The organism is Methylonatrum kenyense (genome assembly GCF_023195885.1).
GTDB lineage: Bacteria > Pseudomonadota > Gammaproteobacteria > Nitrococcales > Aquisalimonadaceae > Methylonatrum > Methylonatrum kenyense.
The window spans coordinates 1-46,002 of sequence record NZ_JALPKO010000012.1; the positions used below are offsets into that span (position 1 = coordinate 1).

Consider the following 46,002-nt stretch of genomic DNA (forward strand, 5'->3'; position numbering starts at 1 on the left):
ACCGATCATCGGCCGCGCCTTCTACGCCGGCTTCCGCTACGACTTCGGCGGCTAAGGAAACGCTGATCGATTCGCTCCCCGCGACTGCTCGCAACGGAGTCTGACCGCCACAGGGACCGTGGCACCCCTCTCTGAATATGGTCTTCTCAGAATCCGGAACGAAGACTGGCGAAGGCATCGGTTTCGTCGGTAACGGGGTCCGGCATGTCTGCCGCCGACTCGCCCACCAGGCCGGCGAAGTCGTACAGCGAATCGTCGGCCAGATGCGAGGGCCGGACATTCTGCAGGCTGCGCAGAATGATGTTCAGCCGCTTCGGCTCATCCTGCTCCCACTGCCGCAGCATGCGCTGGATCTCCGCCCGCTTCAGGTTCTCCTGCGAGCCGCAGAGATTGCAGGGGATGATCGGGAAATCGCACAGTTCCGCATAGCGCTCCAGATACCGCTCGGGCACATAGCTCAGCGGCCGAATTACAACATGCTGACCGTCGTTGCTGCGCAGCTTCGGTGGCATGGTCGCCAGCTTGCCGCCGTAGAACATGTTCAGGAACAGCGTCGCGATCAGGTCGTCCCGGTGGTGGCCGAGCGCGATCTTGGTCATGCCCAGTTCAGTGGCCGCGGCATACAGGGCACCGCGGCGCAGGCGTGAACACAACGAGCACATGGTCTTGCCCTCGGGCACCACACGCTTCACCACGCTGTAGGTGTCCTGTTCCAGGATCCTGTACCGCACCCCGCGGCTTTCCAGGTATTCAGGCAGGACGTGCTCGGGCCAGCCCGGCTGCTTCTGGTCGAGATTGACTGCGGTCAGCTCGAAGCGCACCGGTGCGCGGTCGCGGAGCAACAGCAACATGTCCAGCAGGGCATAGGAGTCCTTGCCGCCGGACAGGCAGACCATCACCCGGTCGCCATCCTCGATCATGCGATAGTCGCTGATCGCGTTGGCGGTCAGGTAGGTCAGGCGTTTTTCGAGATTTTTCAGATTCATGGATCTGATCCAGGCAACGGGCTGATGCGGCCCGCTGTTATACCACCCGGGTCGCAAGGTCCTCAATTGGCGCGCTGACAGGCCGGCTCCGTTGAACGGGCGTGATTGCCCCGAGCTACCGGCTGCGCCACTATCTGCCGAGAAACCGTTGATCCGCCGCCCATCCGGTGGGCCAGGACACGCCCTAGCATCGGCATCAGACAAACCCTTCACCAGGGCCCGAGACACCCGCATCCGTGAACCCCCGGCATGGCTGACCGACAAAGTTCCGAGTTCTCAGCGTGGCATCCCGGCCTGGAGGCCGACCTTCCCGCCCGCTACAAGCCGCTGGAAACCATCCATCGATCGGCCAACGTCGCGACCAGCCTGTCGGACATCCCGGAACTGATGGCCCTGACCGGGCTGGAAGAGGAGGAACTGGTTACCTTCCGGGCCGAACGGCTGGTGCTTCACGAACTGATTGTCCAGGTCACCGCCGATGTCGTGGTTCTGGAAGGCGAGGAAGAGGAACTCCTGGGCCAGCACTTTCGCGGCATAGCCCTGAAGATCCTGTCCGACTACCTGGCCCCTCACCTGCCGGCATTCCAGCAGGAGTTCGATCAGCTTTACGAGCAAATCCACGACCGCGTCGGCGTTATTCTTGCCGGGGCTTTCGCCCCGGAGCCGGCAACGACAGAGCCCGAGCCACGGTCCTGGTTTGCACGCTGGTTCTCCCGGCGCCGCCCCCCTCGCCCGCCCGCCGACACACGCTCCATCGAGGAACGTCACCTCGACCTGACCCAGGAAATCAAGGAAAAGGGCCTCGCGGCGGAGGACAAGCTGGAACGGGCCATCTTCAAGAGCGCGTACCGCGTGCTGAACGCCATCGGCGGCACTCAGGGTCATATCGGGGTGGACCGGGAACTGCTGGCCACGCTGATTACGCGGCATGTGTGCAACGACTTCGGCAGCCGTCACCTCGGCCGGCAGATCGCGCCCCATGTGGAGCGGGCCATCGAGGTCGAGGGTTACGAGCGGCTCCCCTGCGCCAGGGAACCGGTGCTGATCAGCCTCAAGGGCGCCTCCGCCTCCGGCAAGAGCTCACTGCGGCCCTTCCTCAAGGGTTTCCTGCGCGACCTGGGCATTCAAGCGAACGAGTATGGCACCGTGTCACCCGATATCTGGCGCCGCCTGCTGCTTGACTACGAGGCCTTGGGCGAGGCCTACAAGTACGCCGGCCGTCTGGCAGGCAAGGAGGTCAAGCTGGTGGATGCCAAGCTCGACCGTTACATCCGTGACAAGGCCGAGCGCGACCAATCCATCCCCCACCTGCTGATCGACCGCTTCCGCTTCGATAGCTTCGCCATGGAAAAGGTGCCGCAGCTGCTGGATGCCACCTACGCCAAGTACATCGCCACCATGTACTTCTATTTCATCATCACGCCGCCGGAAGCGACCGTTGAGCGGGGCTGGGAACGCGGGCTGACTCGCGGACGCTACAAGGCCGTGGAGGATTTCCTGGGGCACTGCGTCGAAGCCTACGACGGCATGCCGAAGTTGCTGTTCAAGTGGCTGGACAGCCCGCAACCCCGTCTCGAATACCACTTCCTGGACAACAGCGTGGCCAAGCACACCCCGCCGACCACCATCGCCCACGGCAATCGCGAGGTACTCCACATCCTGGATCCGCTGGGCCTGGTCGACATCGATCGTTTCCAGAAGATCAACATCCACGCCACCCGTCCCGAGGACGTCTATCCGGACGACCACAGCCTGGCCATCGCCAGGAACTGCACCTTCATCAGGCAGTGCCTCGCCAAAGTTCCGGCGGTGCGCTTTGTCGACACCGACACCGGCCGGACCTACCTGCAGACCTCGGCAGGCCGCTTCTCGGTGGTGGATGCCGCGATCCTTCGGCAGCAGCGGCAGAATAACGAGCTGGCCGAGCTTTTCACCGCCATCGGGGCGCCGGAGACCTGAGGACGCACTCGTCCATTTCCCAACCTATGGTCAAGTCCGCAGGAAGCCGACTCAGAAATTACGGGTTGTTGCCTGCGAGGGCTCGCCGCGCCGCACGGTGACGGTTTCGACGTTATCGAGCAGCTCATCCCGGATGGCGTCATCCTCTTCTTCCGGATCGTCATCCAGCGCGTTGCAGGTGTAGGAGATCTGGTAATCGCCGCTACGCAGCGGAGGGGTGATGTAGTTGCCATCGGCATCGGTGGAGACGACCACCACCGGATCATTCTCGGAACCGGCCGGGCCGCGAATATCGCGCACACTGGCATCCTCGCGGAACACGTAGACCGCGCGCTGGTCCAGCTCCGCATCGCTACAGGCAGCCACGTTTCCTTCCACATACCCCGCCTGGTCGAGCCGCACCACATAGCCGGCCGGACGAAACGCATAGGACACCACGCTGCCGCCCTCCCGCTCGGGGAGCAGCGCCGACAGGGTATTGATCACCAGAACCAGGTCGTTGCCACCGGCGAGCCGGACGCTGTACCGGGACTCGAAGGAGGCGTTGCCAATTTCCAGCGGCAGGCCATCGACTTCCGAGCCCGGCGGCTCGAACCCACTGATGGCACGAAGCACCAGCCCGCGGTAACTGCCGGTCGGCAGATCGAAGCCGGTACTGATCAGCACACCGCCGGAGGTCGGGTCAACGAGTATATCCGGTTCGGTTTCGGCAAACTCCAAACGCTCGGTGGCGGCACCACTGCGCTGGAAATCGACGCCGTCCAGGGTTAGCAGAAAGCTGTTGTAACCGCCCGCATCCGCAGCCAGCACGCTGATGGACGCCGACCCGTCCCCATTGCCGCCGCCGTTGTCATCGTCATCGCTGCTACCGCCAAAATTGCCGATTTCCAGCCGGCAACCGCCCAGCAGCAGGCTGGCAGCAACGAGGGGGATCAAGAGGACGTGCCTGGGCATGAGAAACCCCGATGGATCCGATTATCTCCTCAGAGTACCGAACCCATCGGGGCCTGTCAGGCGAGATGGAAGGAAGCGGGATTAAGCGTCTTATTCCCCGTTTTCTTCGTCTTCACCGTTCTCCTCTTCGTCTTCTTCTCCCGGATCTTCAAAGTTTTCCGTTGGGAAATTGACAACCGTTGCCTGGCCGGCTTCCACTGGGGCAGGTGACCAATCGACGAAGTCGATAGGAGTATCCCTTTCAGCATCATCCGAATCCGCGTCGAACGTTAACGCTACAGTGTAATCGCCTTCCGGAACAAAACCCGCTGAATAGAAATATCCCCAAGTCTCACCGTTCGACTCTTCATCCTCGATGGGCATGTACCTGACATTCGCCGTCGTTATCGGATTACCGTCCAGGTCTTCCCCATCCTCATCAGTCCTGATGTTGAGAAACTCAACGTCGTCTCCGATGCCTTCATATACATACACTGCTGCCCCTGGGCAGATGTAGTGATTTTTATCCTCATCAGGGTGCGGCATACACTGCTCGACGATCTCGTTGGGAATGATACTCGCGTCCACCTGCCCTCGAATTACGCCTACATCAGCGTTCTCGATGATTCGAATACCCGTCCTCCGCAATCTGTGGAACCCATCCCACTGCGTTCCTACCCCACGAGTAATCATCTTACGAAGATCAAAATCGGCCGTTAGGGCCAAAACGCCACCTGGCGGGACGGTAAACGACCCTTGCGTTTGCACCCCCGCCGGTTCACCACCTGGGATGGCCAACCGTTGCTCAGGTTCGTCCGCGAATCGGATCACCGAGGTGGTGACTTGACGATTTTGAGGGGGACCACTTTGGGATTCATCCGGCTCAATCAGAAACCGGATTTGGTTGTATTCACCGGCAGGAACTTCTTCGCCGACGAACAGCGCTTCCGATTCCTCACCCTGCAACGCAAGAAGATCAATCTCGCGAACCGATTCGAACTCGATAAGTTCCTGTCGACCGGACGGACCCCGCAATTCCACAGCCGTAAATCTCAGAAAAACGTTGGTTGCATTATCGATTGGGCCATCGGTCACCGCCAGACTAAGCTGCCCGGTTTCACCGCTACTACTACTGCTTCCGCCACTGCTACCGCTGTTACAGGCAAGCAAGGTCGCACTGGCGGCAACCAGGCCGAGCAGGCACAGACGTTTCAGATTGATCGTCATGAGAACCTCTCTATCGTTCGACTGTTACGAGGGCGCCGCTGTGAAGGGATTGTTTTGGCGCGCACGATTCAACGATAGATGAAGTTCGGACTGTTGATGGAGTGTGTATTTGGCGACAGTTTCAAGGTTGACGGCGACCCAAAGTGGGCAGGATGACCACCCGATCGCAGCGAGCACGGAGCGGCGTGGGAGGAGAAGGTTTTTCTCCGGCGCTGTTGGCGCGAAGCGTCGTCACGACGGAAAAAAGCTTGTCCTCCCACGGCACGGGGCCTGGGGGTCGTCGCGATAACGTGGGGGCCAGTGCAAGGTTTCGTCTGGCCTGACGTGCCTGCGGCCCAACAGGGCCAGCCGAAATCTTCCACTGCCCCTACCAGACTGAGAGTGGTTGCGCTGCCTTACCCAGCAAGCGCCTGATCAATGTCCCAGAGGATGTCATCCAGCGTCTCGATGCCCACCGACAGACGGACCATGTCCGGGCTGACGCCGGCGGCGATCTGCTGCTCTTCGTTGAGTTGTCGGTGGGTCGTGCTGGCAGGGTGAATGACCAGCGTCCGCGCGTCGCCGACATTGGCCAGATGACTCAGGAACTGGCAGCGCTCGATGAAGCGCACGCCGGCCTCGTGGCCACCCTTTACACCGAAGGTGAACACCGAACCCGCGCCACGCGGCAGGTACTTCCGCGCCAGCGCATGGTACGGACTGTCCGGCAAATCAGCGTATTTCACCCAGGACACCTTCGGATGCTCTGCCAGAAAGCGTGCCACACCCAAGGCGTTTTCGCAGTGCCGCTCCATGCGCAGCGGCAGCGTCTCTATGCCCTGCAACAACAGGAAGGCATTCATCGGTGACAGGCTCGGCCCCAGCGTGCGCAGCGTCTCCACCCGCGCCTTGGTGATAAAGGCGAAATCGCCGAAGGTCTCGTAGAAACGGATGCCGTGATAACCCTCGGACGGTTCGAGCATCTGCGGGAACCGGCCGTTGTCCCAGGGGAACTTGCCGGACTCGACAATCACCCCGCCGAGCGTCGTGCCGTGCCCGCCCAGGTACTTGGTGGCCGAGTGGACCACGATATCCGCACCATGTTCGATGGGCCGGCACAGATGCGGACTGGCCAGCGTATTGTCGATGATCAGCGGCAGACCGGCCTCGTGCGCGACCTCGGCAATGGCCTCGATGTCCAGCACGTTGCCGAGCGGATTGCCGATGGTTTCGGCATACAGGCAACGCGTCCGGTCGTTGATCGCGGCGCGGAACGCCTCGGGATCATGCGGGTCGACGAAGTGGGTGGTAATACCCATGCGCCGGAAGGTGACATTCATCTGGCTGTAGGTGCCACCGTACAGCGTGCGCGCCGCAACGATCTCGTCGCCCTGTTCGCACAGGGTCAGCAGCGCCGTCATCTGCGCCGCCATGCCCGAGGCCACCGCCAGACCGGCGCGACCACCTTCCAGGGCCGCAACCCGCTCCTCCAGCACCGCGGTCGTGGGATTGGTCATGCGGCCGTAGATATTGCCGAAGGTCTGCAGGTTGAACAGGCTGGCGGCGTGGTCCGGGCTGTCGAAGACGAACGACGTGGTCTGGTAGATCGGCACCGCACGCGAGCCGGTGGCCGCATCCGGGATCTGCCCGGCATGCAGGCAAAGGGTTTCGATGCCGAAGTCGCGATCCGCCATGAGGAGTCCAGTTCAGGGTGTCAGCTTACGGTACCGAGGGGCCGCCGTGCGGAAATCACGCCGGTGTTGACGCCCATCCAGTTGAGGCCACCGAACAGCCGGCCATGCTCAATCTTGACGCAGCGGTCCATGACCACTTGCAGGCCGGCCGACGTGGCGCGTTCGGCCGCTGCCCGGTTGCAGACACCAAGCTGCATCCACAGCACGCTGGCGCCTGACGCAACAGCGGCGTCCACCAGCGCCGACACCTCCTCGCTGCGCCGGAACACATCCACCATGTCCACCGGCTCGGGGATGCTGGCCAGATCCGGATAGCAGGGCTCGCCCAGCACCTCGTCGTAACCCGGATTGACCGGGATGATCCGGTAGCCGTGATCCTGCATGTACTTGGCCGCGAAATAGCTCGGCCGGTACCAGTTGGCCGACAGGCCGACCACCGCAATGCGCCGGCAGCGCTGCAGGATATCGCGCAAACTGTGAATATCATCCACCGACATGGTTCAGAAGCGCTGCTTCTCCATCCACGGAATGATGCGTTCGAACGCCTCCTCGATCTTCTCCATGGAGGTGGAGTAACTGATCCGAAGCGAATTGATGCAGGATTCCCCGAAGGCATCGCCCGGCACCGTGCAGACACCGGTCTCGCGCAGCATGTTAAGCGCAACGGTATTGGCGTTCACATGCTCCGGCAGCGAGGGGAACATGTAGAACGCGCCCTGCGGCCAGTAGCCGGTCATGTGCGGCGTGTCCGCCACCAGGTGCACCAGACGATCCCGACGGGCAGCGTAGTCGGCCACCATGCCATCGATGCAACTCCGGCCCCCGCGCAGCGCGGCCACCCCGGCCCACTGCGCCGGCGTGTTGGCCACCGTGGTCGTGAACATGTGGTAGCGACGCAGCTTCTTGATCGCGCCCTGGCTGGAGATGATCCAGCCGATGCGCAGTCCCGCCATGCTGAAGGTCTTGGAGAAACTGGACACCACCATGATGTTGTCCAGGTCCACGGCGTGCCGCAACACGCTGGGGTATTCCATGTCGTCCAGGATCAGATGGTCATAGACCTCGTCGCTGAACACGTAGATGCCGCGATAGGCGCATTCCTCGCAGATCGCCTCGATGGTCTCCCGCGGGTAGATCGTGCCGGTCGGGTTGCTCGGTGAGTTCAGCACCACGCCATAGGTGTTCAGATCCATCGCATCGATCACTTCCTGGGGATCGAGTTGATGTCCGTGTTCGGCGCGGGTCGGAATGTACTTGACCTCGCCACCGTTAAGCCGGATCAGCGGTGCGTAAAGCAGGAAGGTCGGATCCGCACAGATGAATTCACGCCCCGGCGCCGAAGTGGCGGTCAGCGCCAGATACATGGCCTCGGTGGCACCGGTGGTGATGAGGATGTTGTCCTCGGTGATCGTGCGGCCGCTGCGCTCTGAATAATAATCCGCCACCGCACTCAGCAGTTCGGGCAGCCCGGCATCCATCGTATAGCCGGTATGTCCGGCCTGCAGCGCCTCGACATGGGCCTTGATGATGTGATCCGGGGTTGGGAAATTCGGCTGGCCGATGGACAAATGGATCACATCGTCCATCTCGGCGGCCAGATTGACCATGCGCCGGATGCCGGCGACCGGAATGGCGCGCAGCGAAGGAGTCCAGGTGGCCTCCTCCATCTCCTCGACTTCCGTCAGATCGGCTTCCAGTGGAGTCACTGCCATCGCCCTGCCCCCGTTTCCGCTTGACCCGTGCTCCAGCCGACTATGTCTGCGCACCGCGAGGGGGTCAAGCATGCGCATTCAGGCGACGCAGCGTACCCGCGATTGTCCACCGAGGCCGGGCCCCGCCTGCATTTGCGCACTTTGAAAATCGCATATTGACGCTGCTCGCAGGCGCTCGGTAACGTCGGCCGACGGAAACAGTCACGTCGCTGGGGGAATGGGATGACCGATCGACCGCGCATCGCGATTGTCACGGCGGCGGGGGAAAGCTGGCCACCGGGCCTGGACCCGCTGCGGGGTCAGGCCGAACTGATGCTCGCCAACGACGAGCGCAGCCTGCGTGAAGCGCTTCCAGAAGCCGATATTCTGATGGTCACCGACTTCCGCACGGACCTGCTGGAAGACTGCTGGCCGGAGCAGCACCGCATTCGCTGGATCCATGCCACCAGCGCCGGCGTCGATGCATTGATGATCCCGCCCATCCGGCACAGCGACATTCCCGTGACCAATGCCCGGGGCATTTTTGACCGTCCGATTGCCGAGTTCGTGCTTGGCCTGATCCTGTGTTTTGCCAAGGATTATCCCGGTTCGCTGCGCTACCAGGCGGAGCGCGCCTGGGTCCATCGCGAGACTGAGCGCATCGAGGGCAAGCGGGCGTTGATCGTCGGCGCCGGCTCCATCGGCCGTCAGATCGGCAAGCTTTTGAGCGCCGTCGGTCTGGCGGTGACCGCGATGAGCCGCTCGGCCCGGGAAGGCGACCCGGATTTCGACCGGGTGCATGCCGCCGAGCGGTTCCAGTCACTGCTGCCCGATGCCGACTACGTGGTGATCGCGGCGCCCCTCACGCCGGACACCGAGGGCCTGTTCGATGCTGATGCGTTCTCACGGATGCAGCCAACGGCACGCCTGATCAACATCGGTCGCGGACCGATCGTGCGGACCGACGATCTGGTGGCGGCGCTGGACAGCGGTGAAATCGCCGGTGCCGGACTGGACGTGTTCGAACAGGAGCCGCTGCCGGCGAATCATCCGCTCTGGGACATGCCCAACGTCATTCTGTCGGCACACATGGCCGGCGACGTGATCGGCTGGAAGGAGGCGCTGAGCGAGCAGTTCATTGCCAACTTCGAGCGCTGGCAGGCCGGCGAGCCACTGCACAATCCGGTGGACAAAGAGCGTGGCTACGCCGCGCGCTGATGGCACAACGACGCCACTTCATAGGGGAATGACGAGGCATGAACGGAAACACCCAGGTTGCCGACATGACGGCCATGGAAATGCTGCGGGCGTTCCGGCGCAAGGACCTCTCGCCGGTGGAGGCCGCCGAGGCGTGTCTGGCGCGGATCGAGACCTACAACCCGATGGTCAACGCCTTTTGCCTGGTTGATCCGGACGCCACGCTGCAGGCAGCGCGTGAATCCGAGGCACGCTGGCAGAAAGGTGCCCCGCTGGGCCGGGTGGACGGTGTGCCGACCGCGATCAAGGACGTGTTCATGGCCCGGGGCTGGTTCAACCGCAAGGGTTCACATGTGATCTCCGATGATCCTGCCACCGACGACGCGCCGGCCATCGCGGCACTGCGGCGCGAGGGCTTCGTGCCGGTGGGCAAGGTCACCACGCCCGAGTTCGGCTGGAAGGGCATTACCGACAGTCCGCTCTGTGGCATCACCCGCAACCCCTGGGATCCGGACAAGACGCCGGGCGGCTCCAGCGGCGGCAGTTCGGCGGCAGTGGCCCTGGGCATGGCGCCGCTCTCACTGGGCACCGATGCCGGCGGCTCGATTCGCATCCCCGCCGGTTTCACCGGCATTTACGGTCTCAAACCCACCCAGGGCCGCTGTCCCATCTGGCCGCAAAGCCCGTTCGGTGCATTGGCGCATCCGGGACCGATGACTTGGACCGTCGAGGACAGCGCACTGCTGATGAACTGCATTGCCAGTCCGGACCCGCACGACACCACGCTGCCGGAAACCTGCGAGGACTATCTGGTCGGCCTGTACGGCGGCGTCGCCGGTCTGCGGATCGCCTATAGCCCGAATTTCGGTTACATCAACGTGGACCCGGAAATTGCCGAGTCCGTACGTCGTGCGGTCGGCATGTTCGAGGAAATGGGCGCGATCGTCGAGGAAATCGACCCTGGCTTCAGCGATCCGCTGGATGCCTTCGGCGTCCTGTTCTATGGCGGTGCGGCCAACGCCATGCGCGACCTGTCGGCCGAGCAGCGTGCGCAGATGGATCCGGGCCTGGTGGAGGTTGCCGCCTGGGCCGAGAAACTCAGCCTGCTGGATTACCTGGGGGCGCAGAATGAACGGGCGGCCCTGATCGAACACATGAACCTGTTTCACAGCCGCTACGATCTGCTGCTGAACCCGGCACTGCCGATTCCGGCATTCAAGGCCGGCCTGGAGGTGCCCGAGGGCTGGCACAATCCGCGCTGGCCGAGCTGGACCCCGTTCACCTACCCGTTCAACATGACCGGGCAGCCCAGCGCGTCGGTGCCCTGCGGCTTTACCAGTGCCGGCCTGCCAATCGGCCTGCAGGTCACCGGTGGACGGCACCGCGATGCGCTGGTGCTGCGCGCATCGCACGCCTATCAGGCCGTCAGCCCGCTCACCGACCGGCGGCCGACGCCGAATGCATGATCCTTACACCGCGACCCGACAGGACTTAAGCCGATGATCGAATCTCCACTCCTCCCGCATATCCAGGGCTATATCAACGGCGCCTGGGTCGGTGCCGACGGCGAACGCTCGGTCAAGGTGCACAACCCGGTGAACGGCGAGGTTCTGGCCGAGATCCCGAACATGAGCGCCGACCAGACCGACGAGGCGGTTGCCGCCGCACGCGCAGCGCTGGCCGAGCCGGCGAGCCTGGCCCAGCGCCGGGAATGGCTGGAAGCGATTGCCGCCGCACTGGTCGACAACAAGGAGGAAATGGGCCGGATCCTGACACTGGAACACGGCAAGCCCTGGAAGGAAGGCCAGGGTGAGGTGGAATATGCCGCCGGCTTCTTCAGCTTCGCGGCGAAAAACCTTGATGCCTTGAAATCCCATGCCCTGAGCGAGAAGCCCCGCGGCTGCAGCTGGATTATCCACTACCGTCCCGCCGGCGTGGTGGGCCTGGTCACGCCATGGAACTTCCCCGCCGGCATGATCGCGAAAAAGCTGTCCTCGGCCATTGCTGCCGACTGTCCCAGCGTGATCAAGCCGTCGAGCAAGACACCGCTGACCATGATCGCCCTGTTCACGCTGCTGGACCAGGCGGTTGGTTTGCCGAAGGGCAAGGTCAATCTGGTGATGGGGTCTGCCGGACCGATCGGCGATACCCTGCTGCAGCATCCGGAGGTGCGGGTGGTCAGCTTCACCGGCTCCACCGAGGTGGGCAAGGACCTGATCCGTGGCTCCGCCGAACAGGTCAAGAAGCTGTGCCTGGAGCTGGGCGGCAATGCGCCGTTCATCGTGTTCGACGATGCGGATCTGGACGCCGCCGCCGATCAGCTCATGGTCAACAAGTTTCGCGGTGGCGGCCAGACCTGTGTCTGCGCCAACCGCATTCTGGTCCAGGACAGCGTCGCCGACGCCTTTGCGACGAAGATTGTCGAGCGGGTCAAGCGACTCAAGGTCGGTGACGGCATGCAGCCGGACACGGACCTGGGACCGCTGATCGACCGGGCCGGCTTCGAGAAGGTCCGCCGCCATGTCACCGATGCTCTGGCCCAGGGCGCGGAGCTGGTGGCTGGCGAGGTGCCAGAGCCGCTGGAACATGACTGGGGCGGCTTCTACCCGCCGACGGTGCTGAAAGGCGCGACCAGTGACATGGCCTGCTGGAAAGAAGAAACCTTCGGCCCGCTGGTACCGCTGGTGTCGTTCGGCGATGAGGCGCAGGCCATCCGCCTGGCCAACGAAACCGAATACGGACTTGCCAGCTACCTGTTTAGCCGCGACGAGGCACGCGCCGAACGGGTCATTCCAAGGCTGGAATTTGCCCATGTCGGCCACAACACCGGCACCGGCCCGGCGCCCGAAGCGCCATTCGGCGGCATGAAGCAGTCCGGTTTTGGCCGCGAGGGCGGGGTTGAAGGGCTGTTCGAGTTCATCGAACCGCAGACCGTACCACGCGGTGACTGACGCAGCGGCCGGGCCCGGCGCGTCGGCAAGCCGGACCGGAGGCATCTGTCAGCTAAAGGTTCGCCGGCGCTCCAGGTAATCATCGACAAAGGCCTGCAGGCGGGCCTGATCCAGCGGCTGCAATCCGCTCAGCAACACCCGCTTGGTGCCGTGGCCGACCGTCTGACCGCCACTGTGCACGGTGAAACGCAGGTGCTCTTCGCCGCGACGTCCGTTGACGTCCAGCGTGGCCTCGGTCAGGTCCATGGACACGTCGTCGGCCACCGGCCCGGTCAACTCGAAGGCCATGCTGTCGTAGATCACCAGCGGCCGGTCCGGGTTGAACATCACACCCTGCTCACGCATCAACGGCTCGAGAAACTCGGGAAAGTTGCGCCCTGAAAACGCGGAGTACCGGCGCACAAAGGCCTCGGTCACCGCCGCATCACGAATCCCCTCACCCTCCCGTTCCACATCCAGATAGGTGCGTCCCTCGGCATCCGACACCTGCAATTGATTGCCGTCATCCGCCGAAAGGCGTAACGGCAGGTCGCCGGTCACCATGCCCCGGAAATAGAAGGTCATGCGTGGATACAGGCCGTAGTGACCCAGGATCAGGGCGAACAGCAGATCTCCCGGCACGCAGTAGCGGCGTGCCCCCGGATCGTGGATCGGGTTGAAATCACCGGCAATCTCCTTGGCGAACCGGCTGCCCTGTCGCTCGGATATCCGGACCAGGTCATCCGTGATGTTGTGATAACGGTCGAGAAACATGCGCGGGGCCTTCCCTGTCAGCGTATTCCAGCGCCAATGGTCGACGAAGTCGCGGTCAGTTGGAAGTCGACCAGCGGTGAAAGGGTAAACCCGGTCATGGCAATCATGACAACGGCCGCAGCGGGAACACTTTGGGAGACCATTACCCTCCCTGGTCCTGCACCGGGACATCCCGACTCAAGGGTTCGTCCTCGGCCGGCCAGACACCCCTGCCGATGGCAACCCGGCCGGAATAGACCAGCCAGCTCTGCCGCGCCTGGCGCGGCAGGCTGTGCACGAGAGGCAGCATCGCCTCGGCATTGTCCGCAGAAACAGCCAGTACCGGATTGCCACCTTCCGTGCGCATGGTCCAGGCGCTCGCTGTGCCGCGCCCGGCCATTTCGGGCGGCTGCGGATCCAGTCCCAGTTCCTCGAGCAGCCCGGCCACCGCGTCGGTGCTACCGATTACCGCAAACGGTTCGTCCGCCAGCAAGGCAGTTTCACCATTGTCGATCCGACCCTGGCCACCGAAAAGCCGCCGCGCCAGACGACCACTCATCGCCTCCACGTCCTCGTCACCACCGGCGGCGATGGTCACCAGAGGTTCGTCCTGAAGCGTGAGATCTCGCAGAATCGGTGGCGCCTCGTTCCGGGAAAGGCGCCGGAACACGTCACTGTCCGGATCGATGATCACGCTCTGCGGGCGACCGGACGCGGTCAGTGAAAACGCCTGCTCCGGGTCCGTCAGCTGCACCTCGAAACGCTGCCGCTCACCGCTCTCGAGCACCACGTCCACCGGCAGATCAAGCGAAAAAGCCGGTTCGGCCTGTCGCAGCGTGAACCCGACTTCATAGTCCCCGTTGTCCAGCGGACTGGCGCCGACATCGGCTATATCCAGTTCTGGTGCACCCGGATTGTCCAGCCATTGGGAGAAGAATTGCCGTAAGTCCCGCCCGGCTGCCCGCTCGAAGGCTGAGATCAGGTCGGGCCAGTCGGCCTGCGCGAAACGATGGTTACTCCAGAAGCGCCGCAGCCCGTCCTCGAAGGCGTCATCGCCGAGCTTCTGCCGCAGCATGTGAAACACATAGGCCGACTTGCTGTAGCCGACTATCAGACTGGGGTCACCCCGCCGCGAACGAAAATCGGCAATCGCGAAATCCCGTCCCTCGGGCAGGGCCGCATAGTCCCGCAGCCAGTCGCGCCGCATCTCCCGTCCGCCGTTCTCGCGGTGCCGGTTGGCCATCGTGTGATCCGCCATGTAGGTGGTCAGTCCTTCGGACCAGTTGCCGCCGCCGTCGGCAAGCAACACGCCGTTACCCCACCAGTTGTGCAGGATTTCATGCGCCAGCGACTGTACCGGGAAGAACGGCAGCGGCAGCACCCGACGGCCAACGTAAGTCAGTCCCGGGTAGCCGAGGCCGACGCCGATCGGCGCCGAAACGATGGCGAATGCACTGAAGGGATACTCGCCGATGACGCCGGCGAACTCGTCGATGTACTGGGCGGACAAGGCCATGTACTCGCGGCCGAGGTCGCGCTGATCCGGCTCCAGGTAGGCACGCAGGGTCAAACCGTCGTGGTCCTTTTCCTGGATTTCCCACGGTCCGGCGAACAGCGACGGGGCCCGATGCGCGCCTTCGGTGACGAATCGCGCGCGATAGCGGCTGTTGCCCTGCTCTTCTGCCAGCAGCCGCCCCGCCACAACCGCGACATAGGGTGCACCCACCTCGACCTTGATCAGACTCGCCCCGGATTGACCGTCAAGCCCAGGGAACCAGGCGCTGCTGCCGGGCAGATAAGCACCGTCCTCGCCGGCCAGCGGCCGGCCTCCTACACCGCCCCGACCGGCACCCCGAAAGCTGCCCAGCTCGCCCCGCCAGCCGATCTGCAGCCATTCCGCCTGCGCCGCTCCGCTGATCTGCCAGTGCCCGCGGCCATTGGCACGACCCAGCTCAAGCCGATTGCCGCCCTCGTCGAAAACGGCATCCGGACGCAAGCCCTGGGACAGGCTCAGATCAACCGCTTCGGCCCCGTCATGCCGGAACCAGCCTGCGCCATGAAGCTCACGCGCTGCCGGATCCAGCATCACCGAAAATCCACGCACGGCCCCGGCATCGCGGATACTGTCCAGATCGGGCGGTTGCTGGGCAACCGAGGACATCGGTACCAGCGCGAAGATGAACAAGACAGTGGCAAGGACTGCACGGCTGGCACGGCGAAAGGAGCGGCACGGCACAATGCTGGCGACGGCTGACAGCACGGTGGACCTCGCGGTTTGGGGACAAAGACTGAGACGGCGAACCGGCCGTCGAAGTTCATGCGGCCGATTCAGTCCGGGTTAAGCAAGCGCCGGGCAATCTGTCAGCGTTCACAGAGAAACCGGGCCCGCGGGCTCGCCAGAAAAACGCTCAGGAGTTGGAACAATGAAAACGCGAAACCTGCTTCTTTCCGCTGGTCTCCTTGGTGCCGCACTGGCGCTGCCGTTTACTGCCGGGGCGTATGATTCCCGCGTGCATTACGCCGATGTCACCCAGGTCATTCCGATCAAGGAAATGCAACGGGTGTCCTACCCGAGCCGGGAATGCCGCGATGAACAGGTTGTGCATCGGGAAGGCGGCTTGCAGGGCCGGGGCGGCATGCTGGTGGGTGGCGCCGTCGGCGGCCTTGCCGGCAGCCGCTTCGGCGGCGGTCGCGGGCAGACTGCGGCCACCGTTGCCGGCACGCTGCTGGGCGCTACGGTTGGCGACCAGCTGACGCGGACACCCGAGCGCTCGTACACCACCACCGAGCGCGTCTGTCACAATGTCGACCGCTGGTACGATGAGGAGCGGACTGTCGGCTATCGGGTACAATACCGGTTCCGCGGCGATACCTACTGGACGGAAATGGATTACCACCCGGGCGACACCATCCGCGTCCGGCAGGACGTGACGCCGCTCGGTTAGGCAAACGCCGAGTGCGGCACAGGGAGTCGGATCGAGACGTGACTGCGAGCAGCTTGCTACGGCGACGCGTGACGCGCTTTCTGGGCCGGGTCCTGGTTGTGGCCGCCGTGCTGGCCGGACTGCCGGCGGCCGGGCTCGCCAACCCGACCCACGCGCCCGCGATGCAGCCCGGTCAGCTGATTCCGGCAAGTGACCGCATGAGCCTGAGCCAGGCCACCCGCATGGTGCGCGAGGAAACGGGCGGGCGGGTACTCTCGGCGGAGGAAGTGCAGCGTGGCAACCGCACCGTCTACCGGATTCGGGTATTGATGGGCGAGGGCCGGGTGCGCGTGGTCGAGGTTGACCCACGAAGCGGAAGGATGCGTTGAATCATGCGCCTGTTGCTGGTGGAGGATGAACAGGAGCTGGCCAGCCAGCTTTGCAAACGGCTGCAGGACGAGGGCTTCGTCGTGGATCATGCCGCGGACGGACCATCAGGACTGCATTTCGCCACCGATTACCCCATTGACCTGGCGATTGTCGATCTCGGACTACCCGGCTTTTCCGGCCTGGAACTGATCCAGCGGCTGCGCGCCGATGGCTCCAGACTGCCGGTCTTGATCCTGACGGCGCGCCAGGCCTGGCAGGACCGCGTTGCCGGCCTGGAGGCCGGAGCCGACGATTACCTGGGCAAGCCGTTCCGGATGGAGGAACTGCTGGCACGGGTCAATGCCCTGTTGCGGCGCGTTGGTGGCTGGGCGCATCCGGTACTGGAAGCCGGCCCGATCGCGCTGGATACGCGCAGCCAGACGGTCAGCCTGGCTGGCAAGGCACTCGATCTCACCGCCTACGAATACCGCTTGCTCGCCTACCTGATGCACCGACCCGACGAGGTGGTATCCAAGTTGGAGCTGACCGAACACCTGTATCCGGATGATGCCGACCGCGACAGCAACGTGATCGAGGTTTTCATTCGCCGCCTGCGGCAGAAGCTGGATCCCGACAATTCGCTGCACCCGATCGAGACACTGCGCGGCCGCGGCTACTCGTTCCGGCTTGGCACTCCCCACCGTTCATGAATCATTCGCTGCAGCGGCGGCTGCTGATCGTTGCCAGCCTGGTGCTGGCAGCCTTCCTCGGTACCACGGGTTTCGCCCTCGACCAGGCCTTCCGCACCAGCCTGATCCAGGCACAGCAGGACCGGCTGCAGGGCTTCCTGTACACCGTGCTTGCCGGCGCTGACGTTCGCGAGGGTCAACTGCAGGTGCCCGGTGACCTGCCGGAAGGACGCTTCCACCAGATCGGTTCCGGGCTCTACGCCGTGGTGCTGGACGACCAGGGGCGTACCACCTGGCGCTCCCGTTCGCTGATCGGCCAACGGCTGGACCTGGACCGGACGCTGCCGCCCGGCGAGCGGGATTTCTATCGCGCGGAACTGGACGGCGAACGGCTTGTGGGCCTGGCCTACGGGCTGTCGTGGGAAGACCCGGAAACCGGTGGCGGCGACTTCACCCTGCATGTGGCCGAGTCGATCACCTTCCGGCTGGAGGAACGCGCGGCCTACCGCCGCAGCCTGTGGACCTGGCTTGGCGGCGCCGGTGCCGGCCTGCTGGTCGCGCAATTGCTGGTCCTGCGCTGGGGGCTGCGACCGCTGCGGCGCGTCACCCGCGACCTGCAACTGATCGAGCGCGGCCGCAAGGACACGCTGGAAGGCAATTACCCACGTGAAGTCCAGGGCCTGACCGAGCGGCTGAACCAGCTGATTTGCTCGGAGCGGGAACGGACCACTCATTACCGGAACAGCCTGGCCGACCTGGCACACAGCCTGAAGACGCCGCTTGCGGTGCTGCGCACCACGCTGGAGTCGGACAGCAGCCAACCGCCGTCGCCACAAACCATGGAACAGATCGAGCGAATCCACGAAACCGTGGATTACCAGCTTGGCCGCGCTGCCCTGGCCGGGCCGCCACACTTCGGCGAAAGCACCCGGGTCCAGCCACTGGCGAGACGGGTCATGGACACGCTGCCGAAAACGCGGCCGGCGGGCCCACCGGCCACCACCTTCGACTGCCCCGGGGAGGCACGCTTTCCCGGTCCCGAAGGCGACCTGATGGAGATCCTGGGCAATCTGGTGGATAACGCCTGCAAATGGTGTGATGACCGGATCAGCCTGCGCGTGGACTGGCAAGCCCACGGACGCGGCTGGCTGCTGACCCTGCAAATGGAAGACGACGGCCCGGGCGTTCCGGAATCGGCCCGCGAGCGCATCCTGCAGCGTGGCCAGCGTGCCGACGAAACCCGCCCCGGCCACGGCATCGGGCTGGCAATGGTCAGCGAGCTGGTGGCCAACTACCGGGGCAAAATCCAGATTGACCGGTCCGACCGTCTGGGTGGCGCACGGTTCACGCTGACCCTGCCGGTCAATACCTGAACGGCAGCCCGCCTCCCCGCCAGCCACCTGCTTTTTTGTGATCATTTCAATTTGCAGCCGCGATAGGCACACTCTGCTTCTGCCGCTCCGTGACAAGCCCCGAGGCCCATGCTTGAAGCCGTCCGAAAATCGCTAAACGACTTGCTGCAGCAGGTGGACGCAGACGAACTGCACCTGGGCCTGAAGGGGCTGGAGAAGGAGAGCCTGCGGGTCACTGCGGACGGCTCGATCGCGCAGACACCGCATCCGGCGGTTTTCGGTTCGGCCCTGACGCATCCGTGGATTACCACCGATTACTCGGAGGCCCTGCTCGAATTCATCACGCCGCCGGCATCGGAACTGCAACACGGCCTGCAGTCCCTGGACGAAATCCACCGGCATGTCCTGTCCCATCTGGACGAGGAATTGCTGTGGACCAGCAGTATGCCCTGTGTGGTCCGCGGTGCCGACAATATTCCGATTGCCCGCTACGGCGACTCCAATATCGGCCGGATGCGGCATATCTACCGGCGCGGACTGGACTGGCGCTACGGCCGGGCGATGCAGGCGATCGCCGGAATCCATTTCAATTATTCATTCAGCGGCCCGGTGCTGCGGGCGCTGCAGGCGCAGCGCGGCCACCGCGGGCCGATTCGGGATTTCAGTTCCAAGGCCTATTTCGGCCTGATCCGCAATTTCCAGCGCTTCGGCTGGCTGATTCCGCTGCTCTACGGTGCCTCGCCAGCCCTGTGCCGCTCCTTCGCCGGCAACCAGGAACTGGGCTTCAGCGAATTCAGTGACGACACCCTTTACGAACCGTACGGCACGTCGTTGCGGATGAGCGACATAGGCTACAAGAACAAGGCCCAGGCCGCGCTGAACATCTCCTACGACAGCCTGGAGAGCTACGTCGCCAGCCTGAGCCGGGCCATCAACACCAGCGATGCGGAGTACGAACGCATTGGCGTGCGGGTGGAGGGCGAATACCGGCAGCTGAATACCAACGTGCTGCAGATCGAGAACGAATACTACAGCTTCATCCGGCCGAAGGCGGTGGCCCGCTCCGGCGAAAAGCCGACGCTGGCGCTCCAACGCGCCGGGGTGGAGTACATCGAGGTCCGGGCGCTGGACCTGAACCCGTTCGAGGCCATCGGCACCAACGTCGAGACACTGCGGTTCGTCGAGTGCCTGCTGTATCTTTGTCTGCTGCGCGACAGCCCACCGATCAGCCCCCGCGAACTGGGCGGCATCAACCGCAACCAGGGTCTGGTGGCGCGTTACGGCCGTGACCCGGACCTGGTGCTGCAGCATCAGCGGGATGCGCAGCTGCCACTGCGGGACTGGGCCCTGTCGCTTCTGGACGAGATGGCCCTGGTGGCCGCCGCGCTCGACAGGGGACGGACAGGCTCTCCCTACGCCGAGGCAATCGACAACGCCCGGCTTGCGGTGGAGGATACGTCCCGCACCCTGTCGGCGCAGGTGCTCGCGCAGATGCAGCAACGTGAGGAGGGATTCATCGAATTTGCGCTGGCGCAATCCAGGCTGCACGCCCGACAGCTCAAGGCACGGCCGTTATCCGGGGAACAGGAAGCCATATTCACGGCCACGGCAGCGCAATCGCTGAGCGAGCAACATGCCATCGAGGCCGCCGACGAGCTCAGTTTCGAGGACTATCTTGCCCGCTACATGGAGCAGGATGCGATTAGCGCACCGGAATCAGTGCCGTAGCCGCTAGCTAGGCCGTTCCGACCCGCACCTCGATGCGCACCGACAAACCACCCTCTGCCGACACGCCGAGCTGCATGTCACCGGCGTAAAGATCCACCAGTTCGCGGACGATCGCCATGCCGAGGCCGGAGCGGGACCGTTCGCTGTCGACCAGCTTACCGCGATCCATGGCCGCCCGGCGCTGCGCCTCGGACATACCGGGCCCGTCGTCCTCCACCAGCATCCACAGGCGACCGTCCCCGGCATCCACCGTCAGGCGGACCTGCGTATTGGCCCAGCGAACCGCGTTTTCCAGCAGATTCCCGGCGAGCTCCTGCAGATCATGCGGGTCCACGGACACCCGCAGGCGTTCATCGATCTTCGCATCCAGCGTCACACCCCGGCGTTCGGCCATCTTGCCGAGTCCGTCAAGCACCGGGGCCAGCGCGGTGGTCACCATGATCTGGCCGGAGAAACCGGCGGAGCCGGCAGCCGAAGCCCTTGCCAGATGGTGCCGCACGGCCTCGTCGACCCGCTTGAGCTCGCGCTCGAAACGTCCCTGCTCTCGCTCCGGAAGCTGCGCCAGTTGGGTCCGCATGACCGCGAGCGGGGTCTTGATCGCATGTGCCAGATTGCCGGCCGCATTGCGGCCCCGCTCGATCAATCGGCGGTCCCTGTCCAAGACACGATTCATGGTCTCGGCGAGGCCACGAAGATCCGCAGGCAGGCGCGTATCCAGCGCCGCCCGCTGCCCGGTTTGCACTTCGTGCAGGTCCGCACGCATGCGTCGCAACGGTGCCAGCCCCCAGCGCAGTTGGACGGCAATCAACAGCAACAGCAATACGCCAAGACTGGCCAGGGAAATCAGCAGCAGGCGCCGGAAACCGGCCACTTCCGCCTGCACCTCGGTGGTCGGCCCGGCGACCACGACCTGCAAGGGCTGCGGGTAATCCGGCAGCCGCAAGCGGCGCTGCACCTGCCGCACCGGCTGCTCCCGTGGCCCCATGGCATCGCCGGCCATGACCTCACCCGAGACGCCGCCGGCAAGCGGCGGCAGATCCTCGTCCCACAGCGAACGTGACGACAGCAGTGGACCCTCCGGGTCGGATACCTGCCAGTACCAGCCGGAGAACACCTGCTCGAAACGGGCATCGCCCAGCGAACGCGACAGGTCCAGCCGGCCATCGGCGTCGGCCCGTATCGCACTGGATGTGACGTGGAGCATGGCCTTCAGACGCTCGTCAAAGGCCTGGTTGACCGCCGACTGAAAGGCGAGCGACAGGGCAATGCCGGCCAGCGGCAGGATCAGCAGCACGAGCAGCCATGAGGCCAGCAACAGGCGTGCAACCAGGGGCCAGTGCTTCATGAGCCGGCCGCAGTCGTCGGACCGACCACCCGGTAGCCACGGCCGCGCACAGTTTCGATCAGATCCGACCCCAGCTTGCGCCGCAGCCGGCTGATCTGCACATCAATGACATTGGAATCCGGCTGCTGGTCCCGCTCGTAGACGTGCTCCACCAGCTCCAGGCGGCTGACCAGCCGCGGCATGGCGTGCAGCAGGTATTCCAGCAATCGCAGTTCCTGCGCGGTGAGACTCACCGGCAGGCCGGACTGGGTCAGCACGCCGGTATGCGTGTCCAGCGCCAGGTCACCCACACGCAACACCGGGTGCGCGTGTCCATGCGCACGGCGCAGCAGCGCACGCAGGCGGAACAGCAGCTCACCGGTTTCGAAAGGCTTGGTCAGATAGTCATCGGCACCGGCGGAAAAACCGGCCGCCTTGTCCGACCAGCGGCCGCGGGCGGTCAGCACCAGCACGGGCAGATTGATGCCCTGCTCCCGCCAGCGGGACAACCACGCCGTGCCATCGCCGTCCGGCAGCCCCAGGTCCAGCACGATGACATCATAGTGCTCGGTGGCGATCAGGAAATCGGCCTCGGCACCGGTAGCCGTGTGATCCAGCAGCACACCGGCTTCGCTCATCGCCTCGCCCAGGGCCTCGGCCAGTCCCAGGTCATCCTCGACCAGCAGGATCTTCATGCCGCAGCCCCGTGCCGGCCGGACGGCCTGATCAACGGTCGCCTAGCGGGCCTGATCACGCCGCATCTCACGGATATTGACCCCACGGATGCTACGCAGCTCGCCGCTTGCCGCATCGAACAGGAATTCGACACGCTGGCCACTGGGACCCAGCAAGTCGATTTCATACACCAGTTCATCATCATGGACTTCCAGTTCCACCTCGATCACCTGCCCCCGGTAGCGCTCGTCGAGCCAGTCGAGGATCGTTGTCAGCGGCACGATCCGGCCCTCGGCAACCGCCTCGCGCAGCTCCGGTCGGGCCTCGTCCGCGCCCAGCGGAGCACCAACGAGGCCCGTCGCCAGACAGCATGCCATACAGAATCGAAGGAAATTTTCCATGCGCCTAGGGAAACACTGATTTATTCCCGCGTCTGCGCCCGAGACCGGTTTTGGTCATCTGGCAAGGCGCGGTGCCGGTTCGGTAGCCCGAGCTACCGGGCCGGTGGCGTAACACAGTCAGGGGCCAAAACCGGCCGGGCCCTTCGGGTTGGGCCGCATTTTCCCGACTGCTGCGTTGCGCTGCTTGACCGCAGAACGACTGCGGCGCTGCACAGCGCGCCTTGCCTCGGAAAAAATGCGGACTCCAACGCAGGCGCGCGAATAAATGATTGTTTCCCTAGAGTGTCAGCAGACAGATGAATCGGTTATGAACAGGGTATTCAGATCACGGCAAGACGGGGTCTGTTGAAATAGGCGCCGTATCCCGAGATCCGGGACGCATCGACCTAGTCCCCAATGCCTGATGGAGGCCCCATGTACAAAGCATTCACTACCGTGATCGGCGTCGCCACCCTGCTGACAGGGGCCGCCATCGCACAGACCGATATCGGCGACTTGACCAATGACGACACGGTCACGATCCGTGGCGAGGTGACCAGCGTCTGGGGCAACGACTTCGTGCTGCGAGACGACAGCGCCGACATCCTGGTGGAGGCAGGCCCGACCTGGTACCACGAAATCGGCATCGAGGCCGGCGAGACGCTGGAGGTGACCGGGCAGCAGCACGGCGAGCGGTTCAGCGCGTTTACCATCGAGCGGCCGAATGGCCAGTTGATCCGCGTGCGGCCGGAGTCGGGCCAGGCGCCCTGGGCAGGCCGCCGCGAGGCGGCACCGACGGAGGATGCCGCCGAGGCCGCGCCCGCACCACCGGCGGAAGCCGGACGCACACCCGGGGCCGAAGCGCCGGAACAGGCACCGGCCGCCACGCCGCAGCACAGCTATGGCATGAGCCGCGAGGACGTGGAACGGGCACTGTCCATTGCGCTGGACTACGGCTTTGTCACGTTCGACGAGGTGGAATACGAGGGCGATGGCATCATCGAGGTCGAGGGCTGGCTGGAGGACGGCTGGGAGGCGGAAATCGAGATCCATATCTCCAGCGGGGAAATCGTCAAGGAGAAGCGGGAACGCTCCAGCAGCGGCCCGGGACTCAGTGCCGACCAGATCCTGCAATCCATGGACGTGGCCGCAGCCGAGGGCATGGTCCGCTTCGACGAGATCGAGAAGGACGGCAGCAACGAGATCGAGGTGGAGGGCTGGGACGCCAGCGGCCGGGAGATGGAGATCGACATGGATGCCCAGACCTTCCGCATCCTGAAAATCGATATCGACTGAGGTAATGACTGCGCCGATGAGCCTCGGGCAAGGAGGCCATCGGCGGGTTGTCGCTCAATGGCGGTCCGGCAGCGTGATGTTGAGTTCCAGGACTTCGCAGTCGCCCTCGCGATCCAGCTGGATCTGGACCGCATCCTGATCCACCTCCACGTAGCGGCGAATCACTTTCAGGATCTCGCTCTGCAACTCCGGCAGATAATCCGGTCCGCCACGAGTGGCCCGCTCCCGGGCGACAACAATCTGCAAACGCTCCTTGGCAACATTGGCGGAACGCTTCCTCTGGGATCGGAAGTAATCGAGAAAGCTCATCGCATCAACCTCCGAACAGGCGGCCGAACAGGCCTTTTTTCTCAAGCTGCAGGAAGCGATGCGGGCGATCCTCGCCGAGGAATCGGGCAACCGAATCCTGATAGGCCTGACCGGCATCGGAGTCTTCTTCCAGAATCACGGGTACACCGGCGTTGGAGGCGTTCAGCACCGCCTGGCTTTCCGGAATCACGCCGAGCAGGTCTATGGCCAGGATTTCCTTGACGTCCTCGACACTGAGCATCTCGCCCTTCTGCACCCGCTGCGGGGAATAGCGGGTCAGCAGCAACTGTTCGCGGACCGGCGGATCACCGTTCGCCGCCCGTCGGGTCTTGCTGGCAAGGATGCCGAGCACGCGATCCGAATCGCGCACCGAGGATACCTCGGGGTTGGTGACGATGATTGCCTCGTCGGCGTAGTACATCGCCAGCAACGCGCCCCGTTCGATGCCTGCCGGGGAATCGCAGATGATGTAATCGAAGTCCTTCGACAGTTCGGTGAGCACCCGCTCGACGCCTTCCTCGGTCAGGGCGTCCTTGTCCCGGGTCTGCGACGCGGCAAGGATGAACAGGTTGTCGACCCGCTTGTCGCGAATCAGCGCCTGGTTCAGGCTCGCCTCTTCGTGAATCACGTTAATGAAGTCGTAGACGACCCGGCGCTCGCAACCCATGATCAGGTCCAGGTTGCGCAGTCCCACGTCGAAGTCCACCAGCACCGTGCGATGCCCGGCCTTCGCCAGGCCCGCGCCTATCGCGGCACTGGTCGTGGTCTTGCCGACCCCGCCCTTGCCGGAAGTGACGACAACAATCTTTGCCACGTTCATGTCCTCCAGATGGAAATTCCCCCGGCAACCCGGCCGTTTCCGTCCTACAGTGCCCGGATGTCCAGGCTGTCCCCGTCCAGCGCAATCTGCACGGCCTTGCCGCGGAGCGCATCCTCGAACTGCTCACTGACGCTGTAGGTCCCGTTGATCGAAACCAGCTCGGCCCGGAACGACCGACAGAAGATGCGGGCACCGGTGTCACCACGAACACCAGCCAGGGCGCGCCCGCCGAGGCTGCCGTAAATGTGGATGTGCCCGTCCGCCAGCACCTCGGCACCGGGACTAACGGCGCTCATTACCACCAGATCACCGCCCCGCGCGTAGATCTGCTGGCCGGAGCGCACCGGCTGCGTCACGATCATGCCGGCTTCGGTTGCCACCGCCTTCGGCCCGGACTCGTCGCCCGTCTGCCGGCGCCTGGACTCACCGCCGGCACTGTCGCGATCAGCAGGAAACACGGCCAGGCCGGCCGCTGCGGCCGCCTCGCGCCAGTCCTCGCCACCGCCACGGATGCCCACGGGAACGAACTGACGGGCCTGAAGCAGGCCGGACAACCCGGCGAGATCGAGGTAGAGATCGCTGTCGGCAACAGCCTCGACATCGAGAATCACGGGCAGAAATCGGAAGAAATCCGGGGCTTCCTGCACACGGCGATCCAGTTCCCTCGCCAGCACCTCCACTGAGGGATCCAGCAGCCGAAGCACGGTCAGGGTCATCATGCGACCCTTGAGTTCAAGTACCGGTTTGACTGCCTGTGCGCCTGCCATTGTGCCCCTGTCGCGGTAGGCCGGTGACCCCCTCACCGGTCAGAAAGCCGGGATGATGACATAGAGGATGGGTCGCTGGATACGGCGGATTCCAACGGTAGCCGAATGGCGACAGTCAGGCCGCCGGCATCATTGTTCCGCGCCTGGATCGTGCCACCGTGGCTGACCACCGCCCGGCGTGCGATCGCCAGTCCGAGTCCGTGGCCGCCAGAGGTCCGTTCCCGGGCCGCCGAAACCCGGACGAAGGGCTCGAAGATCGAGTCCAGTTCGGCTTCCGGAACTCCGGGGCCGAGGTCATCGACCACGATCCGAACCGCATTCTCCTCACGTCGCGCGGAGACTGAGACCCGGCTCTTCGGCGGGGTATAGCGCACGGCATTGCGGATGACGTTGTCCAGCGCCGAGCGCAGCAGGCCCGAGTCGGCCTCCTTCAACAACAGCGCGTCCGGCACATCCAGCACCACATCACGATCCGTCGCTTTCGCCTCGAACACGGCGTCATCACAGATGCTCTGCAACAGTGCGCCGACATCCACCGTCTCGCGCTCGCCGGATGGAAGTCCGGCATCCAGTCGCGCCATGGCCAGCACCTGGCCGATCAGTTCATCGAGTTGTTCGATGTCCTGCTCCAGGCGCTCCAGGTGGGTATCGTCGGCCCGGGCACCGTCACGCCGGACCAGTTCGAGTGCCACCTGCATTCGCGCCAGCGGCGAACGCAGCTCGTGCGATATATCACGCAGCAGGCGGGTGCGCCCCTCCAGCGCCTTCTGCAGCCGCGAGGCCATCCGGTTGAAGTCGCGGGCCAGGGCGTCCAGTTCATCACCGCCGGTTTCTCGAACGGGCACGCGTGTTTCCAGCTCGCCGTCAGCGAGCCGCCGGCTTGCCTCCCGTACCCGGTGCAGCGGCCGGCTGAGCTGGGCCGCGAACAGTGCCGAGACACCGGCGGTTACGCTCAGCGCAATCAACAAACGGACCCAGAGCGGCAGGTCGAGCAGGCCCAGGCGACTGCGCATGGCCACCAGGCGACCGGGCTCCCAGCCTTCCAGGTCCACATCCAGGATGCGGTAGACGAAACGGTCCGTCTGACCGATCGCGCTCTCGCCGGGTTGCAAGGGATGATCCAGTGCCTGCCGCAATTCATCGGGCAAGCGCCGGCCGTCCTCCGGGTTCTCCTCGTCACGCAGCAGGGTCAGGCGCATCGGCTGCTCGCGGGAGGCCGCACGCAGGAAGCCGACCACTTCGCCCTCGCCCTCCTCGCGGTAAAGGCGCTGAATCTCCGAGGCGTAATCCTTCAATTCAGCTTCGTCGGGCAGGCCGGTGTCGACCATCCAGAAGCGCTGCGTGATCATCAGCGCGGCGCCCATGGTCAGCAGCGCCAGCCAGAACCAGAAGAACAGCTTCTGGAACAGACTCCCCATCAGCCCCCCGGAGCATCCGCGGTGGAATTCGCGGTGATGTACTGGTACCCACCGCCACGCACGGTCTTGATCCGCAGGCTGCCGTCGGCGAACGGCCCGAGCTTTCGGCGCAAATTGCTGATGTGCATGTCAATGCTGCGGTCGAAGGGCTGCAGCGGTCGACCGAGCGCCTCTCGACTGATCCGGTCCTTGTCCACCAGTTGCCCGGCCTGGGCAATCAGGCAATGCAACACATCGAACTCGGTGCCGGTAAGGTCAATCGATGCCGAACCGACCCGAACTTCCCGGCGGCCGCTGTCAAGGCAGAGATCACCGACTTCGAGCACCGTGGATGGTCCGGCTTCCGCTGCCGCCTGGCCGCGGCGCAGCAAGGCGCGGATACGCGCCACCAACACCCGGGGGTTGCAGGGTTTCGGCAGGTAATCGTCGGCCCCAAGCTCCAGGCCGACCACGGTATCCACATCATCACCGCGGGCAGTCAGCATCAGCACCGGCACGCTCTGGTCACGGCGCAGTTCGCGCAACACCGCGAAGCCGTCACGCCCGGGCAGCATGACATCAAGGACCAGGGCGTCGTAACCGCCGGCCGTGGCCATCCGCAAGCCGTCGTCACCGTCGTAGGCACTGTCGACCTCGAATCCGTCGCCGCCGAGATATTCGGCCAGCATGGCGTTCAGTTCGCGGTCGTCATCCACCAGCAGCAGGCGCGGCATCGATCCACCTCCGGTTCCGCAGGCGCGGTAAGCACACCGCGTGTCTGTCAGCGATTCTGCCACAGTGCCCTGCGCTGCATACGCAGATTGACATTTTCTTACCGAGCTTTGCCCGTTACTGACCCATTCCGGCCGAGGCCGCGTCTAGGCTTGAAACGTCGCAAGCAGAACTGACGCAGGGAGTACCACATGAAACGCTCGATTCTGATTTCCGGCCTGATTCTTGGTCTCGGACTGAGTGGGCCGGCGCTGGCCGATGAAACCGGTGAACGCGGCTACAAGGACCGCGGCGACCGGAGCGGCCATATGCAGCGCTGGACGCGGCAGCTGGATCTGACCGAAAGCCAGCAGGAACAGCTCAAGGCGACCCGCCAGTCCTACGGACCGGAGCTGCGCAGCCTGCATGGCGAGATCCGCGAACAACGCGAGGCGCTGCGCGCCAGCAGCCGCGACGGTTTCAACGAGGAGGCCGCCCGCAGCAGCGCCGACCGCCTCGGTGAACTGATGGCCGAGCGCGCCTTTCTGCAATCACGGATGCGTGCCGATGTCGGCGAAATCCTGACTGACGAACAAAAGGCGAAGATCGCTGAACGTCGCGAAGCCCGGGCCGAGCGCGGCAACAAGGGCTGGCGTGGCCATGGCCGACACCGGCACAACGGCTGACCCGAACCTCTTCTCCGCTCTCCGCTTTCGGCCCGCGCCCTGCGGGCCGTCTTTTTTTCCGGCGCCCCGGCCAGCCTACTGTCGGTACCAGCGCCCGTGGGCGGGGGCCGCATCCGCCTCACTGCTGCGGAACGGGTTGATATCCAGGCCTCCGCGGCGCAGGTAGCGGGCTTCGATGGTCAGCCGATCCGGCGTGCACAGGCGGTGGATGTCCACGAACATCCGTTCCACGCAGTGTTCGTGGTAATCCTGGTGCTGGCGAAAGGAAATGATGTAGCCCAGCAATGCCGCATGGTCGATGGCGGGTCCGGCGTAGCTGACCGCCAGCGTGCCCCAGTCCGGCTGACCGGTCACCGGACACAGGGAACGCAGCAGGTGACTGTGCACGCTCTCCTCCACCGTGCCACGGCGTTGGTCCAGGAGCAGAAGCTCCGGCGCCGCCTGGTACTCCCGGACCACCAGCGCGATGTCATCCAGGCACTGCCCTGGCGGTGCCTGCAATGGCAGGTCGCCGGCATCGGGCGCAACCAGTTCCACTGCCACCCTGGCGCCGGCTGCGGCCGACAGGTCACGGGCAATCACTGCAGCTACGTCGTCGGGGTGCTCAAACCGTTCCTGATTGAATCCGTTGAGATAAAGCTTCAGCGACTTGGATTCGACCAGGTTCGGTGAAGCCACCGGCAGCTGAAGCCGGGCTCGGGCGACCCGCGGCTTGCCACCCGGCTCCAGCCAGGACACTTCCCAGGCATTCCAGACGTCACAACCGGTAAACGGCAGGGATGCAGTCAAGCCAAGTCCTGCACGAGTGTCCCCACGGGGAATGGGGAAAAGCAGACCGGGATCGTAGACACAGGCGTATTCCACCGCCTGACCAAGGGGGTTGTGGCGATTTTTGCCAGCATGCTCACTGCTCATCCGGACCTCGAGGCTGTTCGTTGCAGACAGGCTGCCCCCCCCCCCGGAGATACCCTGCGAATAAAGCCTACGCAACCTCAGCCGTGGCCTGCTCCTCGGACAACGGACCGTTGCAGTAGTGCACCAGTTTCCAGTAGCCGAAAATGTTGGCGTTACGGACGTCCAGCCGACGGAAGTCCTCCATTTCCGGCAGGCTGTCCAGATCCATGTCCGGACGGAAACCGAGCATCCGGGACAACGGCCGCAGGCCTTTTTCCAACCCGCGCAGCAGCGGGTTCCTGGAAGCGAAGTGATTGATGATCACGATATCACCGCCTGGCCTGCATACCCGTCGCATTTCGTCCACCAGCTTGTCCGGATTCGGTACGACCGAGGCGACGTACATTGCGACCACGGCATCGAACGATGAGTCCTCGAACGTCAGCGCCTCGGCATCCATCTCCAGCAGGGCTTCCACCTGATCCAGGCCCTGGTTCTCCACGCGCTCGCGTGCCTTGGCCAGCATTTCCGGCGAGACGTCGATCCCCACCACGCGGGAATCCTCCGGGTAGAAGGGCAGGGACAGACCAGTGCCGACCCCTACCTCGAGCACACGCTGGCCACCCTCGATGTCGAGCACCTGCATCGCGAGTTTTCGCCCCGGAGCAAATACCGGACCGAAGATGCGATCGTAATGCTTGGCGTATCGACGATAACTGCTGCGGATTGATTCGAGGTCCATCGGGGCTCCCGGGCTTATTGGAGTTGTCTTGCTAAGGAAACGCTGATCCATCCGACCGAACCGGAACCGCGAAGCGCCGGTTGACCATAAGCGATCTCGCACACAGATACCGCAGGGTATCAGTGTTTCCTAATCTACCGAAGCGAGCGTGCCTTGCAATGCCACCGCCTCAGCCGCGCGTCTCCTTCAGCACATCCTCGAACACATCCATCGCGAAATCGATCTGCTCGCGGGTGACGATCAGCGGTGGCAACCAGCGCACGATCTGGCCACCGTAGGCGCCGCAGCGAATCAACAACAGGCCGCGCTTCTCCGCCGCCTTGAGGACCCGCATGGCGCGGTCGCCGTCGGGTTTGCCATCGGCACTCACCATCTCGGTACCGATCATCAGCCCCTTGCCACGCACATCGCCGATCTCGGGGAAGGCCGCCTGGATCTGGTCGAGCCGCTGCCGGAGATGCGCGCCCTGCTCGGCGGCATTCTCCACCAGACCCTCCTCTTCGATCACGTCCAGTGTCGCCAGCGCCGCGGCACAAGCCACGGCGTTGCCGCCGTAGGTGCCGCCCTGGGAGCCCGGGAAGCCTTTGCCCATCAACTCCTGATTGGCGCCCATGGCGGACAGCGGGAAACCGCTGGCCAGGCCCTTGGCGGTGATCACGATGTCCGGATGCGCACCATAATGTTCGTGAGCCCAGAACTTGCCGGTGCGACCGTACCCGGACTGGATCTCATCGGCGATCAGCAGCAGCTTGTGCGCGTCACAGCGTTCACGCAGGCCCTGCATGAAAGCCGTATTGGCCGGCACATAACCCGACTCACCCTGTACTGGTTCAACCAGCATGGCCGCCGTCTCGCAAGGCGAGCTCTGGGTGGCAAGGATGTTGTCGAGTTCGCGCAGGCAGAAGTCCGTGGCGGTCTTCTCATCCATCTGCAAGCGATAGGTATTCGGGAAAGGTGCAACAACGACACCACCCATCATCGGCTGCAGACCGGCGCGCAGACCGACGCTTGAGGTGGTGACCGACAAGGCGCCCATCGTGCGGCCATGGAAACCGCCCTGGAAGGTGATGATATTCGGTCGCCCGGTCGCATGCCGTGCCAGCCGCAGCGACGCTTCCACCGCCTCGGTGCCGGCATTGGAGAAGAACAGCGAATCGATGTCGCCCGGCATGCGTTCGGCAAGGCGCTCGACCAGGGCCAACATCGGCTGATGCTTAACGATGGCGTACTGGCCGTGGACCAGCTTGCCCGCCTGCTCCTGGGCCGCCGTGACCACCTTTGGGTGGCAGTGACCGGTGGCAGTAACGCCGATCCCGGAGCTGAAATCCAGGTAACGCTTGCCTGCGGTGTCGTGGATGTAGGCGCCTTCCCCGTGGGACACGACAATGTCGCTGGACTGCTTCAGCAGCGGCGACAGGTGCCCGGTCTTGTCACTCGGCGTATTTGCGCCGCCATCATGCTTCGGGTTGAACGCCATCTCACACCTCCAGGTCACATCGCCGCCGCCTGCAGGTACTGCCTGGGCGGCTGGTCCGGGTGCCTCGCACACCGGGCAGGATTCGGCAGTCTACACCCCGGTCTTTTTGCGCTTCAATGCAGCATTCCAGGCGAGATCAAGGGAATCACTCAGTGTTTCCCAAGGCCCGCTGTCACGCGGCTGCTCCGGCCTCCGCCAGGCGCGTTACCGCATCGGCGATCTCCGTGGTAGAGCGCGGCGTCGTGCCGTTGTCTCGCAGATCCGCTTCGACCGCATTACGCAGCACGGTCGCGCAGCGCTCGGCTGCCGGATCCTCCTCGCCCATCCAGTCCAGCATCATCGCCGCGGTCAGCATCATCGCCGCCGGACCCGCCTTGTTCTGACCTGCGATATCTGGCGCACTGCCGTGGGTCGGCTCGAACATCGGTGGCTGCGAGCGGTCCGCGGGATTCAGGTTGCAGGACGGCGCCACCCCCATGCCGCCGCACAGCACGGCAGCCAGGTCGGTCAGGATGTCGCCCTGCAGGTTGCTCGCGACCACGACGTCGAACTGCCAGGGCGCGGTAACAAACTTCATGCAGGCGGCATCCACCAGTTCGTGATGCACGGCGATATCCGGGTAATCCGCGGCAACGGCGGCGAAGGCCTCCGTGTACATCTCGCCCCAGTATTTCAGGGCATTGCGCTTGGTAATCAGGCAGACCTGGCCCTGGGCCTCACCGCCGCTGGCAAGGGGAAACCGCCGCATCGGGCGTGAGCCGTTGCGCCGCAGCGTGGCCCGCGCCCGGGCCCGCTCGAATGCGTGTCGAAAGATGCGTTCCGCCCCGGACCGGGTGAACACTTCCATCTGGGTCGCAACCTCTTGCGCGCTGCCGGGCCGCAGCCGTCCGCCCTGACCAACGTACTCTCCCTCGCTGTTCTCGCGGATCACCAACATGTCCACGTCCCGGGCGCGGGGGTCCTTGAGGTATTGCGGCGCGCCATCCAGAAGTTTTGCCGGGCGCTCGCAGGCCCACTGGTCGAAGCCCTTGCGGATATCAAGCAGTGGCGCCAGGGATTCGCCATCCGACAACAGATAGCGATTCGGATCGTTGCCCGGGCCCGGGTCGCCGAGCGCGCCGAGCAACAGGGCGTCGTGCGTCGCAAGCGTCTTTTTCCAGTCTGCAGGCATCATCTCGCCATGGGCCTGATGCCAGGCATGCGATGGCCAGTCGTAAGGCGTGAGGCGCAAGGCAAGGCCCTGTTGCTCGGCAAGCCGTTCCACCAGCCCGGAGGTCACCGCCATGACTTCCGGCCCGATACCGTCCCCCGGCAGCACGGCCACTGACCATTGCCTGCCCTGCTGTTGCACATCGGTCATGCTCGGCTCCTCGCCTCGAGAAATTCGGCTACCAACCGGGTTCACAATCGACGACCGGCAGACGGAATTCAAGCGGCCGGCTATTTGGTACAATTCAAGCTATTCCAGTCCTGGAGCAGGATGACCCGTAGCGGTCTCGAACACCGAAACGAACAGTAGTCGGTGATTCCCCAGGTGACAGTGATGCGCCGGATGGCGCAATCAGCGGAGGCAGACATGTACCACCCACGCGGCGAACCCGTGGTATTCAGCCGTGACTGCGAGGCTGTGGTAATCCCCGCAGGTGATACCGGCACCATCCCGGCTGGCGCCGAAGGCACTCTCACGCAGGCCCTGGGCGGCAGCTACACCGTCTACCTGCAGGGCAATCTTTTCCGTATCGCCGGCAAGGATGGCGACGCCATCGGCCAGGAAGCCGCACAGGCGCCGGAACTGCCTGACGGCGCAACGGATGGCGATGTCGAGCAGCTGATCTGGGACCAGCTTCACACCTGCTTCGACCCGGAGATCCCGATCGACATTGTCGAACTGGGCTTGGTCTACAGCTGCGTCGTGCGCAAGGAAGACGACGGGCAGCGGGAGGTGGACATCGAAATGACCCTGACCGCGCCGGGTTGCGGCATGGGGGAGATCCTGGCCAGCGACGTGCGCAGCAAGGTCGAGATGGTCCCGACTATCCGCAAGGCCAACGTGGAACTCGTGTTCGACCCGCCGTGGACCTCGGACATGATGTCGGAAGCCGCCCGCCTGCAGACCGGGATGTATTGACCATGCCCCGCGCCTGGCGCCTGACCGGTTCAGGCGATGTCGACGTGCTGGCGCTTGAAGAATTCGAAGTCCCAGCCCTGGGGCCTCTGGATGTGCAGGTCGGTGTGCATGCTGCCGGTCTCAACCGCGCCGACATCCTGCAGCGCCGGGGCATCTACCCGGCACCAGCCGGCGCCCCCGCGGACATTCCCGGCCTCGAATACGCGGGGAGAGTCGAGGCAGTTGGCGCACGCGTCACGCATCGAAAACCCGGCGACCGGGTCATGGGCCTGGTCGGTGGCGGCGCCTATGCCGAACAGCTGGTGGTTAACGAACGCGAGACGATCGCCATCCCGGCCGGACTGTCCGATACCGACGCGGCTGCCACCACCGAGGCCTTTCTGACCGCCTACCGCGCGCTGTTCATCGAGGGTGGCCTGAATGCCGGCGACTGGTGTCTGATCCGAGCCGCGACCTCCGGCATCGGCATCGCCGCCATGCAGCTCAGTCGTTATTTCGGGTGTCGCAGTATCGGGACCGGTCGAAATCGCGAACGCCTGGAAGCCGTCGCCGGCTACGGCCTCGATGCGCTGGCCGTGGACGGCGAGGACACGTTGTCTGGTCTGGTGGCAGAACACGCCGGCGACGGCGTTGCGGTGGTGCTGGACCTGATCGGCGGCAGTGGTGCCGTCAAGGAAAACCTAGCCAGCCTGCGGCCCGAGGGCGTGCAGGTTCTGGTCGGCCTGATGGCCGGCCCCAAGGACCAGATCAACCTGGCTCCGGTGCTTTTCCGACGACTGACACTGCGCGCCATGACCATGCGCAGTCTGCCCCTGGAGCGCCGGATCGAGCTCGCACAACTGTTTGAACGAAGGCTAAGTGCCGCGTTCAGCAATGGCGCCTTGCGACCGGTGGTCGACACCACCCTGCCATTCGAACAGGCCAGAGAGGCCCAGCAACTGATGGAATCCGGCCGCCACACCGGCAAGATCGTGCTGCGAATGGACGGGCCGGGAACGCACTGATCCGTAGCAAGCGCTAATCCTTGAGAACGTAATCCTTGAGTACAACGGCTCGCACCTCCGAGCCCTGCTCGAAGGTGGTGTGGATCATTCCCACACCGGGAGCAAACACGCTGCGCGTGTAGAGGTCATCACCGAATTCGAAGGTGTAAACATAACAGTCGAAAGTGCCTGCGGGCACGGTCATCGGTTCCTCGCAGGCCTCGTAGTCAACCACCAGGCCGTCATAAGGATACCAGTCCGGAGCCGTTGCCGGATCCGCCAGCGCGACCATGTGTCCCGGCGCCTCATCCCGCGGTTCGCTGTTTGCCTGCCACTGCTCCGGCCCGACATTGCGCAGCCAGTAGCCGTAACCGAATTCCTCGTAGCGGTACCAGGTCTCGCCGTCGACGGTGCGGCTTTCGGTAACGAGGGCCTCCATGGTCACCGAGGGATCATCCTCGGAGATGAAAATCCAGCGGTTGCCGTCGGCCAGCGGCAGCAGTGGCTCTGCCTGGACCAGGCCGACGGTCGCCAGCAGAACAAACGCGGCCGACATCCGCAGCGGTGTCATACGGATCATGATTGCTCTCGCTCGTCAGGCTGCTCTGGAGTGTGATGGCGCGTGACCAGCCGGTCCAGCTCGTCGGCAAAGGCCTTGCGTTCGGACGTCCCCAACGGTGGCGGGCCACCGGTTTGAACGCCGCTGGCTCGCAGCGTTTCCATGAAGTCCCGCATGTTCAGCTTCGCGCCGATGGACTGTTCGGTGTATCGCTCCCCGCGGGGGCTGAGCACAAAGGCCTTCTTCTGCAGGACCTCGGCGGCCAGCGGGATGTCCGCGGTGATCACCAGGTCCCCGGCCCGGGCACGGCGGACAATCTCCTGATCGGCAACATCGAAGCCGGAGGCGACCTGCAGCGACTGAATCCACGGTGAACGCGGCGCCGGTATCGGCTGGTTCGCAACCAGCGTCACCGGCAACTGGCGGCGCCCTGCCGCGCGAAACAGGATGTCGCGAATCACCACCGGGCAGGCATCGGCATCAACCCAGACATGCATCAGTCATCGTCCCCCGGTGGGTTTACCGCGTCATCGCCGCAGACCTGGTCCCGTCCGGCACGCTTGGCCCGGTAGAGTCGGTGGTCAGCCAGCGCAATCAGCGCATCGGCCGTCACCTGGCCCGGCGCGAATTCCGAAGACGCGGCAACGCCCGCGCTGGCCGTCAGGCGGAATGTATTCCCGCGCCAACGGCAGACCATGCTGCGCAGGGCATCGATATAGCGGGACGCGGCCTGTACGGCCTCGTCGATCGTCACATCACCGATCAGCACGGCGAACTCCTCGCCACCATAACGCACCACGACATCGTCACTACGCTGATTCTGCCGCAGCGTCGTTGAAACGCTGCGCAGCAGGGCATCGCCGGCCTGGTGCCCGTGGGTGTCATTGAATTCCTTGAAATGATCGAGATCGACCATCGCCAGCGCAAACGATGGGACGCCGGCCTCGCCATCGGCGATCAGCTCCTGCAGCCGCGCATCCAGATAGCGGCGATTGTACAGCCCGGTCAGCGCATCGGTACGGCTCTCGCGAAGCAGGGCGCGGTCCGTCCGGTTGCGCTCCAGGGCCTCGGTCAGCAGGCCGGCCAGGGTGAGCATCAGATGGGATTCCTCGCCGGAAAACGCCTGCGGCTCCAGGTAATCGAAACCCAGGAACCCCGAGACACGCCCCTGGTGTCCGATCGGCACGCACAACAGCGCACGGATGTCCTGCGAGCCGAGAAACTGTTTCTCGGCGGCGGCCTCCTCAGGTAACTCATTCAGCTCCGGGATCATCAATGGGTTGAAGCGATGAATCCGCTCTCTCATCTGGCTTTGCCACCAGGGCATGTCAGCCACCACCAGATTCTGGCATTCATCGAACACCGAGCGGACGCCAGCTGCGCACCATTCATGGGTGTTCGTCATGATGCGTCCGCCGTCCAGGAACCGGAAGACATAGGCACGCTGCGCACCCATCAACTGACCCGCCTCACGCAGCAAGTAGTCGATGCCGGCATGGATGTCATTGACGCTGGATTTCAGGAACAGGCTGGAGACTTCGGTGGAAAGACGCTGAACACCGTCCAGTCGCGCCCTCGCCTGCTCGTAACGCTTGCGTTCGGTAATATCGATGACCGTCCCGGCCAGCGCCGGCCGACCCTCGTAGACTGCCTGCCGGACCACGGATTCGACCCAAACAACCCGGCCGTCCGGCCGTACCAGCCGATCCTCGAAACGCCCTCCCTCCAGCTCGCCATCCATGATCCGCTGGACCCGCTGACGGACGCGTTCGCGATCCTCGGGATGCACATAGGGCAGGAAGGAGTGCCCCACGAGTTGCGAGCGGCTGACGCCAAACAGGTCGGCCATGGCGTGGTTGACCGCCCGGGTCTTGCCATCGACGCCGATGAACAGGCCCACGGCCGAGCTGTCGGCCAGGGTTCGGAACAAGGCTTCCCGCTCCTCCAGCGTTGCGGTCTTTTCGGCAACCCGCCGTTTGAGTAGTCGCTGGTCACGGAACAGCACCGCCACCGCAGTTCCCAGGACCAGCACCGTCAAAAGGGGCCAGAGCCATCCCGGCACGACCTCGACTGTCTCGGTCCGCACCCAGCGCTGGGCCGAGCGACGAATGCCCTCGTCACCCAGGTCCGCCACCGCTGCATCGATGGAATCACGCAGTGCCGAATTGCCGCCGGCAACGGCAAACTTGAGTTGTTGCGCGTACAGGCGGGTCATCGGCCGGAAACGGGCCGGATCACCATGCCGGTCCAGCAGGTAAAGCGCGACCGGATAATCGGCGGCGAAGGCCTCCAGTTCGCCATCCATCGCCGCCCGGACCATCGCGTCGTTGTTCTTGAAGGACTGGAGCCGGAGTTGCGGATACTCGCTACGCATGAACTCCCGTTCAAAGCTGCCGTCGACGACTCCGACCGGCATCCCGGTCAACTCCTCCACGGATTCGACCATCAGATTGCCGATGACGAAGAGGTAGGTACTCAAGGGCAGCAAATCAGCACCGAATTCGAGAAACCTCTCCCGCTCGGGCGATTGGAACAGGCCGCCATGCACGTCCGCGCGTCCGTCCCGCACCGCCTCGATCGAATCACCCCAGTCCACCAGCAGGAACTCCACCGGTCGATCGAGTTGCCTGCCGATGTCCTGCCAAACCTCAATCAGCGCACCCTGCGGTTCGCCCCTTTGGTCTTCAAAAGCAAATGGTGGCCAAGCGTGATCCTGCGCCACAACCAGCGGCTCCGGCTCGTCGGCAACCGCCAGCGGCACCGGTGCCAGGACCAGGAGCGGAACCAGCAACAGCAGACCGAGCCGGGGCCAGCGCTGCCGAGCGCGGCGCCTGTCGGGGGCCAGCCACAGGACCGTGGTCATGCTGCCACACCCGCCGCATGTCCGGAGGCCCAGGCCCACTGGAAATTGTGCCCCCCCAGATGCCCGGTGACGTCGACCACTTCACCGATGAAGTAGAGGCCCGGGTGTCGCCGGCATTCCATGGTCTTCGACGACAGGGCGTCGGTATCGACGCCGCCGAGCGTGACCTCAGCGGTGGCATAACCCTCGGTACCATCGGGCCAGACCTGCCACTGCTGGCAACGCGCGGCGATTGCGGCCAATTGGCGATCGCCGATTGACTCCAACGACGTGTCCGGCAGTCCTGCACGGATCCATTCGGCTGCAACCCGGCGGGTGAGAAATGCCGCCAGGGTATTTCGCAAGGTTCGTTTCGGCCTGGCCGCACGCTGCTGTCGCAGGTAGTCGGCCAGGTCTCCGCCCGGGTAAAGATCAATTGCCAGTGCCTCGCCCGGCTGCCAGTAGCTCGACGCCTGCAACACGGCCGGTCCGCTCAGCCCGCGATGGGTGAAAAGCAGTGCTTCACGAAACACCTGCGAACCGGCACATACTGCGGCCCGCAACGCGACGCCGGACAAGGTGGCAAGTGGTTTGCGTTCGCGCTCGGGCAAGGTCACGGGCACCAGCCCGGCTCTGGTCGCCCGTACCGGCAGGCCAAGAGCCCGGGCAAGTTCGAGGCCAAACCCTGTCGCACCCATGCGCGGGATCGACAAACCGCCGGTGGCGACCACCAGGGATTCGCACGCGATCGCGCCACCCGGACCATGCAGATGATGGGGCGGCCCCAGTTGCTCGACGCTCAGCGGATGCCGGGTTCGAATGGTGACGCCGAGCTGGCGGCATTCCTGAACCAGCATCTGCAGGATGTCCTTTGACGAACGGTCGCAGAACAGCTGGCCAAGTGTCTTTTCGTGATAGGGGATGCCGTACCGTTCCACCATGGCGATGAAATCCCACGGCGTGTAACGGCTCAGCGCCGACTTCATGAAATGCGGATTGGCTGAAAGAAAATTATCCGGCCCGCAATGCATATTGGTGAAATTGCAGCGCCCGCCACCGGACATCAGGATTTTCTTGCCAACCTTGTTCGCATGATCGGCAACAAGCACGCGCCGTCCGCGCTGGCCTGCCACCAGACCACACATCAGTCCGGCAGCACCGCCGCCGATGATGACAAGATCAAACTGCTCCCGCACACGGCCGCCGCCGCCCATCACGCGTCCCATCTCTGCTCAACGTCATATTCACATGAAATCAAATCGTCCGCATGCAACGTCGGGCACGCCGATGGACGTCAGGTCATGGTCGGATTATTCAATACGGTCGATGTACCGCCAACGTACTACATCACTTTTTCGACATTTTCCAAAAACCCCCCTGACAAACGCTTGATCAAAAGGAAAAATCCGGAACGGATTGCTCCTCGAGCTTCGAAACCGTGACCAGGCCACCGCAGCGAGCAAAACAATTCTGACTCCTGCGGGCTGGCTAATGACGGCACGATAAGGCCAGCGCGCCAACACCCATGCGGCCGCATTTCGGGACTCACCTTGACAGCGCGATGGAAGGCCTCGCCTTATCTGGCGGCGTTACGGAAACACTGATCTACTCGCGCATCCTGGGTCGATTACGGGGAATGCGACGAAATCACGGTAACCGCGACTATCGGAATCACCCAGCAAAACGGAACCAACAGTCCACACCCGCTGTTCCAGCGTTCCGCCATGGCCATGTATGCCGCGAAGAACGCCGGCAGCGACCGAATCAGCGCGTCGGGTCCCGACTGATAGCGGCATGAGCCGGTACACTCTGCTGCGTGAGCAAGCAGCTGGAGTCACTTTTGATCCCATCGAACGCGAGCGCGGAACGCAGAAGCCAGTGGCTCGGGCTCGCCCTGGGACCGCTGCTGGCCGCACTGGTGTACTGGCTGATACCGGACGCCGACAGCGGAGGCCTGGAACCGGCCGGCCGCGCAACTGCTGCGGTCGGTGTGCTGATGGCCACCTGGTGGCTCAGCGAAGCTTTGCCGCTGCCAGCGACTGCGCTGCTTCCGCTGGCACTTTTCCCGCTGCTGGGCATCAGCAATTCCGCCGATGCCGCCGCGCCCTACGCCAGTGACGTCATCTTCCTGTTCATGGCCGGATTTCTGCTCGGCCTGGGCATGGAACGCTGGGGACTGCACCGTCGTGTGGCCTTGCGCATCATCGTTGCCGTTGGCACCGCGCCAAAACGCCTGGTCGCCGGGTTCATGCTGGCCGCCGCAATCCTCAGCATGTGGATCTCGAACACGGCGGCCACCATCATCCTGTTGCCGGTAGCCGTGAGTATCGTCCGCATGCTGCAGAATCCGGCCCAGGACGATCAGGCCACCGTGGCCCGGTTTGCCACCTGCCTGGTTCTGGCCATTGCCTACAGTGCCTCGATTGGCGGTGTTGGCACCCTGATCGGCTCGCCACCGAACCTGGTGGCTGCCGGATTCCTCGAACGCCAGCTCGACTGCAGCATCGGCATGTTGGACTGGATGCGCTTCGGCCTGCCGCTTGTCGTCGTGTTCCTGCCCCTGGCCTGGGCCTATCTGGTCTGGTTTGCCTTCCCGTTGCGCATGCACCATGCGAGCGGCGATACGCAGGTTCGCCAGCAACTCGACCTGCTGGGCCGGATGAGTCGCGGAGAGAAAGTCATCAGCTTCGTTTTCGGACTGACCGCGCTGGGCTGGATCCTGCGACCGCAATTGAATGCCGTGCCCGGCCTGGAGCTCCTGAGTGACGCAGCCATCGGCATGATCGGCGCGCTGAGCCTGTTTCTGATCCCGGTTCATCGCGGTGCACGCGCCATGGACTGGGATACCGCATTACGCCTCCCCTGGGGCGTGCTGCTGCTGTTCGGCGGTGGCCTGAGCCTCGCCGCGGCCATCGGCAGCCACGATGTTGACCTGTTCATTGCCGGAGGCATCCGCGCGCTCGGCGACATTCCCCTGTGGGCGCTTCTGCTGCTGGCCGTGACGCTGGTCAAGTTCATGACGGAGCTCACCAGCAACACGGCGATCGCAACAACGTTCATTCCGGTGCTCGCGGCAGTGGCCGTCGGCATGGGCGCACCACCGGAAATGCTGGTCATCGGCGTCGCACTGAGCGCCAGCTATGCCTTCATCATGCCGGTGGCGACACCACCGAACGCCATCGTCTTTTCATCCGGATACGTCAGCATTCGACAGATGGCGCGGGCCGGGCTGGGACTGAATATCCTCGCCATACCGCCGGTGGTCCTGGTGGCCTGGCTGGCGGCGCCGGGTCTATGCAACTGAACAGCGCATATCGGCAACCCTACTGGGTTCGGTTCCTCCCCGATAATCCGGGGCCCCTACGGCGGCCGGCACCTGAGCAGCCACGGATTGGTCACGAACAGTAACAGGTCACATTGCATCGCCAGATTGCTCATACTCTGAAGGGACAGGGCGTTAGCGTGGCGCGGCGTACGCGCCGGTGCATTTCCGGCGAAAGGGTGGCTTGTCGGCTTATGCGGGACGATCATCGCGGCAAGGTCCGTCGGCCGCGCTTGCTCATTCTGGATGATGATGCGTCGACCGGTGGGAGGATTCAGGAGATCGCCCTGTCGATGCATATCGATGCGGTCCAGACCATGAGCCCGAAGGCGTTCTTCGAGCTGGTGCAAACGTGGACGCCGGACCTGATTGTCCTCAACCCGGAAATGCCGCAGGTCGACGGTGGCGAGCTCATTGATCGGCTCGCCTCGAACGGCTGCGGCGCCGGCCTGATTTTTACCGGAGGCTCAGGACAACGGCATCTCGAGGCCGCCGAGGATGCAGCCAGGGCGCACGGACTCTCCATAGCCGGGGTACTGCCCAGGCCGCTTGTGGCCAGCACAGCACGAGACCTGCTGATCAAGTCCGCGGCAGCAGCAGGGCTATCGGAAGCCGCACCGAAAGCACCAAAGCAAGCGCCGCAGGCCATGCAGGCACTGGCGGATGATCTTCGACAGGCATTGGCGGACGGGGCGATCCGGATCGTCTGTCAACCCAGAATCCATTGCCATTCCGGCGTGTTGATCGGCTTCGAGGCGCTGGCCCGGTGGCGGCACCCTGAACGGGGAGTCGTTGATCCTGAAATCTTCATACCACTGGCAGAGAAGCACGGCCTGATCGATGAGCTCACCGGGCAGGTCGCTGACCAGGCCTTCCAGTGGCTGGCCGGTTTCACAGCGCCGGAGACAATACGGCACTGCGGCGATATTGCGCCTGGTCGCGTGTCCTTGACCCTGAACATCTCGGCCTGCTCGCTGGACAAGCCGCTGCTGTTTCAACAGCTGGTCCAGCGTTGTCGTGATCTGCGCCTTGAGCCCGGCCGGATTGTACTGGAGCTCACCGAGAGCCGCGCCATGCAGGATGCCGATACCATCGTCGACACTCTCAGCCGGTTGCACCGCAACGGCTTTGATCTGACGGTCGATCATGTTGGCGCCGGTCATTTGTCGATTGCGGGACTGGTGCGCCTGCCATGCTCCGAAATCAAGATCGACCGGCGAGTCGTGGTCGATGCCGCCGAATCCGCCGAATCCAGGGCTATCATCCGTTCGCTGGTGGCGCTGGGGCACAGCCTCGGCGTGCGGCTGGCCGCCGGAGGTGTTGGCAACGCCGACACGCTGGATTTTCTGCGCGAGATGGAATGCGATTTCGCTCAGGGCGATCACATTGCACCCCCGCTCGAGCCCAATGCCGTCATGGACTGGTTCATCGAGCGCGAGCGGGGTCGGGAAATGGATCGGCTGGCGGCACTGTACGCACTGCATCTGCTCGACACGCCCGCGGACCATCGTTTCGATCGGATCACGCGCCTTTGCCGGCAACTGTTCGGAGTCCCCACGGCATTGATCAGCCTGGTGGACCAGGATCGCCAATGGTTCAAATCCCGCAGCGGCCTGAATACCCGTGAGACACCGCGCACCGTGAGCTTCTGCAGCCATGCGATACAACAGGCGGATCCGCTGGTGGTGTCTGATACCAGGCAGGATCCGCGCTTTCGCGATAATCCGCTGGTCAGCGGACCACCGGGCATCCGCTTTTACGCCGGACAGCCATTATCCCTCCCGGGCGGCGAACGCCTGGGAACGCTCTGCCTCATTGACTACGTGCCGCGACGGCTGACCGCGGATGATCTCGGGCAGCTGGCGATCCTGGCTGGATTGGCGGAACAGGAGGTTCTTGCCAGCCGGGCGGATAACGCGCAGGACAACGGCATCTGCGATCACGACACGCTGCTGGCCAGAACCGACAGCGCCCTGACTCTTTGCACACAGCTGGACCTTCAGGCAATCGCCATTCGGGTTCGTCCCGACTCACGCGACCTTGCCAGCGCCGGCCAGAGGGGGCAGTCACCGGAACTGATCGCCGCATTCGAGAGACTGTTGGCCGACACCCTGGAGGTGGCGGATGTGATCGGTTGGCTGGACGAGGAACAGCTACTGGCCGTCATTCTTGGTGCCGACCGCTACACTGCCACTGAGGCGCTGACCCGGCTGGCGGAAGCGATGGATCGGTGGAATCGCAGCCGTGATCAAGACGTACCGGTCGTCGAGTGTCTGCTGTCGGCAGAACGCCTACCCACGAACCGCCAGTTGTGCGCAATTGACGCCCTGCGCTGCGCATCGCTGCTGGCGGAAACGCGGGTCAGCAGTTGAGAAAACACGGATTGATTGGCAGTCCTGCCTGCTGATCGGATCAGGCCACGTCGCTCCGGTGTTCCTCCTCCTTCTGCAGCGTATCCGCCAGTCTGTGCAAGGTTGCTCGCAGCGCGGCCAAGTCCTGCCCGGTAAGACCGGTTGCGTCGGCGACAGCGCGTTGAATGTCGGCGGTGCATGGCTGCAGCTCCTGTCCCGCGGCAGTCAACCGGACGAGTACCGTGCGCTGGTTGTCTTTCGGTCGTACCCGCCGAATGAGACTCATTGACTCAAGCCGTTTCAGGATGGGGGTCAGCGACGACGGATCCAGGTTAACCCTGGCCGCAAGACGACTCGCCGACAGGCCATTTTCTTCCCACAAGGCCAGCATCACCAGATACTGCGAGTGATTCAGGCCAGTCGGTTCGAGACGCCTGGCGAACGTCCTCGTGATCGCACGACTGGCTCGACACAGCGCAAAGCAGAGCTGCTCTTCGAGCAACAGGTTGCGGAATTGCGGTGTTGTCTGATTGTTCATGGCTTCTCCAGTATTGCGCTAATTTGTTTTGTGTCTAATCTTTTGCCGTTAATTATTTGACTTCTTTGGCAAAGCTTCACCGGCCCGGCACGAATGATTACCCCCGCGCGAATGAATCGTTAAGGAAACACTGATTTATTCCCGCGTCTGCGCCCGAGACCGGTTTTGGTCATCTGGCGAGGCGCGGTGCCGGTTCGGTAGCCGTCGCTACCGGGCCGGTGACGCAACACAGCCAGGGGCCAAACCGGCCGGGCCCTTCGGGTTGGGCCGCATTTTTCCCGAATGCTGTGTTGCGCTGCTTGACCGCAGAATGACTGCGGCGCTGCGCAGCGCGCCTTGCCTCGGAAAAAATGCGAACGCCAACGCAGGCGTGCGAATAAATCAGTGTTTCCTTAAACATCTCACTTCAAAGCTTAGTATCTCGTCGCGCGGCAGTTGACCGCCATCCATTGCGTTGCAGACACTGAGCTGCTAATGCAGACAACGACGGAGAGAAGCCGATGGCCCCACGACGGATTCGCGGCATTCAACTCAGCTTCGCGCTGATCGCTTTCCTGCTCCCGGGTTTGGCCCTGGCGGAGGCACCCCGGGAGATGATCGACGACGCCCTGGGCAGCCTGGAAATGCTGGCCGCGCAGATGGCCGAGCAACGCGACGCCCACGGCGACCAGTACCAGCAACAGTTTCGCGACGGCTATGCCGAGCTTATCGATGACCTGAGCTACCACCTGGAAGCCACCGGTAATGCCACGAGCAGTCAGGTCGACGACTTCCGCAGCGATGCCGAGGCAATCGGCCGGGAGCATGACCTGCTGGACTGAGCCGGGGAACGGCTGACTCTTGCGTTCGCCGCCGGCGGTGGCTGCATTTTCCAGCCGTTCGCTAGTGTTCGGCTGGTGCAATGGCGCGACTGAACCCCAGCGCTTCCGCGTCCTCAACGTCATCGGCGCGGATGCGCGCAAAATGCCGGGCCGCATAGATCGGGCAGTCACAGCCCATGCATACGGCCTGTCGTTTTTCGCTGCGTTCGAAAACGCGGATGCCGGCTTCCTCCAGCATCGCCAGGCTGTCCGGTACCGGGTATTCCTCACGCGGCTCGCATTGGCGGCCGCCAGAGAACTCCTTCGCCACCCAGGCATAGGTCCCCTCCAAAATCGGCGGGCCGTTGGAGCTGGCACAGGCCATCAGCGCCACAACAACGCCGGTCAGGCCCAGCGTTCGCGCAAAGCGCATCCAGCCTCCGCCTGCAAGCCTTATACGCTCCACCCACCAGCCTCCTCTGCCCGGATCAAGAAAAAGCGAATCTGCTGCATTCTCCGCACTCCGAATCTTTTAGGTAATTCCTAACCAACTTGTACCAGAGTTGGTTGAATTGTTTCGGCGTCAATCG

General features: G+C 63.9%; 42 protein-coding genes. 16 read left to right on the top strand and 26 right to left on the bottom strand.

What is annotated here, in order from left to right:
* Positions 1–146: 146 nt before the first annotated feature.
* On the bottom strand, positions 147–986 hold the full coding sequence (ttcA, locus tag M0534_RS12400; protein ID WP_248568758.1) for a tRNA 2-thiocytidine(32) synthetase TtcA: 840 nt from the start codon (positions 984–986) through the stop codon (positions 147–149).
* A gap of 249 nt (positions 987–1,235) precedes the next feature.
* Here ttcA and M0534_RS12405 point away from each other — a divergent pair, with 249 nt between their 5' ends.
* Positions 1,236–2,945 carry a zeta toxin family protein gene (locus tag M0534_RS12405; protein ID WP_248568759.1) on the top strand — a complete coding sequence of 570 codons (1,710 nt, stop codon included), beginning with the start codon at positions 1,236–1,238 and terminating at the stop codon, positions 2,943–2,945.
* A 51-nt stretch (positions 2,946–2,996) separates the two neighbouring features.
* On the opposite strand, the gene M0534_RS12410 is transcribed toward M0534_RS12405, so the two are convergent.
* The 5 genes from M0534_RS12410 to M0534_RS12430 form a co-directional block, all read right to left on the bottom strand.
* Positions 2,997–3,899 (bottom strand): hypothetical protein, encoded by a 903-nt coding sequence (locus M0534_RS12410; RefSeq protein WP_248568760.1) that lies wholly within the window; start codon positions 3,897–3,899, stop codon positions 2,997–2,999.
* A gap of 90 nt (positions 3,900–3,989) precedes the next feature.
* The gene (locus tag M0534_RS12415) at positions 3,990–5,105 is read right to left on the bottom strand and encodes a DUF4382 domain-containing protein (protein ID WP_248568761.1); all 1,116 of its coding nucleotides are present in this window, start codon (positions 5,103–5,105) and stop codon (positions 3,990–3,992) included.
* A gap of 395 nt (positions 5,106–5,500) precedes the next feature.
* Positions 5,501–6,778 carry an O-acetylhomoserine aminocarboxypropyltransferase/cysteine synthase family protein gene (locus tag M0534_RS12420; protein WP_248568762.1) on the bottom strand — a complete coding sequence of 426 codons (1,278 nt, stop codon included), beginning with the start codon at positions 6,776–6,778 and terminating at the stop codon, positions 5,501–5,503.
* A gap of 20 nt (positions 6,779–6,798) precedes the next feature.
* Positions 6,799–7,269 (bottom strand): CoA-binding protein, encoded by a 471-nt coding sequence (locus M0534_RS12425; RefSeq protein ID WP_428348915.1) that lies wholly within the window; start codon positions 7,267–7,269, stop codon positions 6,799–6,801.
* Between the two features lie 9 nt (positions 7,270–7,278).
* The gene (locus tag M0534_RS12430; protein WP_248568764.1) at positions 7,279–8,490 is read right to left on the bottom strand and encodes a pyridoxal phosphate-dependent aminotransferase; all 1,212 of its coding nucleotides are present in this window, start codon (positions 8,488–8,490) and stop codon (positions 7,279–7,281) included.
* A 222-nt stretch (positions 8,491–8,712) separates the two neighbouring features.
* Here M0534_RS12430 and M0534_RS12435 point away from each other — a divergent pair, with 222 nt between their 5' ends.
* Genes M0534_RS12435 through M0534_RS12445 form a run of 3 tightly spaced genes read left to right on the top strand, consistent with a single transcriptional unit; the run spans position 8,713 to position 12,617 of the window.
* A complete protein-coding gene (locus M0534_RS12435) occupies positions 8,713–9,687 on the top strand; it encodes a D-2-hydroxyacid dehydrogenase (RefSeq protein WP_248568765.1) in 975 nt (324 codons plus the stop codon).
* A gap of 38 nt (positions 9,688–9,725) precedes the next feature.
* The gene (locus tag M0534_RS12440; protein ID WP_248568766.1) at positions 9,726–11,132 is read left to right on the top strand and encodes an amidase; all 1,407 of its coding nucleotides are present in this window, start codon (positions 9,726–9,728) and stop codon (positions 11,130–11,132) included.
* Positions 11,133–11,165: 33 nt separating this feature from the next.
* Positions 11,166–12,617: an NAD-dependent succinate-semialdehyde dehydrogenase gene (locus M0534_RS12445; RefSeq protein ID WP_248568767.1), complete on the top strand. Its 1,452-nt coding sequence runs from the start codon at positions 11,166–11,168 to the stop codon at positions 12,615–12,617.
* Between the two features lie 48 nt (positions 12,618–12,665).
* Here the strand turns inward: M0534_RS12445 and M0534_RS12450 are convergent, their stop codons facing one another.
* The gene (locus M0534_RS12450; RefSeq protein WP_248568768.1) at positions 12,666–13,370 is read right to left on the bottom strand and encodes a DUF3581 family protein; all 705 of its coding nucleotides are present in this window, start codon (positions 13,368–13,370) and stop codon (positions 12,666–12,668) included.
* Positions 13,371–13,512: 142 nt separating this feature from the next.
* Positions 13,513–15,609 (bottom strand): M1 family metallopeptidase, encoded by a 2,097-nt coding sequence (locus M0534_RS12455; protein ID WP_248568769.1) that lies wholly within the window; start codon positions 15,607–15,609, stop codon positions 13,513–13,515.
* A 163-nt stretch (positions 15,610–15,772) separates the two neighbouring features.
* Between M0534_RS12455 and M0534_RS12460 the strand changes: the two genes are divergently transcribed.
* The 5 genes from M0534_RS12460 (at position 15,773) to gshA (ending at position 20,411) form a co-directional block, all read left to right on the top strand.
* On the top strand, positions 15,773–16,294 hold the full coding sequence (locus tag M0534_RS12460; protein ID WP_248568770.1) for a glycine zipper 2TM domain-containing protein: 522 nt from the start codon (positions 15,773–15,775) through the stop codon (positions 16,292–16,294).
* A gap of 38 nt (positions 16,295–16,332) precedes the next feature.
* On the top strand, positions 16,333–16,662 hold the full coding sequence (locus tag M0534_RS13780) for a PepSY domain-containing protein (RefSeq protein WP_248568771.1): 330 nt from the start codon (positions 16,333–16,335) through the stop codon (positions 16,660–16,662).
* 3 nt (positions 16,663–16,665) lie between these two features.
* A complete protein-coding gene (locus M0534_RS12470; protein WP_248568772.1) occupies positions 16,666–17,352 on the top strand; it encodes a response regulator transcription factor in 687 nt (228 codons plus the stop codon).
* On the top strand, positions 17,349–18,704 hold the full coding sequence (locus M0534_RS12475; protein WP_248568773.1) for an ATP-binding protein: 1,356 nt from the start codon (positions 17,349–17,351) through the stop codon (positions 18,702–18,704). The genes M0534_RS12470 and M0534_RS12475 overlap by 4 nt, the downstream gene beginning before the upstream one ends.
* 108 nt (positions 18,705–18,812) lie before the next feature.
* A complete protein-coding gene (gshA, locus tag M0534_RS12480; RefSeq protein WP_248568774.1) occupies positions 18,813–20,411 on the top strand; it encodes a glutamate--cysteine ligase in 1,599 nt (532 codons plus the stop codon).
* 7 nt (positions 20,412–20,418) lie between these two features.
* On the opposite strand, the gene M0534_RS12485 is transcribed toward gshA, so the two are convergent.
* From M0534_RS12485 to M0534_RS12495, 3 genes are read right to left on the bottom strand one after another with little or no spacing between them, the layout of a single operon-like run.
* On the bottom strand, positions 20,419–21,756 hold the full coding sequence (locus M0534_RS12485) for a sensor histidine kinase (RefSeq protein ID WP_248568775.1): 1,338 nt from the start codon (positions 21,754–21,756) through the stop codon (positions 20,419–20,421).
* Positions 21,753–22,430 (bottom strand): winged helix-turn-helix domain-containing protein, encoded by a 678-nt coding sequence (locus M0534_RS12490; RefSeq protein ID WP_248568776.1) that lies wholly within the window; start codon positions 22,428–22,430, stop codon positions 21,753–21,755. The genes M0534_RS12485 and M0534_RS12490 overlap by 4 nt, the downstream gene beginning before the upstream one ends.
* A 42-nt stretch (positions 22,431–22,472) precedes the next feature.
* On the bottom strand, positions 22,473–22,787 hold the full coding sequence (locus M0534_RS12495; protein ID WP_248568777.1) for a PepSY domain-containing protein: 315 nt from the start codon (positions 22,785–22,787) through the stop codon (positions 22,473–22,475).
* A 438-nt stretch (positions 22,788–23,225) separates the two neighbouring features.
* On the opposite strand from M0534_RS12495, the gene M0534_RS12500 reads away from it, so the two are divergent.
* Positions 23,226–24,086, top strand: a complete 861-nt coding sequence (locus M0534_RS12500) for a PepSY domain-containing protein (protein WP_248568778.1) — start codon at positions 23,226–23,228, stop codon at positions 24,084–24,086.
* Positions 24,087–24,140: 54 nt separating this feature from the next.
* Here the strand turns inward: M0534_RS12500 and minE are convergent, their stop codons facing one another.
* The 5 genes from minE to M0534_RS12525 are packed head-to-tail and all read right to left on the bottom strand — an operon-like array spanning position 24,141 to position 28,113.
* Entirely contained in the window at positions 24,141–24,395 is a 255-nt protein-coding gene (minE, locus tag M0534_RS12505; RefSeq protein ID WP_248568779.1) for a cell division topological specificity factor MinE, read from the bottom strand.
* Positions 24,396–24,399: 4 nt separating this feature from the next.
* The gene (gene minD, locus M0534_RS12510; RefSeq protein WP_248568780.1) at positions 24,400–25,209 is read right to left on the bottom strand and encodes a septum site-determining protein MinD; all 810 of its coding nucleotides are present in this window, start codon (positions 25,207–25,209) and stop codon (positions 24,400–24,402) included.
* A gap of 50 nt (positions 25,210–25,259) precedes the next feature.
* On the bottom strand, positions 25,260–25,982 hold the full coding sequence (minC, locus tag M0534_RS12515; protein ID WP_248568781.1) for a septum site-determining protein MinC: 723 nt from the start codon (positions 25,980–25,982) through the stop codon (positions 25,260–25,262).
* Positions 25,983–26,014: 32 nt separating this feature from the next.
* Complete coding sequence (locus M0534_RS12520; RefSeq protein WP_248568782.1) at positions 26,015–27,400, bottom strand: ATP-binding protein; 1,386 nt, start codon at positions 27,398–27,400, stop codon at positions 26,015–26,017.
* Positions 27,400–28,113, bottom strand: coding sequence for a response regulator transcription factor (locus M0534_RS12525; protein WP_248568783.1), 714 nt, complete (start codon positions 28,111–28,113; stop codon positions 27,400–27,402). The genes M0534_RS12520 and M0534_RS12525 overlap by 1 nt, the downstream gene beginning before the upstream one ends.
* Positions 28,114–28,302: 189 nt before the next feature.
* Here M0534_RS12525 and M0534_RS12530 point away from each other — a divergent pair, with 189 nt between their 5' ends.
* Positions 28,303–28,776, top strand: coding sequence for a Spy/CpxP family protein refolding chaperone (locus M0534_RS12530; protein WP_248568784.1), 474 nt, complete (start codon positions 28,303–28,305; stop codon positions 28,774–28,776).
* Positions 28,777–28,851: 75 nt separating this feature from the next.
* Here the strand turns inward: M0534_RS12530 and queF are convergent, their stop codons facing one another.
* The 4 genes from queF to M0534_RS12550 all read right to left on the bottom strand — a co-directional run bounded on the left by queF (position 28,852) and on the right by M0534_RS12550 (position 33,249).
* Positions 28,852–29,691 carry an NADPH-dependent 7-cyano-7-deazaguanine reductase QueF gene (gene queF / locus M0534_RS12535; protein WP_248568785.1) on the bottom strand — a complete coding sequence of 280 codons (840 nt, stop codon included), beginning with the start codon at positions 29,689–29,691 and terminating at the stop codon, positions 28,852–28,854.
* A gap of 67 nt (positions 29,692–29,758) precedes the next feature.
* Entirely contained in the window at positions 29,759–30,412 is a 654-nt protein-coding gene (locus M0534_RS12540) for a class I SAM-dependent methyltransferase (RefSeq protein ID WP_248568786.1), read from the bottom strand.
* A gap of 169 nt (positions 30,413–30,581) precedes the next feature.
* On the bottom strand, positions 30,582–31,889 hold the full coding sequence (locus M0534_RS12545) for an aspartate aminotransferase family protein (protein ID WP_248568787.1): 1,308 nt from the start codon (positions 31,887–31,889) through the stop codon (positions 30,582–30,584).
* A gap of 172 nt (positions 31,890–32,061) precedes the next feature.
* Positions 32,062–33,249 (bottom strand): isocitrate/isopropylmalate dehydrogenase family protein, encoded by a 1,188-nt coding sequence (locus tag M0534_RS12550; RefSeq protein WP_248568788.1) that lies wholly within the window; start codon positions 33,247–33,249, stop codon positions 32,062–32,064.
* Positions 33,250–33,465: 216 nt separating this feature from the next.
* On the opposite strand from M0534_RS12550, the gene sufT reads away from it, so the two are divergent.
* Both sufT and M0534_RS12560 read left to right on the top strand, forming a co-directional pair.
* The gene (gene sufT / locus M0534_RS12555) at positions 33,466–34,017 is read left to right on the top strand and encodes a putative Fe-S cluster assembly protein SufT (RefSeq protein ID WP_248568789.1); all 552 of its coding nucleotides are present in this window, start codon (positions 33,466–33,468) and stop codon (positions 34,015–34,017) included.
* Between the two features lie 2 nt (positions 34,018–34,019).
* Positions 34,020–35,021, top strand: coding sequence for an NAD(P)H-quinone oxidoreductase (locus M0534_RS12560; RefSeq protein WP_248568790.1), 1,002 nt, complete (start codon positions 34,020–34,022; stop codon positions 35,019–35,021).
* 13 nt (positions 35,022–35,034) lie between these two features.
* On the opposite strand, the gene M0534_RS12565 is transcribed toward M0534_RS12560, so the two are convergent.
* From M0534_RS12565 to M0534_RS12580, 4 genes are read right to left on the bottom strand one after another with little or no spacing between them, the layout of a single operon-like run.
* Positions 35,035–35,580 carry a hypothetical protein gene (locus M0534_RS12565; protein ID WP_248568791.1) on the bottom strand — a complete coding sequence of 182 codons (546 nt, stop codon included), beginning with the start codon at positions 35,578–35,580 and terminating at the stop codon, positions 35,035–35,037.
* On the bottom strand, positions 35,577–36,056 hold the full coding sequence (locus M0534_RS12570; RefSeq protein ID WP_248568792.1) for a YaiI/YqxD family protein: 480 nt from the start codon (positions 36,054–36,056) through the stop codon (positions 35,577–35,579). Before M0534_RS12570 ends, M0534_RS12565 begins: the two co-directional genes overlap by 4 nt.
* On the bottom strand, positions 36,056–38,422 hold the full coding sequence (locus M0534_RS12575; RefSeq protein ID WP_248568793.1) for a diguanylate cyclase: 2,367 nt from the start codon (positions 38,420–38,422) through the stop codon (positions 36,056–36,058). Before M0534_RS12575 ends, M0534_RS12570 begins: the two co-directional genes overlap by 1 nt.
* The gene (locus M0534_RS12580; protein ID WP_248568794.1) at positions 38,419–39,627 is read right to left on the bottom strand and encodes a BaiN/RdsA family NAD(P)/FAD-dependent oxidoreductase; all 1,209 of its coding nucleotides are present in this window, start codon (positions 39,625–39,627) and stop codon (positions 38,419–38,421) included. Before M0534_RS12580 ends, M0534_RS12575 begins: the two co-directional genes overlap by 4 nt.
* 614 nt (positions 39,628–40,241) lie before the next feature.
* On the opposite strand from M0534_RS12580, the gene M0534_RS12585 reads away from it, so the two are divergent.
* Entirely contained in the window at positions 40,242–41,705 is a 1,464-nt protein-coding gene (locus tag M0534_RS12585) for an SLC13 family permease (RefSeq protein ID WP_248568795.1), read from the top strand.
* A 212-nt stretch (positions 41,706–41,917) separates the two neighbouring features.
* Positions 41,918–44,095, top strand: coding sequence for an EAL domain-containing protein (locus tag M0534_RS12590; protein ID WP_248568796.1), 2,178 nt, complete (start codon positions 41,918–41,920; stop codon positions 44,093–44,095).
* Between the two features lie 40 nt (positions 44,096–44,135).
* Here M0534_RS12590 and M0534_RS12595 read toward each other — a convergent pair whose 3' ends face one another.
* Positions 44,136–44,612: a MarR family winged helix-turn-helix transcriptional regulator gene (locus M0534_RS12595; RefSeq protein WP_248568797.1), complete on the bottom strand. Its 477-nt coding sequence runs from the start codon at positions 44,610–44,612 to the stop codon at positions 44,136–44,138.
* A gap of 500 nt (positions 44,613–45,112) precedes the next feature.
* Between M0534_RS12595 and M0534_RS12600 the strand changes: the two genes are divergently transcribed.
* Complete coding sequence (locus M0534_RS12600) at positions 45,113–45,433, top strand: hypothetical protein (RefSeq protein ID WP_248568798.1); 321 nt, start codon at positions 45,113–45,115, stop codon at positions 45,431–45,433.
* A gap of 61 nt (positions 45,434–45,494) precedes the next feature.
* Here M0534_RS12600 and M0534_RS12605 read toward each other — a convergent pair whose 3' ends face one another.
* Positions 45,495–45,845 carry a hypothetical protein gene (locus M0534_RS12605; protein ID WP_248568799.1) on the bottom strand — a complete coding sequence of 117 codons (351 nt, stop codon included), beginning with the start codon at positions 45,843–45,845 and terminating at the stop codon, positions 45,495–45,497.
* Between the last annotated feature and the right edge of the window lie 157 nt (positions 45,846–46,002).

Coding starts and splice junctions, on each gene's coding strand:
- ttcA (WP_248568758.1), bottom strand. CDS start 986: ATGAATCTGAAAAATCTCGAAAAACGCCTGACCTACCTGACCGCCAAC.
- M0534_RS12405 (WP_248568759.1), top strand. CDS start 1,236: ATGGCTGACCGACAAAGTTCCGAGTTCTCAGCGTGGCATCCCGGCCTG.
- M0534_RS12410 (WP_248568760.1), bottom strand. CDS start 3,899: ATGCCCAGGCACGTCCTCTTGATCCCCCTCGTTGCTGCCAGCCTGCTG.
- M0534_RS12415 (WP_248568761.1), bottom strand. CDS start 5,105: ATGACGATCAATCTGAAACGTCTGTGCCTGCTCGGCCTGGTTGCCGCC.
- M0534_RS12420 (WP_248568762.1), bottom strand. CDS start 6,778: ATGGCGGATCGCGACTTCGGCATCGAAACCCTTTGCCTGCATGCCGGG.
- M0534_RS12430 (WP_248568764.1), bottom strand. CDS start 8,490: ATGGCAGTGACTCCACTGGAAGCCGATCTGACGGAAGTCGAGGAGATG.
- M0534_RS12435 (WP_248568765.1), top strand. CDS start 8,713: ATGACCGATCGACCGCGCATCGCGATTGTCACGGCGGCGGGGGAAAGC.
- M0534_RS12440 (WP_248568766.1), top strand. CDS start 9,726: ATGAACGGAAACACCCAGGTTGCCGACATGACGGCCATGGAAATGCTG.
- M0534_RS12445 (WP_248568767.1), top strand. CDS start 11,166: ATGATCGAATCTCCACTCCTCCCGCATATCCAGGGCTATATCAACGGC.
- M0534_RS12450 (WP_248568768.1), bottom strand. CDS start 13,370: ATGTTTCTCGACCGTTATCACAACATCACGGATGACCTGGTCCGGATA.
- M0534_RS12460 (WP_248568770.1), top strand. CDS start 15,773: ATGAAAACGCGAAACCTGCTTCTTTCCGCTGGTCTCCTTGGTGCCGCA.
- M0534_RS12470 (WP_248568772.1), top strand. CDS start 16,666: ATGCGCCTGTTGCTGGTGGAGGATGAACAGGAGCTGGCCAGCCAGCTT.
- M0534_RS12475 (WP_248568773.1), top strand. CDS start 17,349: ATGAATCATTCGCTGCAGCGGCGGCTGCTGATCGTTGCCAGCCTGGTG.
- gshA (WP_248568774.1), top strand. CDS start 18,813: ATGCTTGAAGCCGTCCGAAAATCGCTAAACGACTTGCTGCAGCAGGTG.
- M0534_RS12485 (WP_248568775.1), bottom strand. CDS start 21,756: ATGAAGCACTGGCCCCTGGTTGCACGCCTGTTGCTGGCCTCATGGCTG.
- M0534_RS12490 (WP_248568776.1), bottom strand. CDS start 22,430: ATGAAGATCCTGCTGGTCGAGGATGACCTGGGACTGGCCGAGGCCCTG.
- M0534_RS12495 (WP_248568777.1), bottom strand. CDS start 22,787: ATGGCATGCTGTCTGGCGACGGGCCTCGTTGGTGCTCCGCTGGGCGCG.
- M0534_RS12500 (WP_248568778.1), top strand. CDS start 23,226: ATGTACAAAGCATTCACTACCGTGATCGGCGTCGCCACCCTGCTGACA.
- minE (WP_248568779.1), bottom strand. CDS start 24,395: ATGAGCTTTCTCGATTACTTCCGATCCCAGAGGAAGCGTTCCGCCAAT.
- minC (WP_248568781.1), bottom strand. CDS start 25,982: ATGGCAGGCGCACAGGCAGTCAAACCGGTACTTGAACTCAAGGGTCGC.
- M0534_RS12520 (WP_248568782.1), bottom strand. CDS start 27,400: ATGGGGAGTCTGTTCCAGAAGCTGTTCTTCTGGTTCTGGCTGGCGCTG.
- M0534_RS12525 (WP_248568783.1), bottom strand. CDS start 28,113: ATGCCGCGCCTGCTGCTGGTGGATGACGACCGCGAACTGAACGCCATG.
- M0534_RS12530 (WP_248568784.1), top strand. CDS start 28,303: ATGAAACGCTCGATTCTGATTTCCGGCCTGATTCTTGGTCTCGGACTG.
- queF (WP_248568785.1), bottom strand. CDS start 29,691: ATGAGCAGTGAGCATGCTGGCAAAAATCGCCACAACCCCCTTGGTCAG.
- M0534_RS12540 (WP_248568786.1), bottom strand. CDS start 30,412: ATGGACCTCGAATCAATCCGCAGCAGTTATCGTCGATACGCCAAGCAT.
- M0534_RS12545 (WP_248568787.1), bottom strand. CDS start 31,889: ATGGCGTTCAACCCGAAGCATGATGGCGGCGCAAATACGCCGAGTGAC.
- M0534_RS12550 (WP_248568788.1), bottom strand. CDS start 33,249: ATGACCGATGTGCAACAGCAGGGCAGGCAATGGTCAGTGGCCGTGCTG.
- sufT (WP_248568789.1), top strand. CDS start 33,466: ATGTACCACCCACGCGGCGAACCCGTGGTATTCAGCCGTGACTGCGAG.
- M0534_RS12560 (WP_248568790.1), top strand. CDS start 34,020: ATGCCCCGCGCCTGGCGCCTGACCGGTTCAGGCGATGTCGACGTGCTG.
- M0534_RS12565 (WP_248568791.1), bottom strand. CDS start 35,580: ATGATCCGTATGACACCGCTGCGGATGTCGGCCGCGTTTGTTCTGCTG.
- M0534_RS12570 (WP_248568792.1), bottom strand. CDS start 36,056: ATGCATGTCTGGGTTGATGCCGATGCCTGCCCGGTGGTGATTCGCGAC.
- M0534_RS12575 (WP_248568793.1), bottom strand. CDS start 38,422: ATGACCACGGTCCTGTGGCTGGCCCCCGACAGGCGCCGCGCTCGGCAG.
- M0534_RS12580 (WP_248568794.1), bottom strand. CDS start 39,627: ATGGGACGCGTGATGGGCGGCGGCGGCCGTGTGCGGGAGCAGTTTGAT.
- M0534_RS12590 (WP_248568796.1), top strand. CDS start 41,918: ATGCGGGACGATCATCGCGGCAAGGTCCGTCGGCCGCGCTTGCTCATT.
- M0534_RS12595 (WP_248568797.1), bottom strand. CDS start 44,612: ATGAACAATCAGACAACACCGCAATTCCGCAACCTGTTGCTCGAAGAG.
- M0534_RS12600 (WP_248568798.1), top strand. CDS start 45,113: ATGGCCCCACGACGGATTCGCGGCATTCAACTCAGCTTCGCGCTGATC.
- M0534_RS12605 (WP_248568799.1), bottom strand. CDS start 45,845: ATGCGCTTTGCGCGAACGCTGGGCCTGACCGGCGTTGTTGTGGCGCTG.